We start from the raw sequence: 45877 nt of genomic DNA on the forward strand, positions 1-45877 counted from the left end.
ACCGTTGTGATCACGCCGTCGCCAGGGACACCGCGGGCCACCCCCTACTTTTCACCCGTAGGGGATGGCCCGCCAGGGTCCCCCAGTGGTTGACGTGATCAACGTGGACTTCACCTCGTGCCGGGACGAGGTGAAGTCCATGTCGGTGAGGTGAAGCTCCGCCGACGACCCTCGCAGCGCACCCGTGAACGGCACCCTCACCATGCCCCGACACGGTGAGGGTGCCGTTCACGGGTCGTGGCCGCGAGGCGACCGACACCACGACCGAGTCCACCCTTGTCACCCGCCCGGGGTCGCCGCACCAGCGGCGATGGATGACTGACAACTCACCTCGAGGGTGGGTCTTCCCACACCTGTTCACCGACCGGCGGTGCGGTGATCTTGTCCTCGTCCATATTCAAACACTAGACCGAGCCAGTTACGGTACTCCGCGAATTCAGGCGTATTACCGACCGATGCGGATCACGAACCAATAACGAATAGGCAGCCGCGGACCGGCGACCACGCAGCCACCGGGAAGCAAGGCAGCCACAGGAGCTGCCTCACCCCGTAGACGCGCGCTGTTCAGGTCGATCGTCGGGTGTCAAGACTCCGCCAGACCACAGCACCGCCATAAACGCCAAGCGGATTCTTGACACCCGACGATCGACTTAAACAATGAAAAGAGGGGTGAGGCAGCGGACCCCACAGACAGCGCACCCAACAGGCACCAACCCACAGATCACCCAACAGTAAGCACCGTATGCAGCCCCAAGTCCGCAGCAACAGACCCCGAGCCCACCAGCGAGAAGGACGGAACCCGCTGACCCAGCCGAGGCGAGTACCACCCCGCGACGGGTTCGAGAGACCCCCGATACACCGTCCACGAAAGCCGACCGGGCAGATCGAGGGTCGCCTCACCGGAGGACCACCGCAGCTTCGCCACCGAGCCGTCCAGCACCGCCGTGACGTCGGGACCGAGGTGGTACGCCATCCGCAGCCGATGCCCGGCACCGCCGAGGACGCGGTCCTCGACGTGCAGGGCGCGGCGCACGCGGTCGAGGCTCACCGTCCTGCGGTGCGTCGCCGGTGGCGACAGGGCGCGGTAGCCGTCGTGCTCGGCGGTCCACCTGACCGTGTCCTCGTCGTCCCCGACCGCGGTGTCGAGCACCCTTGTCCTGGCATGCCTGAGCCACAGGAAGGGACCGCCGTCGATCGACTGGTCGCGGTCGGCCAGCTCCACGGTGTTGTGGGCGAGGGTCGACCTGAAGTAGCCGCGCCAGCGTGGATCGCCGTGGTAGCAGTACGTCCCCGGGTCGACGAGCACGTCGACACCGCCCACCCGCAGCTCGACCGAGAGCGCGTCGGCGTGGGCGTGGGCCGCGATCGACAGGAAGCCGTGCGGCCCGCCGTCGCACCGGCACCAGATCTCTGGTCGCGCGTCGTCATGGGTGCGCAGCAGCGTCATCCCGGCGTCCGCGAAGTGCGACGGACGCACGAGCGGCCGGTCACCCGCCCGCACGCGCGGCCCGAGCAACGACCCGACGAGCGTGCTCGACACGTCGGGCGCAGCGCGTGGCCACCAGTCGAGCCGCGCGACGGCCGCCTCGCCGAGTGCGAGGAACGACGTCCAGGTGCTCGCGTCCGGCGGGTCGAGGACAAGAGCTCTCCCCTCGTCGCCGTCGCCCTGCCGAGGCGGCCGCCCCGTCTCGTCGACGACGGCCGCGGCCGCGTCGAACATCCGCGTGAGCAGCTCCCACGTGGCCGGCGCGAGCGGCGTGCCCGCAGCGTCGGCCTCCACGGCGGCGAGCAGGCCGAGCTCGGCGACGAAGCGGTGGTAGTCGGACGCCAGCTCGCGGTTCAGCCCGTCGCCGAACGTGTTGCGGTCGAGCTCGCGCGCGAGCCGCGCCGACGCGTCGGCGCGCCAGCGCGCGCTCTCCGCGAACCACGGGAACGCGCAGGCCGCGACGAGCCGGCCGGCGGCCTCGGCGATCACGTGGTTGTTCGCGGACGAGCCGCGGCTGACGAACCCGGCGAGGTAGCGCTGGTGCCAGTACAGCTGCCGGAGCGCGAGGTCGTCGCGTTCGAACAGCTCGCCGACACCCGGCCAGTCCGCCAGCAGCCGCCTGATCCACGCCCAGCCGATCAGCCGGATCCCGGTCTCGATGCCGCTGGTCCAGTGGATGCCGGACAGGAACGGGTTCTCCCGCCACCACGAACGGAGCTGCTCGGCGACCCGCTGCGCGTACGCGTCGTCGCCGGTGAGGTACCAGGCCGACGCGAGCAGGGTGAGGTGGTGCTGCCGCGACAGCTCCCAGACCTGCTTGACGTTGCCGGTCTCGCCCTCGGACCTGTGGTTGATGCGGAACGCGTACACGTCGGGCGACGACCGCCGGCCGGTGACCGGGTCGAGGAACCAGTCCGGCGCGACGAGGTCGGTGCGCACGACGCCGAGCACGTCGAGGTGCCCGGCGAGGATCTCGTCGGCGGCCTTGACGACCGCCGCCTTCGCGTCGGCGGGAACGGCGTCACGCGCGTCCTCGGGCAGCACCGCGGTGAACCGGCGCTCGGGCACCAGCCGCACCGGGGTCGCGGGCTCCTGCCCAGGACGCACCTGGAGCGACGCCCACCGCGTCTGCCGCACCTGGTCCCGGGTGCGCCAGACCACCTCGGCGGGCGACATCCGCGCGAGCCGGCGCGCATACCACCGCAGCGAGGGACCGCTCACTGCGTCTCCACCGCTCCTATGGCTTCCGGCCGGCCGCTCGCCAGGCTCCGGTCCACCGCGATCGTCGCCCGCGTGGTCGCAACGAGCGAGTCGAACGCGATCGGCATCGGACCGCCCGTGCGCACCGCCGCGACGAAGCGTTCGAGCTCGCGGCGCTGACCCTTGTCCTGGCCCCCTCTCGCCCGCCTGGTCGTGGCGCGCCGCCCGGTCCACAGCCGCGTCGACCGGAAGTCGTCGAGGCGCGCGTTGCGCCCGCCACCGGTCGCGTCGAGGGTCTCCTTCGGGAACCGCTCGTTGCCGCCGGTGACGTACGTGACGGTGCCCACCGATCCGTTCGCGAAGCGCAGAGTCACGTGGACGTCGCCCGGCTCGCCGCCGCCGACCGCGTAGACCCCGACGGGCGGGCTGTCGACCCACCACGTGAGCGTGTCGAGGAAGTGCCCGCCCTCGCCGGCGAACCTGCTGCCCTCCTGCGCCTCGTCGAGGTACCAGCTCGATGCGTCGAGCGCGCCGGCGTTCACCAGGTAGCGGACGGCGGCGCCGTCCCCGCACGGGCCGAAGCCCGCCTTGAGGTCGGTGAGCAGTGGCGCGAACCGGCGGTTGAACCCGACCATGATCCGGTCGTTCCCGGTCTCCGCGACGGTCTCGACGATCCGGTCGACCTCCTCGGAGGTCAGGGCCAGCGGCTTCTCGACGAAGACCGCCTTGCCGCGTTCGAGCGCGCGACAGGCGAGGTCGGCGTGCGTGCTGTGGCGCGTGACGACGAACACCGCGTCGACCGCGTCGTCGTCGAGCACGGCGTCGGCGTGCGTCGACACGCGGGTGAAGCCGAACCGCCGCTTGGCGTTGGCCGCGGACAGTGAACGGTTGGTCGCCACGTGGACGAGCTCGGCCGCGCCGTCCTTCGCGAGGTGGGGCAGCAGCATCGACGACGCGTAGTTGCCTGCGCCGACGAAACCGAGCCGCGGCGTCGCCCCGTCCCGCTGGCGCGGGAGCACCGTTGCAGGCGGGACGACCCGCGGTGGCGTGTACCCGGCTCCGGGCGCCGCCTCCGCCGGCGCAGGGTACGCGAACAGGAAGCCCACACCGGGCAGCGCGCCCTCGCTGAGCTGTCGGTAGGCGTCCGTCGCGTCGGCGATCGGGAACACCCGCGCGATGAGCGACCCGACGTCGATCTGCTCGCGGGCGATGAGGTCGACGAAGCACTCGAGGTTGCGCCGCTCCGTCCACCGCACGTAGCCGATCGGGTAGTCGACGCCGTGGAGCTCGTACGTGTCGTCGTAGCGCCCTGGCCCGTACGACCGGGAGAAGCGGACGTCGAGCTCCTTGTCGTAGTAGGCGTTCCACGGCAGGTCGAGACGGGTCTTGCCGATGTCGACGACGCGGGCACGGTCGCGCGCGAGCCGTGCCGCGGTCTCGACGGGCCCGTTCGACGACCCGCCGGCCACCAGGAACACGTGGTCCGCGCCGGCACCTCCGGTCGCCTCGGACAGCGCGCGTTCGAGCGTCTCGACGCCCGCCTCCGACGGCTCGGCGGCGAGCAGCGCGCCCGCCTTCTCCGCCATCCGGCAGCGTTCCTCGACCGTGTCGATGCCGAAGACGCGGACGCCCGACGCGACGAGCAACCGGACGACGAGCTGACCGACCAGGCCGAGACCGACGACGCACGCCGAGTCGCCGAGCTGCACCTCGGACCTGCGGACGCCGTGCATGGCGATGGCGCCCACGGTGGCGAACGCGGCCTGCTCGGGCGGGACGCCATCGGGCACGGGCACGCACATGTTCGTGGGGATCCAGTTGTACTCGGCATGGAGCGCGTACTCGTTGCCCGCGGCGGCGACGACCTGGCCGACGCTGAACTCCTCGGCTCCGCGCCCGACCTCGACCACCACGCCGCACAGCGAGTAGCCGAGCGGGGTGTAGGAGTCGAGGCGGTTCATGACCTTCTTGTACGTCGTCAGCGCGCCCTGCTTGGCGACGGAGTCGACGACCTTGCGCACCTGGTCGGGACGCGCGCGTGCCTTGCCGAGCAGCGAGAGCTTCGCCTCGCCCACCTTCATCAGCTCGGTACCCGTCGAGATGAGGGAGTACAGCGAGCGGACGAGCACGCCGCCGGGCGCACACGTCGGCGGCGGGACGTCGAGCACGGTCAGCTCGCCCGAGCGGTAGTTCTGCGCAACCTGTCTCATGTCGCCCTTCGCCTGGTATCTCGCCGTACGCCCGTCAGCTCACGCCGAGGGACCGCATGTTCCGGTGCCATGTCTCGAGCGTCAGCAGCTGCCAGATCTGCTTCGACCTGTCCTCGCGCCCGGAGCGCTCGTCGTCGACGAGACGTGCGAGGGCGGGACGCCGCAGGAACCCCGAACGCGCCAGCTCGCCGGACAGCAGGTCGTCGTCGACCATCTCGCGCAGGTCGGTGTCGACCCAGGCCCGCAGCGGCGCGCCGAACGACGCCTTCGGCCGGTACACGATCTCCTTCGGCAGCCAGGCCTCGGCGGCGCGCTTGAGCGCGAGCTTGCCCTGCCGACCACGGATCTTGTCCCCACCGGGGATCGAGAACGCCGCGCGCACGACCTCGGGGTCGACGAACGGCACCCGTACCTCGGTCGACGCGGCCATGCTCGCCCGGTCGGTGTACGCGAGGTTGAGTCCGGGCAGGAACATCCGCGTGTCGGCCAGGCACATGCGGCTGACGTGGTCACCGAGCGCGTTGTCGTGGTACGTCTCCGCGTGCTCGTCGAGGATCTCCCCGACGTGGCCGGCGAGCTCCGGGTCGAGGAGGTCGACCAGCTCGCCGGGGTCGTACATGGTGTAGCTGCGCCGGAACGCCGCCTCCTCGGGCAGCTCGGCGAACGTGAGGAACCGCTTGGCCCAGCGGACGTACCGCAGGCCGCGGCCGTTCGCGGTGACCGGAGCGCGGTCGACCGCGGCGTGCACGGCCCCGGTGAGCGGGTCGGGGAGCCGCCGGTAGCGCTGCGCGATCACGCAGGCGAGCTGCTTGCGGTAGCCGCCGAACAGCTCGTCGGCGCCCATCCCCGACAGCAGCACCTTGACCCCGGCGTCGCGCGCGGCCTCGCACATCAGCAGCGTGTTGATCGCCGCGGGGTCGCCGATCGGCTCGTCGAGCACGTCGGTGATGCGCGGCAGCAGGTCGACGACGTTCGGCGCGATCTCGATCTCGTGCAGGTTGACGCCGTACCTCGCCGCGACCTTGCGCGCGTAGATCGCGTCGTCGGGCATCGCCTCGCGCCGCTGGTCCTCGGGCCGGAACGTGATCGTGTACGCGTCGAGGCCCGGCTCGGCACGCTTGGCGAGCACCGTGACGAGGCTGGAGTCGAGGCCGCCGCTCAGGAAGCTCGACACGGGCACGTCGGAGACGAGGTGCGCGGCGACCGAGTCCTCGAGCACCTGGCGCAGGTCGGCCGGCGGTCCCGCGGCGGCCTCGGCCGCGACGTCGGCGATCCGCCAGTACGTGCCGTACCGGCTGCCGCCGTCCGGGCAGAACTCCGCCCACGACCCCGGCGGCAGCTTGTGGACCCCCTCGATCGCGCACCGGTTCTCCGGCAGCCAGTAGAAGAGCATCGACGCGATCAGGGCACCGGGCTCGGTGCGCAGCTCGGGACCGATCGCCGCGACCAGCGCCTTGAGCTCGGACGCGAAGACGACGCCGCCCTGCCGCAGGGTGTAGAAGAGCGGCTTGATGCCCATCGGGTCGCGCGCCAGCGTGAGCTTCCGCGTCCGCTCGTCGAACACGGCGAACGCGAACATGCCGCGGAAGCGCGAGAGCGCACCGGTCCCCCAGTACCGCCACGCCTCGAGCACCACCTCGGTGTCGGAGTCGGTACGAAAGTGCACGCCCGCCCGGGTGAGCTGGGTACGCAGCTCGCGGTAGTTGTACAGCTCGCCGTTGTACGTCAGGGTCAGACCCTGCTTCGTGAACGGCTGGTCTGCGGCGGCGGTGAGGTCGATGATCGACAGACGCCGGTGCGCCAGGTGCAGCTGGAGGTTCTCCTCCTCGATGCACACGATGCCGCTCGCGTCAGGACCGCGGTGGCCGAGCCGTTCGCTCATCGTCAGGGCGACCGCCTTGCCGTCGTCCTGCTGGAAGCACCCCGCGATCCCGCACATACGTCAGCCCCCCTGCATTGTCGAGACGCCGGTGGTGGACGCCGGCGCGGCGTCGGTAGGGGCGGCGAGGCCGTTGTAGACGCCGACGTACGCCTGCAGCTGGTGCGTCCACGCCAACTCGCGCTCGACGCGCCTGCGGCCGAACGCGCCCATCCGCCGGCGGCGCGGCTCGTCGTCGGCGAGGGCGACGATCGCGTCGGCGTACTTGTCGACGTCGTTCGGCTCGACGTAGACGGCGGCGTCGGCAGCGGACACCCGCGTCTCGCGCAGGTCGAAGGCGACGACCGGGAGGCCGAAGGCCATGTACTCCATGGTCTTGTTCATCGTCGAGACGTCGTTGAGCGGGTTGAGCGGGTCGGGTGAGAGCCCGATGTCCGCCGTCGACATGACCTCGGCGACCGTCTCGTCGGGAGCGCGTCCGGTGAACTCGACGTGCCCGCGCAGGTCCAGCTCGTCGCGCAACGCCGCGAGCTCGTCGTAGCAGTCGCCGCTGCCGATGATCGTGAACGCGATGTCGTCGCGGCCCAGCTCGTGCACGACCCGGTGGGCCGCGCGCACCACGACGTCGACACCGTCCTGCGGACCCATCACGCCGATGTACGCGGCCAGGTGGCGGCGTCCGCGGCGGCGCTCGGGGTACTCCTGCCCGCGACGCAGCAGGTCGGGGTCGGGCCCGGTGCGCACCACGGTGACGTCGGCCGGCAGCTTGCCGCTGCGTTCCACCGCGATCCGCCGGTACGAGTCGTTGGTCGAGATGACGTGGTCGGCCGTCCGGTGCGTGCGGCGTTCGAGCGCGCGCAGCATGCGGTACGGGAACGACGCGCCATCGGGAAAGCGCGACTCGTACAGCTCGGGACACAGGTCGTGGTGGTCGAACACGAACCGGCTGCCGTCGGTCCTGCGCAGGAACGAGGCGATCGGCCAGAAGATGTCGGGCGGGTTGCAGGCCTGGAACACCTGGAACCGCCCGCGCCTGCGCGCCCGGCCGGTCAGCCACGCGGTCGCCGCGAACGAGGTGATGTACTCCGCGAGGTAGCTCAGCGTGCCACCGGTGGTGACGAAGCCCTTGTACTTGTACAGGTGGACGCCGTCGAGGTGCTGGTACGACGGGTCGCCCGGTCCCTTGGGGCACACCACGGAGACGTCCCAGCCGTCGGCGACGAGCGCCTGGCACTCCAGCCACACGCGGCGGTCGAACGGCACGGGCAGGTTCTGCACCACGACCAGCGCCCGGCGCTGCGTCCCACGGCGGGCGGCTCGGCGCCGCGCGCTGCGATCGACGGCTACCATCCGACCCCCTCGTATCCGGCGAGCGCCTCGACGTCGTCGCCGAGGCGTCCGCTCAGGTCGACGACCCGCCGCGGTGGGTTCGCCACCAGCGCGTCGAGCACCGCGGGGTCCGTGGACGACACGAGTGCGACGTCGGCGCCGCGCAACGCCTCGAGCGGACCGTCGGTGAACAGCCGCCGCAGGTGCGGCAGCTTCGACTCCACGTGTTTGCGGTTCGCGCCGATCAGCCGCGCGGGGTTGACGAGAGCGTCGTAGATGCGCAGCTCGTACCCCTTGCCGATGAGGCGTTCCGCCAGCTCGACGCTCGGGCTCTCGCGCAGGTCGTCCGTCGCGGACTTGAAGCTCAGCCCGAGCAGCGCGACCACCTGCGCGTCCGTCGCGACGACCCGGTCGACCACCTCGTGCACGACGCGCTCGTTGCTCGCCAGGGTGCCGGCGAGCAGCGGCATGTCGGCGCTGTTCATCCGCGCGAGGTACAGCAGCGACCTGAGGTCCTTCGGCAGGCACGACCCGCCGAACGCGAAGCCCGGCCGCAGGTACGTCGGCGAGATGTTGAGTCTCGTGTCGGTGCAGAAGAGCTCCATCACCTCGCGGGTGTCGACGCCGAAGGGGCGGAACATCCGACCCATCTCGTTGGCGAACGACACCTTGGTGGCGTGGAACGCGTTGCACGCGTACTTCAGCGCCTCCGCGCTGCGGACGTCGACGACCCGTACCGACCGGTCGAGGAACCCGAACAGCTCCGTGACGACCTTACCCACGCGCTCGTCAGGCGTGCCGACGACCACGAACGGCGGGTCGAAGAAGTCGGCGACCCCCGAGCCCTCGCGCAGGAACTCCGGGCACATCCCCGCACCCGCACTCTCCGCGGGCAGCGCCGGCGCGACGACGTTCTCCACCGTCCCCGGCGGGACCGTGCTGCGCACGACGACCGCGTGGAAGTCCGACGCCGCGGGCCGTGCGACGGTCAGCGCGCGGGCGATGCCATCGACGGCGCTCTGCACGTACGACAGGTCGGTGCTGCCGGTGGACGTCGACGGCGTCGGCACGCACACCAGCGACAGGTCCGCACCGTCCAGTGCGACCTGCGGATCGGTGGTCGCGTGCAGGTTCCCCGCGACGACCGCCGCGGAGATCATCTCCGCGAGACCCGGCTCGATGACGGGACTGCGTCCCGCGTTGATCGCATCGACCTTCCCTGCGTCGACGTCGACTCCCCAGACGTCGTGACCGTGTGCCGCCAGACAGGCGGCGGTGACCGACCCCACGTAACCCACGCCGAACACGGCGACCCTCATGGCGACTCCCCTGCTGACAACGACGATGCCCTGCGCAGTGGGTCTATAGAGCGGCCACCGACCACGATTGATACAGCGACGTTGCGGGCGAAAGCGGATGTATCAGGGTGGACGCTCGCGCATCCTCTGGTGGGGCACGCCGACCGGAGGTTCACTCATGACCGGACTCGCACAACGGGTACACCACAAGCTCGGAGATCCCGACCGCAAGAACTCGCTGTCGAGCAGGCGCCGCGCCGTCCGCTTCCAGGAGCTGCTGCGACGCTTCCCGGCGCTGGACTCGATGCGCGTCCTCGACCTCGGGGGAACTCCGGAGTTCTGGCGCTCGGCCCCCGTGCAGCCCGCGTTTGTGACGACGGTCAACCTCGACCCGAAGTTCGAGCCGGAGGAGTCGTGGCTGCACCACGTCGAAGGCGACGCGTGCAACCCCGCCACGGTGGACCGCTGCCCGGGGACGTACGACATCGTCGTCTCCAACAGCCTCATCGAGCACGTCGGCGGCTACCAGCGTCGTCGCGACCTCGCCGCCGTGATCAGCTCCGCCGCGCCCGCCCACTGGGTACAGACGCCCGACCGCTACTTCCCCGTCGAACCGCACTACGTCGCTCCGGGTTTCCAGTTCCTCCCCGTGTGGGCCCGCGCCCGCCTCGTCAGCCGGTGGCCGCTCGCCCACGAGCGCGTCTACACCACCGAGGACGCCCTCGCCCAGGTGCTGACGATCGACCTGGTGAGCGCCACCGAGCTGCGCCACCTGTTCCCCACCTCGAGCATCTGGCACGAGCGCATGTTCCGTCTGTCCAAGTCACTCGTCGCGATCGGCGGCGCCTGACCCGGCGCGCGCACTACTGCGGCCACCCGTGAGGGGCACCCTCACCGTGTCAGGGCACGGTGAGGGTGCCCCTCACGGGCCAGGCGCAGGCGCCCGCCACCGGAGCCGGCGACTCAGCGGAACCGGCTTCCCTTGTCCTGGCGGTACGGCTCGGCGCGCCACTTGGCGGCCGACAGCTCGCGGGACACGTCGTAGCCCACGAACGTCCACGGCCCGACGTACGTGTTGGCGTACCAGCGGTTGTCCTGGTCGAAGGTGATCGCCTGCTGCACCACCTCACCGTCGTACGGCGACCAGGCGGGGTAGGTGCCGTAGTTGGCGAGCAGTGCCATCCGCCCGCAGGTCTTGCTCCGGCATCCGGGGACGGCGGCCGGGTCGAGCACGAAGCGGTTGTCGTGGACGGAGACGCGCTGGGTCTTCCACCGGCAGTCGGCGTAGAGCGTGCCGCGGGCGATACCGGGCTGCGCGCATCGCGACGCCTTCGGGACGAGGCGGGTGCAGTCGCCGCTGGGGTTCGCCGGGCTGTTGCAGAAGCGGTCGGCGTTCTCCCAGGCGGTGATGCCCGACCAGTTGTTCTCGAGCAGGTTGCTGTGGACGTCGATCTTGTCGGTGCGCGCCGGGATGCGCGGCTCGCCGCCGGACTCGGAGAGGTAGATGGCCGAGCTCGGGAACGTGTCGCCGCGGTCGGAGAACTCCCGGCCCTCGACCCAGTTGTTCCTGCGCATGACGTTGTCGCGGATGATCGCGTTGTAGCTGGTCTCGTAGATGATCGCGGCGCTGTCGTTCTCCTCGAACAGGTTGTCCTCGACGAGGATGTCGTTGTTGTTGACGTCGGCCCACAGACCCGGCCCGCGGTTGTCGTGGATCCAGTTGTTCCGCAGGTCCGCGCCGTCGACCGCCCAGAGCTTGAGGCCGCCGGTGCACCCGCAGCCCTCGAGCTTCCGCTCCCAGTCGTCGGTGTTGTTGCCGACGATCTCGTTGCCCTCGACGACCAGGTCGGTGATGGTGTTGCCCTGCTTGTACGCGTTGATGCCGTACTGGCCGTTGTCGCGCAGGCAGTTGCCGCGGATCCGCTGGTGCTCGCCCGCCATCATGGCGGCACCGGAGTTCTTCTCGATGGTGTTGTGCTCGACCACCCAGCCGTCACCGGAGTCGTGGTTGACGACTCCCTGGTTGTGCGGCGCGACAAACCCCGTGATCGTGAGGTACCTGACGGTGACGCCCGAGGCCTGCTGGGTGAACGCGAAGTAGTTGCGCCCCTTGCCGTCGAGCACCGCGCCGGGTGCGCCGAGGTAGGTGTTGCCGGTCTTCGGGATCACCTGGCCGAACCGGTCGTCGCCGAGCGTGTGCCTGCCGGGACGGAGCCAGAACGTCGTGCCCGGCGGGTTCGCCTGGGTCTTGTCGGAGAGGTCGACGTCGACCGCCGGGTCGACGACCACGGCACCCGCCGGCGGGCGGGCCGGTCCCCGCGCCATGGCGTCGCAGACCCGCGCCACCTCGACGTTCCGCGTCGGCCCCTCGTCGGTGGCCGTCGGACGGGGTGTCGGCCGGTCGTCAGGGACCGCCGCGAGCGGGGTGGACGTGTGCGCCACCGCCAGGACCAGCACGAGCACGACGAGCGCCGCCAGCGCGCCGCGGACGCCCCTCCTGCCCGTGGCGTCCACGAAGGTGTCCTCCCCTGCGGCGTGCTCCGGCGGAGCCGTCGTCCACTGGAGCGCCGGGACCCGGTGGTGATACAGCGCACGCTACGCCGATTCCGGTGTATCAGATCGAGGTCACGCCGATCTGTTGGAAGGGACCACTCCGGCCCCACGGATTCGAACGACCGACCGACGGGCAGGGGACGACGGATGAAGGTACTGGTCGCAGGCGATCGCGGCTACATAGGTGCGGTGCTGGTCCCGTTCCTGCGCGGGGCGGGACACGAGGTCGACGGCCTCGACCTCGGCCTGTACGAGGGGTGCGACTTCCGCGGCGGCCCGGAGGACGTGCGGCGGGCGCCGCGCGACACCCGTGACGTCATCCCGGGCGACGTCGCCGGGTACGACGCGGTCATCTGCCTGGCCGCCCTGTCCAACGACCCGCTCGGCCACCTCAACCGCGCGACGACGTTCTCGGTGAACCTCGACGGAACGGTGCGGCTGGCTCAGCAGGCCAAGGCCGCCGGCGTGCCGCGGTTCCTGTTCGCGTCGTCCTGCAGCCTCTACGGAGCCGCGGGCTCGGACGCGGTCGCCGAGGACGCCACGATGTCGCCCGTGACGCCGTACGGCGAGACCAAGGCGCTCGCCGAGGTGGAGCTCTCCAAGCTCGCCGACGACGACTTCAGCCCGACCTACCTGCGTAACGCCACGGCGTACGGGGCCTCGCCCAGGCTCCGTCTCGACATCGTGGTCAACAACCTCACCGGCATCGCGACGACGACCGGGCAGGTGCGGCTGGAGAGCGACGGCACGCCGTGGCGGCCGCTCGTCCACATCGAGGACATCAGCCGGGCATTCCTCGCGATGATGGAGGCACCCCGCGAGCTCGTGCACGACGAGGCCTTCAACATCGGCCGCGCCGAGGACAACGTCCAGGTGCGCGACATCGCCGAGATGGTCCGCGACGCCGTGCCCGGCTCGACGGTGACGCTGGCGGACGGCGCCGGGCCCGACGTGCGCGACTACCGCGTCGACTTCGCCAAGCTGACCGACACCTTCCCCGACCTCGGGCTCGCCTGGACGGTGCGCGACGGCGTCGAAGAGCTCGCGAAGGCGTACCTCGACCACGGGCTGACGTACGGCGAGTTCACCTCGGCGCAGTTCGTCCGGCTGCGGCGGATCAACCAGCTGCTCTCCCTCGGTCTCGTCAACGAGGAGATGCGGCGTACCAGCGACCAGCCCTTCCCGACCCCCGGGTCGGTTCGCGTCGAGGAGACCACGCGATGACAACCCTTCCGTCCTGCCGCCTGTGCGGCGCCACCCTGACCCGCACGTTCGTCGACATCGGCATGTCGCCGCCGTGCGAGAGCTACGTGAGCGCGGACGCGCTCGACGGGCCGGAGACGTTCTACCCGCTGCACGTCCGCATCTGCGACGAGTGCCTGCTCGTGCAGCTGCCCGCGTACGTCACGGCCGAGGACGTCTTCAGCGACTACGCCTACTTCTCGTCGTACTCCGACAGCTGGGTGGCGCACGCCGAGCGGTTCGTCGCGGGCATGGCCGACCGGCTCGGGCTCGACGAGCACAGCCTGGTCACCGAGGTCGCGAGCAACGACGGCTACCTGCTGCAGCACGCGGTCGCCCGCGGCATCCGGGTGCTCGGTGTCGAGCCGGCAGGCAACGTCGCCGTCGTCGCGCAGGAACGCGGCATCAGGACCGAGGTCCAGTTCCTCGGCGAGCGGACGGGGACGGAGATCGCGGAGCGGTACGGCGCCGCCGACCTGGTCGTCGGCAACAACGTGTTCGCGCACGTGCCCGACCTGCTCGACTTCGTGCGCGGCCTGCGCGCACTCGTCGCCGACCACGGCATGGTGTCGCTGGAGTTCCCGCACCTGCGCCGGCTGATCGAGAGCCGGCAGTACGACACCATCTACCACGAGCACTACTCGTACTACACGCTGAAGACGGCCGCCGCCGCGCTGGCGACCGGCGGGCTGACCGTGGTCGACGTCGAGGAGCTGCCGACGCACGGCGGCTCGCTGCGGGTCATGGCGATGCCCGACGCGGCCGCCGGCGAGCCGTCCGACATGGTCGGCAAGGTGTTCGCCGAGGAGCGCGAGGCGGGCCTGCACACGGTCGAGGGCCACGCCGGCTTCGCGCGCGACGTCTTCGAGGTCAAGGCCGCGCTCGTCGAGTTCCTCGTCTCCGCCGCGCGCGCCGGCAAGTCCGTCGCCGGCTACGGCGCACCGGGCAAGGGCAACACGCTGCTCAACCACTGCGGCATCCGCGAGGACCTGCTCCCGTTCACCGTCGACCGGAGCCCGCACAAGCACGGGATGTACCTGCCGGGCACGCACATCCCGATCCACCCGCCGGAGCGCCTCGCCGAGGTGAGACCCGACTACATCCTGATCCTCCCGTGGAACCTGCGCGAGGAGATCGTCCACCAGCTCGAGTACGCGCGGGAGTGGGACGCCAAGTTCGTCGTCCCGATCCCGCACCTTGACGTGATCTAGGAGATTGCCATGAAGGTCGTGATCTTCTGCGGGGGTCTGGGGCTGCGCATGCGCAGCGGGGTGGACTCCGCGCCGAAGCCGATGATGACCATCGGCGACCGGCCGGTGCTGTGGCACGTGATGCGCTACTACGCGCACTTCGGTCACAACGAGTTCATCCTGTGCCTCGGGCACGGCGCCGCCTCGGTGAAGCAGTACTTCCTGCAGTACGAGGAGACGCACTCCAACGACTTCGTCCTCGCGAAGGGCGGCCGGCAGATCGAGCTGCTGGAGTCGGACATCAGCGAGTGGCGGATCACGTTCGTCGACACCGGCATCGACACGAGCATCGGCGAGCGGCTGCGCCGCGTCCGCCCGTACCTCGAGGACGACGAGATCTTCCTCGCCAACTACGGCGACGTGCTCACCGACGCCCCCATGGACAGGATCGTCGACCAGTTCGCGACGAGCTCCGCCGTGGCGAGCCTGCTCGCGGTGCGGCCGCAGGAGTCGTTCCACATCGTCGAGTTCGACGCCGACTCCCGCGTCGGCGGTATCCGCTCGGTCACCGACCTCCCGCTGTGGATCAACGGCGGCTACTTCGTGCTGCGGCAGGAGGTGTTCGACGTCCTCGGCAAGGGCGAGGACCTCGTCGGCGACGCGTTCACCCGGCTGTCGGCGATGAGCAAGCTGCTCGCCGTGCCGCACCACGGGTTCTGGGCGGCGATGGACACGCTCAAGGAGCGGCAGGGCCTGGAGGAGCTGTACCGCCAGGGCTCACCGCCGTGGGTGGTGTGGGCACGCGACGCGGCCAGGTCCGCCGAACGACCCGCGGCGCCGGCGCCGGTGCTGGCCTCCTGATGCTGCCGTTCGACCTGGGCCTGCGCGGCGGGCGCCCCCATCTGGTGGCTCTCGCCGCGCACCCCGACGACCTCGAGATCGGGTGCGGCGGCACACTGCTCACCCTCGCCGCGACGGTCCCCGGCCTCACCGCGGAGATCGTCGTCGCCACCGGCACACCCGCACGACTCGACGAGGCGAGAGCGAGTGCCGCGCTCTTCCTCCCGGGGTGCACGGTCTCCGTCCGCACCGGCGACCTGCCGGACGGGCGCCTGCCCGCCCACTGGAACGAGGTCAAGGAGCTGCTCGAGGCCACGGCCCGCGACGGCCACGCCGACCTCGTCCTCGCCCCGAGCACCGCCGACGCCCACCAGGACCACCGGCTTGTCGCCGAGCTCGTGCCCACCGTGTGGCGCGACCACCTCGTGCTCGGTTACGAGATCCCGAAGTGGGACGGCGACCTCGGCCGTCCCACGCTCTACGTCCCGCTCGACGACGACGTCATGCGCGACAAGGTCGAACGCCTGCACAAGGCGTTCCCCTCACAGGTGGGGCGCGACTGGTTCGACGACGAGGTCTTCCGCGGCCTCGCCCGGCTGCGCGGCATGGAGTGCCGGGCGAAGTACGCCGAGGCGTTCACGACGACGAAGGCGAGGCTCACGTGGTGACGACGGCGTCCCACTGCCGGGGTTGCGGCTCCACCGACCTCGTGCTCGTCGTCGATCTCGGCGAGCAGACCGCCGCCGACTACTTCCCGCCGGTGGACACGCCGGGCGAGGACCCGCGGTGGCCGCTGGAGCTGTGGCTGTGCCGCGTGTGCACGCTCGTCCAGCTGGGTGACGTCGAGCCCGCGCTCCCCGAGGTACCACTCGCCGTGGAGTCCGCGACGAGCCTCGCGCACTCCGAGCGGTCGGTCGGCGAGATCCTGCGCGAGCACCCCGACCTCGCCGACGCACCGGTGTACGAGTTCGCCAGCCACCACGGCGGTTCGTGGCTCGGTCACCTCGGCGCCGCCGGCTGCCGGGTCGCCGGCGGCGGCGAGAAGGCGCGACTGGTCGTCGACGTCCACGGTCTCGTGCATCACCAGGACCTCGGACGCAGCCTCGACGAGCGCGCGGAGCGACTGGCCCCCGACGGCCTGCTCGTCTGCGAGTTCCACCACCTGCTCCCACTCGTCACCGGCACCCAGTTCGACACGATCAGGCACGGGCACTGGACCTACCTGTCGCTGGGCGCCGTCCGCGCACTCGCCGCCGCGCGCGGTCTGGTCGTTGTCTCGGTCAGGCACGTGGCGCTCTTCGGCGGCAGCCTGCAGGTGCATCTCAGACACACCGCCAGTGATCCCGAGGTCGACACCACGGTGCAGGAGGTCCTCGACGCCGAGGCCGCGGCGGGTCTCGACGACCGGCAGCGGCTCGCGGCGCTGCAGCAGGCGGCGTGGAGCTCGGCGGCGGCACTCCGCCGACGACTCGTGGCGGAGAAGCATCGCGGGCGTACCGTCCTCGGCTACGGCGCACCGTCGAAGGCACCGGTACTGCTCGACCTCAGCGAGGTCGGACCCGAGCTGCTCGCGTTCACGGTCGACGCCGCACCGGGGAAGCACGGTCGTCGCATCCCCGGGCGCGGTGTCCCGATCCGCCCGGTCGACGACCTGCGCGCCGCACGACCGGACGTCGTCCTGCTGTTCACGTGGGACATCGCGGACGAGGTGATCGCCTCGCTCGAGGCGGACGGCGGGTGGGGCGCGGAGTACCTGGTCCCCCTCCCCGAGCCGCACGTCGTGGCGGCGCCCGCCGAGCCCCGTCCCCTCGCGGGGTGAGGCATGACGCCCACCGAGGACACCGCAACGGCCGCGCCGACGCCCGTCGCACCGCCGCCTGTCGCACCGCCGTCCACCGCACCGTCGCGCTCCGCGTACGCGCGGAAGGCGCGCGGCGCGCTCGGGCGGCTGACCTGGGGTCTCGCCGACCAGGGTGTCGCGAGCCTGACCAGCTTCTGCGTGGGCATCGTCGTCGCTCGGGCGCTCAGCGCGGCGGAGTTCGGCGCCTTCAGCCTCGTGTGGGTCACGTTCGGCGTCGCCGTCAACTTCTCCCGCGGGCTCGCCACCGACCCGCTCGTAGTACGCCACAGCGGCGCACCGACCGAGGAGTGGCGCGCCGCCGTGCGCCGGTCGACGGGCACCGCGGTCGCGGTCGGCCTCGTCACCGGTGCCGCGTGCGCGGCCACCGGCCTCGTCCTCGGCGGCACGCTGGGCAAGGCGTTCCTCGCCCTCGCCGTCGTCATGCCTGGCATCCTGCTCCAGAACGCCTGGCGCTTCGCGTTCTTCTCTGCGGGGAAAGGCGCCCATGCGTTCGCGAACGACATGGTCTTCGCCGTCACCCTGGTCCCGTTCCTCTGGCTGGCGTTCGACCGGACGAGCGTCGCCTGGTTCGTGATCGCGTGGGGCGCGGCGGGCGCGGTCGCCGCCGTCGTCGGCTGCCTGCAGATCCGGCTGGTCCCCGACCTGACCGGGGTCGGTGAATGGCTGAGCAGGCAACGCGACCTGGGACCGCGGTACCTCGTCGAGAACGTCAGCCAGGGCGTGTCGACACAGCTGCACATGTACGGCGTCGGCGCCATCGTGGGCCTCGCCGCGGCCGGCACGATCCGCGGCGCGGAGCTGCTCCTCGGCCCGTTCGTCGCCGTACTGATGGGCGTGGCCATGTTCGCCGTGCCCGAGGCCACGCGCGTGCTGCGCAGGTCGACGCGGATGCTGTGGTACTTCTGCCTCGGCATCGGCGCGATCCAGGCCGCCGGCACCCTCGCGTGGGGCCTGGCGCTGACCTTCCTGCTGCCGGACTCCGTCGGTGAGCAGGTGCTCGGTCCCGTCTGGGCGACGGCGTCGCTGCTGATCCTCCCGACCACGCTGGCGGTCATGACCGCCGGCTTCTCGAACGGCGCGACCACGGGCCTTCGGGCGCTCGGCGCCGCCACGAGGAGCCTGAACGCCCAGGTGTTCACCTCTGCGGCCTACCTCGTCTTCGGCGTCATCGGCGCCGCGGTGGACGGCGCCTTCGGTTCCGCCTGCGGTTGTGCCTTCGCCACGCTGCTCGGCGCCTTCGTCTGGTGGCGGCAGCTGCACACAGGACTGCGCGATCACGAAAGGATGATGAGGATCGCATGACTCCTCGGCTCAGCATCGGCCTTCCCGTCTACAACGGGGAGAACTACCTCGCGGAGTCCCTCGACGCGTTGCTCGACCAGAGCTACGCGGACTTCGAGCTGATCATCTCCGACAACGCCTCGACGGACCGTACGGAGGAGATCTGCCGCGACTACGAGGCACGTGACGACCGGATCAGGTTCTTCCGCCAGCCGGTCAACATCGGGGCGGGTCCCAACCACAACTTCGTGTTCCACCAGGCGCGCGGCGAGCTCTACAAATGGGCGTCGCACGACGACCTGTACGGACGCGACCTGCTGCTGCGTTGCATCGAGGCACTCGACGCGGACCCGAGGCTCGCGCTCGCCCACACCTGGCAGGCGATCATCGGCGCGTCCGGCGAGGTCGTACTGCCCGTCGACTACACCCTCGCGACGGACTCGCCGGACGCGCCGGAACGCTTCCGCGCCATGCTGTTCGGCGTCGGCGGCGACGACTTCTACGGCGTCATCAGGCACGACATCCTGCGGCGTACGCCCCTGCAGCAGAGCTACCACCACGCCGACCGGACCATCGTGGCGGAGCTGGCGCTGTACGGGCCGTTCCACCAGGTGCCCGAGATGCTGTACTTCCGCCGCGACCACCCGGACCGCGCGGAGCGGGCACGGCCGACGATGCGGTCACGGTGCGCCAACCTCGACCCGCGAAGGGCGAACCGGTGGCGAAACCCGACGGCACGGCTCGTCGGCGAGTACGTGTGGGGCTTCGTCAGTGCGATCCGGCGCGCGCCGCTGTCGGCCGCAGACCGCCGCCGGTGCTACGCCCACCTGGGACGTTGGATGGCGAGCCGCGTCCGCGTCCGCCCGATGCCGACCATCGAGGACAGCGCGAACGCCGCGCGTGTGAAGGAGCCTGCGGTCTCGTGACGGTCCCCTCACCTCCGCGAATCGCGCTCTTCGGCCTGCTGGGTTCTGGCAACATCGGCAACGACGGCTCGTTCGAAGCGGTCCTGGCGCATCTGCGTGAGCACCATCCCGACGCCGAGCTGACGTGCGTGTGCACGGGGCCCGACGTCGTCGAGAAGCGCTACGGCGTGCGGGCGATCCCGATGCACACCCATCCCCCGGGCGCCGTGCACCGATCACGGGTGACGGCCGCCGTGCTGAAGTCCCTCGGGAAGGCCGCGGACGCGTTCCGCACGCTGCGCTGGGTGCGCCGCCACGACGTCGTCCTGGTGCCGGGCATGGGTGTCCTCGAGACGAACCTCCCGCAACGGCCGTGGGGGTTCCCCTACGCGCTCCTGCTGGTCACCGCGACCGGCCGGCTGATGGGCACGAAGGTCGCCCTCGTCAGCGTGGGCGTCTCGCCGACCAGGCAGCCGGTCACCAAGCGAGTGCTCGCCACCGCGGCCAGGTTCGCCACGGCCAGGTCGTACCGCGACATCCTGTCCAGGGACGCGCTGCGGGAGATGGGCGTCGACACGAGCGGCGACACCGTCTGCCCCGACCTCGCCTTCGCCTTACCGGTGCCGCGGGTACGGACGCCCGCACCGACGCGGACGGTCGGCCTCGGCGTGATGGCCTACCACGGGAACCACGCGGACCGGCACGTCGCCGACGACATCCACCGGGCGTACGTCGGCGCGTTGCAACGGTTCGCCGAGCGTCTGGTCGACGACGGCTACCGGCTGCGGCTGTTCACCGGCGATCCGGCGGACGAGAGCGTGTCGGCGGCGGTCGTCGCGTACCTGCGGGAGCGCCGCCCGGATCTCGACGACGACCGCGTCGTCGCGACGCCGCCGTCGTCGCTCGGCGAGCTGATGGAGGCGATGTCCGACGTCGACGTCGTGGTCGCCTCGCGCTACCACAACGTGCTGTGCGCGCTGAAACTCGGCAAGCCGACGATCTCGATCAGCTACGCCGAGAAGAACGACGTGCTGATGGCGCAGTTCGGGCTCGGCGACTACTGCCAGCCCCTGCGCGACCTCGACCTCGACCGGCTCACCGCGCAGTTCACGTCCCTCGTCGACCGCCGGGAGGAGCTCGCGCGGGGCATGCGCCGGCAGAGCGTGACCAACGCGCGGCTGGTCGGGGAGCACCTCGCCGCGCTGTCGACCCGGCTGTTCGCCGGCACGTCCACGTCCGCGCGGCCCTCCGCCGGATCCCGACCACGGGCGGGCTGAGGCATGGCGCCCGGCAGGCACTCCGTACCGACGCAGCCGCCCGAGTCGCGCTCGGCGGTGGCGCGGAAGGTGCGCGGCGTGCTCGGGCGGCTCACCTGGGGCCTCGCCGACCAGGCGGTCTCCAGCCTGACCAACTTCGCGGTGGGCCTCCTCGTCGCGCGCTCGCTGAGCGCGGCGGAGTTCGGTGCGTTCACCCTCGCCTGGGTCACGTTCGGTGTCGCCCTCAACCTCTCCCGCGGGCTCGCCACGGATCCGCTCGTGGTGCGCTACAGCGGCACGTCGCGCTCGGTGTGGCGCGCGGCCGTACCGGCGTCGGCGGGCACCGCTCTCGCGGTCGGCCTCGCCGGCGGTGTGGTCTGTGCGGTCGCCGGCCTGGCCCTCGGCGGGACGCTCGGCGCCGCGTTCGTCGCACTCGGGATGGTTCTGCCCGGCCTGCTGCTCCAGGACGCCTGGCGCTACGCCTTCTTCGCGGCGGGGAAGGGCGCGCGGGCGTTCGCGAACGACATGCTCTGGGCGGTCGCGCTGGTGCCGTTCCTCGGCCTGGCGTCCACCAGGGCGAGCGTCACCTGGTTCGTGCTCGCCTGGGGAGCCGCGGCGGCCGTCGCCGCACTCGTCGGCTGCCTGCAGACCCGGCTCCTCCCCGACCTGAGGGGCGTGGTCGGCTGGCTGAGCAGGCAACGCGACCTGGGGGCGCGGTACCTCTTCGAGAACGTCAGCCAGGGAGTGTCGTCGCAGCTGCGCATGTACGGCGTCGGCGCGATCGCCGGACTCGCCGCCGCAGGCACGATCCGCGGCGCCGAGCTGCTCCTCGGCCCGTTCCTCGCCGTGCTGATGGGCGTCAGCCTGTTCGCCGTCCCCGAGGCCGCGCGCGTCCTGCGCAGGTCGACGCGGACGCTGTGGCACTTCTGTCTCGGCGTGGGCGGACTGCAGTCGCTGGGCACCCTGGCCTGGTGCCTGGCCCTGCTCCTGTTCCTGCCCGACGCCGTGGGAGCCGCTGTGCTCGGTCCGGTCTGGGCGACGGCGTCGCAGCTGATCCTGCCGGTCTCGCTGTCGGTCATGAACGCCGGCTTCTCCGCCGGCGCGACCGCGGGGCTTCGCGCGCTCGGCGCCGCCGGGAGGAGCCTGCGCTCCCAGCTGTTCACCTCGGCCGCCTACCTCGTCTTCGGCGTCATCGGCGCGGCCGCGGGCGGCGCCTTCGGCTCTGCCTGCGGGTGCGCCGTCGCCACCCTGCTCGGCGCGGCCGTGTGGTGGTGGCAGCTGCGCGAAGGACTGCGCGACCACGACCGCGCGGCGAGGAGCCCCGCCCTCGCTGCCGCCACACCCAGACCCGAGTCCACGCACATCGACCAGGGAGCATGAGATGGACGTCGTCCAGGTACCCAGGATCGCCGGCGCGCTACTGCTCCGGCCGAGCCCGCACGTCGACGCGCGCGGCTTCTTCTCCCGCACCTTCGACAGCGCGGTCGTGCGTGCGGCCGGCCTCGACCCCTACGCGTTCGTGCAGGACAGCCTCTCCCGGTCGGTGCGCGGTGTCGTCCGCGGACTGCACCTGCGGTCCGGTGACGGCGAGGCGAAGCTCGTGCGGTGCTCCGCCGGCGCGGTCTTCGACGTCGTCGTCGACATGCGTCCCGACTCGCCCACCTACGGCAACTGGGAGTCGTTCGAGCTGTCCGGCGACACGCAGGTGACCCTGTACGTCCCCCGCGGGTGCGCGCACGGCTTCCAGGCGCTCACCGAGCCGGCCGACGTGGCGTACCGCATCGACAGGGAGCACGACCCGGCGGAGGACGTCACGATCGCGTTCGACGACCCCGAGCTGGCCATCCCCTGGCCGCTCCCCGTCACCACCATGTCGGCGCGCGACCGCGGTGCCGCGCCGGGCACTGCGCCCACCCCGGAGGCCGGGCTGCCCCGGTCGAGCCGGATGACCGAACGCCTGCACGCGCTGGTGCCGGGCGGCGCGCACACGTACGCCAAGGGCGACGACCAGTACCCGCAGGGGCTCGCGCCGATCATCAGCCACGGCCGCGGCGCGCACGTGTGGGACGTCGACGGCAACGAGTACGTCGAGTACGGCTCCGGCCTGCGCTCGGTGGGCCTGGGTCACGCGCACCCGCGCGTGACCGAGGCCGTCACGCGGCAGCTCGAGCGCGGCGCGAACTTCGCCCGGCCGGGCGCGATCGAGGTCGAGGCGGCGGAGCGCTTCCTGCGTACCGTCCCGACCGCGGACATGGTGAAGTTCGCGAAGAACGGCTCGGACGTCACGACCGCGGCGGTCCGGCTCGCGCGCGCGGTGACGGGACGTCCGCTGGTGGCGATCTGCGGGGACCACCCGTTCTTCTCCACCGACGACTGGTTCATCGCGACGACGCCGATGGCGTCCGGCATCCCCGGCGCGGTCGGCGCGCTCACGGTGAGCTTCCCGTACGGCGACCTCGCCGCGACCGCCGAGCTGCTGCGCAGGCACGACGGCGAGATCGCGTGCCTGATGCTCGAGGCCGCGACCCAGCACGACCCACCGGACGGGTACCTCGCCGGCCTGCGCGACCTCGCCCACGCGCACGGCTGCCTGCTCGTCTTCGACGAGATGATCACCGGGTTCCGCTGGGCCGACGCCGGCGCGCAGGGCCTGTACGGCGTCACGCCCGACCTGTCGACGTTCGGCAAGGCGCTCGGCAACGGGTTCGCGGTGTCGGCGCTCGCAGGGCGGCGCGAGATCATGGAGCCCGGCGGCCTGCGGTCCGGCGGCGACCGGGTGTTCCTGCTGTCGACCACCCACGGCGCCGAGACCCACGCACTCGCCGCCGCGATGGCCGTCCAGGACGCGTACGAGGCCGAGGGAGTCATCGCCCGCATGCACGCGCTCGGCGACCGGCTCGCGACCGGCGTCCGCGAGGTGACCGCGGCGACGGAGGTCGGCGAGCACGTCGTCGTCCGCGGCCGGGCGAGCAACCTGGTCTTCGCGACGCTCGACGGCGACGGCCGCCCGTCACAGGAGTACCGCACGCTGTTCCTGCGTCAGCTCCTGCTCGGCGGCGTCATCGCCCCGTCGTTCGTCGTGAGCGCCGCTCTGACCGATGCCGACATCGACCACACCGTCGACGTCGTCGCCCAGGCCTGCGCCGTCTACGCCAAGGCGCTCGACGCCGGCGACCCCGGCCCGTGGATGGGCGGCCGTCCCGTCAAGCCGGTGTTCCGCCTCCGTGCGTGAGGTTCGCGCCCGAGGTTCGCTGCCACGCCCCTCACCTCGCTCCAAATGATCATGTTGAGTGTGTCGTTTCCGTGATCCCAACGTGAATCGGGGGTTCCCACCTGCTGCAGGCGACGGGAACCCCCGAATCGCGAGGGGTACGCGGTGACCAGCGGCGTCAGCTCGGGCGAGTGCTGCCGTTGTGCTCCTCGGTGCCCTCCGTCGCCTGGGTGCCCTCGGTCGACTGGGCGTCCTCGGCCGTCTCGCGGCGGGCCTTGCGCAGGCGGCGGACGCGGGACACGACGAACCAGGCGACGGCGAGGACCACGACCGCGATGACGATCTTCTGGAAGACGCCGACGTACGTCTCGACAATGTGCCAGTTCTCGCCGAGGAAGTAGCCGGCGAGGATCAGCAGAGTGTTCCAGATCAGGCTGCCCATCGCCGTGAAGGCGAGGAAGATCGGCAGGGACATCCGTTCCACGCCCGCCGGGATGGAGATGAGGCTGCGGAAGATCGGGATCATCCGGCCGAAGAAGACGGTCTTGACTCCGTGCCGGGTGAACCACGCCTCGGTGCGCTCGATGTCCGACACCTTCACCAGCGGCAGCCGCGCGGCGATGGCGATGACGCGGCGGCGTCCGACCAGGGCGCCGACGTAGTAGAGGATCACGGCGCCGACGAGCGACCCGACCGTGGTCCAGACGATGGCCGCCACGAGGCTCATGTCGCCGCGGCTCGCGGTGAAGCCGGCGAGCGGCAGGATGATCTCACTGGGGATTGGCGGGAAGAGGTTCTCGAGGGCGACGGCGAGGGCGGCGCCGGGAGCGCCGAGGGTCTCCATGAGGGAGACGACCCAGCCGACGATCCCACCGGACGGTTCCGCGTTGAGTGGAGTGGCGATCACCGGATGAACGCTACAAACACGTCGCGTGGTCGGGCCATGCGGCCATCCTCCCTGTTTGCTGACGAACTCCACATCCGGCCCCCTGCGGAGTTCCGCAGGGTTAGCGTGAGGCGGTGACGGACGCGGACGGACTCGGTGGACCTCCGCCGCGTCGGTTCGACCGCGTCTCCGCGTGCCTGCTCGCCGCCCTTCTCGCCCTGCTCGCAGCGGCGGCGTACTACCCGTTCGACTGGAGCCCGCCGCGCGCGGTCGACAACGACGTCCGGCGCACCGCGGCCGGCACCCTGCGGTTCGGCGAGGACAACGTCGCGCGGACGCCCGGCACCCCGGCGTGGGTGGCAGACGCGCGGGACGGCGCACCGGTCCGGATCGACCTGCGGGTGCGCCCGGCCTTCCCGCAGCGGTACGCGCCCGTCTCGATCCTCATGGTGGCGCGGGACTTCTGGCACACCGACATCGGCATCGACCAGGACGGCAGGAACCTCGTCGTGTCGGTCGGCCGGCCGGGCGCGACGGAGAACGGCGACCCGCCGTTCGTCGTGGACGGTGCCTTCGGTCCCGGCAGGTGGACCGCCGTCCGGGTGGTGCTGGAGCGCGCCGCGATCGTCGTGGCCGTCGACGGGACGACCCGGGTGCGTGAGCCGCTGCCGGCGGGCTACCAGCGCAGCTGGGACGGCGGGCGACTCGCGCTCGGCGACGAGGTGCACGGCGGCCACGGCTGGCAGGGCGAGATCGCCAGGGCCGAGGTGCGGACGCCGAACCGGACGGTCGACTACGTGCGACCGGGCGCGCTCGACGTGCCGGCCGAGTCGTTCTACCTGCCCGACCACGTCGCGCCGTTCCCGCCGATCTCGCGGCTGGAGTGGGCGATCCTCGCGCTGCACCTGCTGTCGTTCGTCCCGGTGGGGTTCCTCGTCGCCCGGCTGCGGCGGCCCCCGTTCGCGATCCTGCCCGTGACGGCGCTCGCTGCGGGATTCGCCGCGCTGCTGGCGCTCGGCAAGTTCGGCTTCGACGGGCGGCACACGGCCGTCGCCGACGTCGCCTGCCAGGTCACCGGCGCCCTGGCGGGCGCCTGGCTCGCGCATCGCCGGCTCTGGCGGAGCCTTCGCAGGCGACGCTTCACCTCGTGACCGTGGACTTCACCTCGTCCCGGCACGAGGTGAAGTCCCTGCTGATCACGTTGACGTGATCAACGGGGAGCGCCCGCCGCACGAGCCTCAGTGTCCCTGGTCGGCTGCGCGGCGCGCGCGGCGCTGGCGGAGCACGCGGCGACCGAAGTCCGCCAGCTCCACGGTGTAGCGGTTGGTGAGGCGCCGCGGCTCCTGCACCCAGCGGTACGCCCAGCACAGCCCCAGCCGCACCACCCAGGACGGGTAGTACTGCAGCCGCTCGGCCAGGTGGTCGATCCATGCGCCGCCGGTCATGACGACGGGGACGTCGAGCCCGTCCAGGTAGTCGACGACGAAGCGCTGCTGGTACGGCGTCGGGATGCTCACGACGAGGAAGTCGGGCTTCGCCCGGGCGATCTCGGCGCGCATCCGCTCGAACGCGGCCGGCGTGTACTGCCGGTCGAGGCCCTCGCCAGGGGTGCGGTAGCCGTACGTGTGACCCGCGATGCGCAGGCCGGGGAAGCTCGCCGTCACCCGGTCGGCCGCCGCGGCAGCGACGCCGGGTGCCGAGCCGAGGAGGAACACCCGTGCCTCGCGCCGGGCGAGCTCCGCGAAGAGCGGCTCCACGATGTCGTCGTTGGCCAGCCGCCGCGGGATCCGCCTGCCCAGCATGCGCGCCGCGAGCATCACCCCGTGGCCGTCGGAGAGCACGTGGTCGAAGGCGTTGATCCGCTCCCGCAGGCCCGCGTCGTCGTGTGCCGCGACGAGGTAGTTCGGGTTCGCGAACGTGACCCGTAGCCGCCGACGCCCGTCGAGCGCGTCGCCGATGTCGGCGAGCAGCCGGTCGAGGTCGATCGCGCTCACCCGGACACCGAGGACGTCGACGCACGGGTACGGGGACAGTGGCGGAGCGGGCGGAGCCGAGGGCTCCAGGGGCAGCGCTGTCGAGATCAGCTCGCGCACGCCGACCACGTCACGCACAGCCACGTCACGGGCAGTGTCCACGCAGGCTTCTCCAGACAGGTGCAGAAGGGGCAGTCGACGAAACGTTACGGGTACTGGAGACATCACGTAGGTGACGTGCCGGTATCACGGACGCACCGTGTCCGCGGGTCGCACGCCGTCACCGGCGCGACGCCGGGCGGTCGGGCAGGTACCGGTAGCCGAGAAGACCAGGCACGGTCAGCGCCGTGACGAGTGCGCGTGTCGACCGGGGCATCTGCTCGCGCCACGCCTCGTCGAGGCGCAGCGGCACCGTACCGACGGTGAAGCGCATCGGGTTGCCCGCGACGCTGTGGTCGGTCGGCAGCTCGACGGCGTCGTCGCCGAGGAACGCCAGGTCGTCGACCGTGGGACGGTGCCGCAGGAACGTCGCCACCCTGGCGACGGACGCCCGTGGCGAGGCGACGAGGTCCTCGTACCGCAACAGCACGGACGGGACGCCGAGCGTGCCGAGGACGCCGAGCAGGCCGTTGTAGACGTCCCACTCCACGGCCGTGCGCACCGGCGGGTACTGCGCCATCGGCTTTCCGCCGCGGTCCGGTCGCTCGACCCGTTTCGACCAGGAGTAGCACACCCCGTGGCTGGACCGGACGAGATGAACCAGGCGCAGGTCGACGTCCGGCACCCGGCGCAGCAGGTACGCCGATGACGGGTACTTGGAGGTGTCGACGACGACATCGGCGTCGCTCACGTCGCGCACCGCCGCGTACACCCGCGACATCAGCTCCGCGTACCTGCGCAGCCGCGCCTGGTAGCGCGGCGAGACCGACGGCGCGGCCATCAGCGGGACGAACCTGACGCGCTCCACCGACTTGCGCAAAGCCCAGGCCTCGCGTGCGACCGATTCGTCCCAGCCGCCGAAGGCGCGCTCACCGACCTCGGTCCAGAACGGACATGTGTGGAACGACCGGCCACAGCCGCACATCCGGTCGTTGACCACGCCCTGGTCCCACAGGTAACAGAGCTCGCCGACCGCGCAGAAGCCCCTGGTCGCGCCGAGGATCCGGGACAGCAACGTCGAGCCGCTGCGCCCGTGGCCGCCGACGAAGGCGACGCGTACGGCACCTGGACTGCTCTCCGTCACCACACCTCCTCGGTCGGTCGCACAGGAGTACCGGACGTCCACGTTACGAAGCGATCAGCCGACAGGATGCGCGTTGAGTGAAAGGCTTCGTCAGTCGAGCACACCAAACGAGGTCGAGGAGTCAATGCCACGTCACCGTCGGTTGCTCGCGGTCGCACTCGTCGCCGCCCTCGCCTGCGGGGTCACAGCGGGCTGCACGCCACCGGGCGAGGAGAACGGCACGTCACCCTCCCCGGAGAGCACGCGATCGAGCGAGCCGACCGACCGGGTCGCGGGCGGTCCCCGACCCCCGACGAAGGGCGCGTGGATCGGCGCGGCGGTGCAACCGCGCAAGGTGACACAGGAGGGACGCGTGCAGGCGTTCCAGGAGTTCGAGAGCGTCACCGGACGCACCCTCGACGTGGTGCACACCTACCATCCGTGGGACGACCCGTTCCCGAGTGCGGCAGACGAGCACTTCCTCGAGCGCGGCCAGGAGCTGCTCATCGGCTGGGCAGGCTCGGACTCCCCCGGCATCGCCGCTGGGCGCTACGACCAGCTGATCAGGCAGCGGGCACGCGACGTGAAGGCCGTCGACGACCAGCTCATGATCGCGTACCGCTTCGAGATGGACCGCCCCAACCTGCGCAGCCAGGTGCGCTCGGCGAAGGACTACATCGCCGCGTGGAAGCACATCCGCGCGATCTTCGCGGAGGAGGGCGCGACGAACGTCGGCTGGGTATGGGCGCCGACCGCCAAGGGCTTCACCGAGGGGGACGCGGCCGATTTCTACCCCGGTGACAACCAGGTCGACTGGCTCGGCGTCGATGCGTACACCGGTCCCCGACTCCGGCCCTTCTCCGAGGTGATGCGTGCCTACATGGACTTCGCCGCCGAGCACCCAGGCAAGCCGATCATGATCGCCGAGTTCGGTCTCTCCGACCGTGACGGCAAGCGCCCCGCCTGGCTGAAGGCCGCACGCGAGTACGTCAAGGAGCAGCCACGGATCAAGGCGGTGCTCTACTTCAACGGCAACAGCGAGGCGCGACCCAACGCGCTGCTCGCGCTGCAACCGTCGGAGACGGGCCGGACGGCGTTCAACGACTGGCTCGCCGACCCGCACTTCAACACGCGCAGGCATCCGGTCACGGAGCCCGGATGACCGCCGTACGGGTCGGCTACCTGGGCGGGCTGGGCCGCAGCGGCACCACGCTGCTCGCCCGCCTTCTCGGCGCCCTGCCCGGCGTGTGCAGCGTCGGCGAGGACGTCCACCTGTGGGAGCGCGGAGTCGCCGCCGACGAGCGGTGCGGCTGCGGCAAGGCGTTCCACGACTGCGAGTTCTGGAGCGCGGTCGGCGAACGCGCCTTCGGCGGCTGGCACACCCTCGACCTCGACCGCGTCCGCCACGTCGCCGGCGCGGTCGAGCGCACGCGTCACGTGCCCCGGCTCGCCCACCGTGTCCCGCGCGAGACCCACCACCTGCTCACCGAGCACCTGCACACGTACGAGCGCCTCTACGCCGCCATTAGCGACGTCTCCGGCTGCCCGGTGGTGATCGACGCGAGCAAGCACAGCTCGCTCGCGTTCTGCCTGCGCTGGTCCCGCCGCCTCGACCTGCGGGTCCTGCACTGCGTACGCGACAGCCGTGCCGTGGCCAACTCCTGGCTGCGCACGGTCCGACGACCCGAGGTCGTCGGACGGGACGACTACATGCCCGTCTACCCGCCGGCGCGCACCGCCGCGCTGTGGTGCGTCGAGAACGCGTGCTTCGAGCTGCTGGGGCGCCGGGGCACGCCACTGCAGCGGGTGCGCTACGAGGACTTCGTCCGCGACCCCCTGGCGACGGTGCGCGCCGCCGCCGACTTCCTCGGCACGGCCCGGCCGGCCGACTCGCTCATGTCGGGCGGCGTCGCGCACCTGCAGCCGTCCCACTCGGTGTCCGGCAACCCGATGCGGTTCGTCCAGGGCGACGTCGAGATCGCGGCGGACGACGCGTGGCACGGCCAGCTCGCGCCGCGTTCGGCACGCCTGGTCTCCGCGCTGACCCTGCCGTTGCGGTTCAGGTACGGGTACCGATGAGCGAGGAAGCGGTGCGGGGGTATCGATGACGAGCAGCCTTCCCGCGGTCACCGCGATCATCCCGACCGTGGACCGGCCCGAGCTGCTGCGCCGCGCCATCGCGTCCGTCGCCGACCAGGACTACGCCGGCCGGCTGAGCTGCGTCGTCGTGTACGACGGCACCGAACCGGATTGGTCGCTCAGCCGCGCCGGCGACCGGCCGGTGACGGTCGTGGTCAACACCCGCAAGCCGGGTCTCGCGGGTGCGCGCAACACCGGCGTCGTGCTCGCCGACACCGCGCTCGTGGCGTTCTGCGACGACGACGACGCGTGGCTGCCGGGCAAGCTGACCGCCCAGGTGCAGCGCCTCGCCGAGGTCCCCGAGGCCGTCCTCGCGAGCTGCGGCATCAGGATCGAGTACGGCGACAGCACGACCGACCGCCGGCTGCCGTCCGACACGATCGCGCTCGACGACCTCCTCCGCTCCCGGCTCGCCGAGCTCCACTCGTCCTCGTTCGTCTTCCGGCGCCGGCGGCTGCTCGACCTGGGCCTGGTCAACGAGGAGGTGCCTGGCGGCTTCGGCGAGGACTACGACCTGCTGCTCCGCGCGGCCCGCGCGGGACCGATCGCCAACGTCCGCGACGTCCACCTGCTGGTCCGATGGCACCGCGCCTCGCACTTCGTCCGCCGGTGGGACACCATGGCGGCCGCGCTGGAGTGGCTGCTCCGCGAGTACCCCGAGTTCGCGTCCGTCCGCGCCGGCGAGGCCCGCATCACCGGCCAGATCGCCTTCGCCCACGCCGCACTCGGCCGGCGCCGTACGGCCCTGCGCTGGGCCCGCCGCACGGTCGGTCGCAACCCGCTCGAGGCCCGCGCCTACCTGGCGCTCGCGGTCGCGGCGGGCGCGGTGAAGGCCGACGCCCTGGTGAGCCGCCTGCAGGCGCGAGGCCGCAGCATCTGAGTCGGCACGACAGCATCGCGACGGGCCAGTCATCCATCGCCGCCGGTCCGGCGCCCCGAGTGGGGTCACCGGTCGGGGTGATCACCACGACCTGGCTGCCCAGACCCGCCTGCCAGGCGTGCCGCGACCGGTAACGGTGGTCCAGGGACCCGGGTCGGCCTCGACCGCGGTGGGTGGCCGCGGATGCACGACTTCACTCCGAGGGCTTTGCGAAACCGAGGCAGCCGCTATAACTAGAGATAGTCAAACCCGGGAGCGCCTCTGTGACAGTACCCAGCCCCGATCCGCTTCGCGCCGTCGTCGACGACGGCGTCGCTGAGAACATCGACCGGCTCATCAGTCTCGACATGCGTGGCGACATGTACGTTCCAGAGCTCTACGCCGCTGCGCGCGAACTGGCCGGGATGCCGCTGATGCTTGCCGGCGCCCGTGCCGTGCGGAGCGCCCTTCACTGCACTGCCGCGGAGCAGCGAAGTACGGTCGCGCTGTTCACCGGTTTCCGGATACCTCCGACGGGCGTGCCGGAGACCGACGGAGTCATCGGCACAGCGGTGCTCGCGCATGGCATCGCCCGGGCCACGGGCGCCGTACCGGTCGTCGTCTGCGAGCCCGAGTGCTTCCCGGCCGTGCGGGCTGCCCTCGTGGCGGTCGGCCTCTCCGTCGCCGTCATCGACGACGCCTCCACCACGCCCGCCGCCGCGGACAGTTACCTCGTGCCGTTCGGCATCGGTGATGCCGCGGCCGACGTGGAATCGCTACTCACGGCTCAGTCGCCCGTCATGGTGGCGGTGGCGGTCGAGCGACCCGCCGCCAACGACCGCGGGTACTACCACTTCGCCGGCGGCATGCGGGTCGAGGGCGTCATTGCGCCGATCGACGACCTGTGGACACGGCTGCGTGACGACGGCGTCCCCACGGTCGCGATCGGCGACTTCGGCAACGAGCTCGGTACGGGCTACCTCGCGGCGACGGTGGCCGCAGGCACCGAGTCGGGGGCAGCGTGCGGCTGTGGCTGCGGTGGTGGGGTGGCGGCCGCGACGACGGCGGACGTCACGATCGCCTGTTCGGTCTCCGACTGGGGCGCCTACGGCCTGGCGGCGATGCTCGGCCAGCTCGCCGGTGTCCCCGAGGCCCTACCCGACACGGCGACCTACCGGCGCACGGTCGATGCCGCGAACCTCGCCGGCGCGATCGACGGGACGAGCCGGCTGGGGATCCCGGCCATCGACGGCATCGGCATCGAGTTCCACGCGCGGCACTACGAGCTGATTCGCGACGTCGTCGCTCACCCCAACCGACCGTCCATGAACAACGCCATCCGGCGCCATCGCGCCGGACTCCGATCGGAGCGCGCCCGATGACCGACCGTGTCCCCGACCTCGCCACGCGCGTGTCGATCGAGACTGAGTTCGGGTCGGCCGTAGACGCGAGGCTGACTGCCGACGTCGCCCGGATCGCTGACATGGTCCGGCAGCCGAGCGTCAGCATCGACGGGCTGGGCGTGCGCGAGTCCGGGCACCAGCTCGCCGACGCCCTGCGCGAGCTGGGCTGCGACGAGGTCGAGGTCGTCGACACCCCCGCACATCCCGTCGTCTGGGCGTACCTCGACGCGGGCGCCGACCGCACCCTCGTCAACTACGGCATGTACGACACCCGACCGACGGGCGATCCCAAGTCCTGGACCGGCGGCGATCCGTTCAGCGGCACCGTCGCTCCGGCCGACGGCTTCCCTGCGGTGATGTACGGGCGCGGCGGGCTCGTACCGAAGGGACCGACCGTCGCCTGGCTGGCCGCGATCACCACCTACCGCGAGGCGCGCGGCCAGCTCCCGTTCAACATCGCCTTCCTCTTCGAGGGCAGCGAGATCATCGGCAGCCCGGGTTACCTCGACGTGGCCGCGCGCTACGCCGACCGCATCACCGACCCCTTCGGATGTGTCTATCTCCGCGCCTCGCAGAAGCTCACCGGCGAGATGCAGCTCTTCCTCGGCTACAAGGCTTTCTTCACCATCGAGCTCACCGCCAGCGGAGCGTCGTGGGGCCGTGGTCCGTCGACGGCGGCCGTGCACAGCGCGAACCGGACGATCGTCGACAGCCCGACCGAGCGGCTCGTTCACGCTCTCTCGACACTCGTGACGCCCGACGGTGAGATCGCCGTGGAGGGCTGGCGTCCGGGCTACACCGGTGACGTCCTCCGCCCCACGGAGAAGCCGCTGGTCGACGCGCTCGTCGAGCGCTACCGCGGCGCACCGTGGCAGGAGGTGATGCCCGGACTCGCCGGCGGCGGTGTGGAGCGTTTCGCCGGAGACGTGCTGGGGAAGGACGTCCTCGACCGCTACCTCTACGCGTCGAGCCTGAACATCCAGGGGCTCTACGCCGGCTACACCGGGCCGGGCACGCGCACGTACACCATCCCGTCGGCCGCCTCGGCACTGCTCGACCTGCGGCTGGTCACGGACCAGTCGACCGACGAGGTCATCGGGGCCCTGCGCGAGCACCTCGACGCGCACGGGTACCGGGACATCGAGATGGACGTACGCGGGGCGTTCGACGGGTGGACCAGCTCGCCCGACTCCCCGCTCGTGTCGGCGTTCGTCGACGCCTCCGAACAGTTCGGCGCATCCATGGACCTCTGGCCGCGCACCGGCGGCGGCGGGCCGTGGGCGGCACTCGCCCGCCGATTCGACGTTCCGGTGATCATGGGTGCGGGCGTCGGGACCGGGAAGCGCGGCGGAGCCGTCGACGAGTACCTCGTCATCGACGGCGGAGGCAGGGCCCCTGGGCTCCGCGAGATGGAGCTCTTCGGCATCACCTTCATCGACGACCTCGGCAGAGTGCTGGCGGCAGAGGAGAACCGATGACCCGGCAGCCCCCCGCCGTCGCTGCCCGCCCGCGCGCCGCGCCCCGCTCCTGGACGACCCCAGCGTGCTCACGGCCGCGTGTGCGGGGGATCCTCGAAGTGGAGCTCGGTCAGCGGCGTTGTGCTCCGGAAGCTGAACCGGCTCGACGGGTAGAGCGACGTGCCGGTGATGACGGTCGACCCCGCGGGGTTGGCACACCAGAGCTCGCGGGTGAGCAGGGGTTCCCCGACCCCGCACTCCAGCGTGCGCGCGTACTCCTTGGTGCAGATCGCCGCACCGATGTCCGAGCGCATCGTCACCACGCGCAGACCGATCTCCTCCATCACACCGAACACCGACGTGCGCGCGAAGTCGGCCGCTGTCGACTCGTCCGCCACCTGGGGAAGGAGCCAGCGTGTGTCCCAGGCGACGGGGACGCCGCGGACCCTTCGGCGGCGCTCGAGGTAGGTCAGACCGCTGTCCTCGGCCAGGCCGAACCGGACGGCGATGTGGGCAGGCGGGACGCGCAGCCCGAAGTCGAGGACCTCGCCGGACACGTCGGGGCTCTGTGTGCGCCACGCGTCGGGGTAGCCGTGCCCGGTCATGTGGTCGAGCTCGTCGGTCAGTCGCGGCGTGGCGAAGGTGCCCTTCGAGCGCACGCGGTAGACGGCTCCCGCGTTGACGAGTTGCGTGTACGCCTGGCGCACGGTCATGACGCTCACGCCGAAACGCTGGGCCAGCTCGATCTCACCTGGGAGGGGTGCTTCGACGCCGCCGCCGTCGGCCAGCAACTGCCAGAGATGGCGTTCGATGGAGACGTATGCCGCCTCGCGCTTGCCCGACTGTCGTGCTCCGTCGTCGGGATCCTTCGCTAGAGAAACCGGCACACCCCCACGGTATAGAGCTGCGAACGATCAACGCAATCACGAGAGGAGTTCCCGATGGACGAAACGAGGGTCCTTCACGTCCCGGTGTCCCGCCGCGCTCTGTTCGCCGGCGCGTTCGGTGCGGCCGGCCTGGCCCTGCTCCCCGGCTGCACCATCGGAGGTGGCAAGGGCGACGGCAAGGCCACGACCAAGCTGACGGCGACCGAGTGGGGCGGCGTCTGGGATCAGGCCCTGACCCAGATGGCGGCCGACTTCACCGAGGCGACCGGGTTCACCATGGTCAACTCGATCGACAACAACAACGGCCTGGTGAAGATCCAGCAGAATCCCGACCTCTACCAGGTCGCCTGGCTGACGGCCGACAAGTCGACCGCTGGCCTGAGGTCCGGAGACGTGCAGGCCATCGACACCAAGAAGGTCGAGCGGTACGCCGACCTCTACCCGAACATCGTGAAGGCGCTGCGGATCGAACAGGGGCTCTCCGGTGTCCCGGTGAGCTGGGGTGCCACCGGCATCCTCTACCGACGTGACCTCGTGGGCTGGGACATCAAGACCTGGAAGGATCTCTGGGACGAGCGCCTCGCCAAGTCGATCGCCATCCAGGCGATGCCCGCGCTCGGCTCGGCGTCGACGGTCCGGATGGCCGCACGCACGTGGGGCTCGGGACCGGACGACCTCGACGCCGCATGGGCCGCCCTCGAGAAGCTCGCGCCCAACGTGCAGTACCAGTACACGATCAGCTCGGACACCGTGAACAAGCTCGCCAACGGCAGCCTCAAGGTGGCCACGACGTTCGCGAACTTCGGCCTGCCGCTGGCCGACCGCGGCGTCGAGGTCGTCGTTCCGGCCGAGGGCGGGCCGTGGAGCCCGCAGGTGATCTCGATCCCGACGCAGTCGGACAACGTCGAGGGCGCCTACGCGCTCATCAACTGGATGCTCGATCCGAAGACGCAGGCACGCTGGGTCGAGCTCACCGCCGTAGGCCCCGGCAACCAGGAGACGAAGATCCCCGCGAGCATGAAGGGCCTGCTGGTCGAGAACGACGCCGTCGCCAAGGCGGTCTGGAACGACGACTTCCTCGAGATGGGGGCCAGCCTCGACAAGTGGGCCGCGCGCTGGCAGCAGATCTTCGGCTGAGGCGAGCGACCACGGACGTGAGGAGTCCGACATGACCCCGACGATCCCGCCGCCGGCCCGAACCACGCGCGTCAGGCCGGACGCCCGTGGAAAGCTCCTGGTGCTCCCGCTCTTCTGTTACACCCTGGCGGTGTTCGTCGTTCCGCTCGTGCTGCTCGTCCGCACGTCGTTCGCGGAGACGGTCACCGGCGGCATCGGCAGTTTCACTCTCGAACACTACGAGCGCTTCTTCACCACGAGGTTCTACTGGCAGGTCCTGCTCACCACGCTCGTCCTGTCGCTGCTCGCGTCATTGATCGTCGCCGTCTTCGGGGTGCCGTACGCCTACGGGTTACTGCGCAGGCCCCGCGGTCGGGCGTTCTTCCTGTTCGCTCTCATCGCGCCGCTGCTCGTCAACCAGGTGGTCCGCGTGTTCGGCTTGCAGATCCTGGTCAACTCGATCAACACGCAGCTCGAGAAGATCGGCGTGCCACAGTTGCCGTTCACCTACAGCTTCGAAGCGGTCCTGCTCGGGCAGGTGCTCTTCCTCTTCCCCTTCATGGTGATCGCCGTGTACTCCTCGCTCGGACGCCTGCCGCTCGCGGTCGAGGAGGCGGCGGCCACGCTGGGCGCGAGCCGCCTCCGCGTCTTCCGCCACGTCGTCCTGCCCGCGGCACGGCCGGGCATCATCGCGGGCTTCGTCCTCACGTTCACCACCTCGACCGGTGCGTACCTCATTCCCCGGATGCTGGGCGGCGGCAACGTCACGACCGTTCCCCTGCTCATCTACAACGACGTGTCACAGGGACAGTCGATCGCGATGGCCGCCGTCGTGGGTCTGGTCCTGACGATCATCGTCGTGCCCATCCTGCGGCTCGGTACGGGAAGGGAACGATGACCGTGCGCCGGACCTCCCTCTACAACTGGATCGTCGCCGTGGTCATGGTGCTGCCGCTCGTCGTCATCATCGCCGTGTCCGTCAACCCGAGTCAGTACTCGCTCTTCCCGCCCGAGGGGTTCTCCCTCACCTGGTACGCCGCAGCCTTCACCAACCTGGCCTTCGTCAACGCGCTCCTGCTCAGCCTGCAGATCGCGTTGATATCCACGCTGGTCTCACTCGCGCTCGGCACGTCGGCGGCGTTCGCGGTGCGCCGACTCCGGTCGAGCGGCGGCCGGGTCCTCACCGCCGCGCTCGCCACGACGGCGCGCATCGTGCCCGAGGTACTACTCGGGCTGGGCCTGTTCATCTACTTCGGCAACGTCATCCCGGTGGGCCTCGGCGCTCCGGCAATCGTCTTCGGCCATGTGCTGATCTGCCTCCCGATCGCGTTCCAAGTCGTCGTATCCGCCCTCGCCCAGCAGGATCGCTCCCTGCAGGAGGCGGCCGCGACCCTCGGCGCCGGCCCTCTCGCCACGTTCCTCCGAGTGACGGTCCCCACGCTCGCACCCGGGCTCATCGGTGCCGGGTTGCTGTGCTTCGTGTTCTCGTTCGACAACGTGAACATCTCGCTCTTCCTGGCCGCGCCCGGAGAGTCGCCGCTGCCGATCCAGATGTACAGCTACCTCGACTTCCGTTCCGATCCGATGGTCGCCGCGATGTCGTCGGCGCTCGTGGCGCTCGGCGTCGTGATCTTCTTCGTGGCCAACCGGGTCGGCGCACTCAGATTCCTCGAGAACGGAGCACTGCGATGATCGCCGCCCCGCCCACCGAGTCCTTTCTCTCGATCGAGGGTGTCACCAAGCGCTTCGACCAGGGCGGCGGCGTCTCCGACGTGAGCCTGTCGCTGCCGCGCGGCAAGATGCTCGTGCTGCTCGGTCCCAGCGGCTCGGGCAAGACCACGTTGCTGCGCTCCATCGCCGGACTGGAGCGTCCCGACTCCGGTGCGCTCACGCTGGACGGAGCGACGATGAACGGCATACCTACCCACAAGCGCGGTGTAGGGATGGTCTTCCAGACCTGGGCCCTGTTCCCGTTCCTCACGGTCGCGGAGAACGTCGCGTTCGGACTGAAGATGGCGGGGCTGCCGAAACGGGAACAAGTCGCGCGCGTCGCCGAGGCGCTCGACCTGGTGCATATGAGCGGCTTCGGCGACCGCAAGCCCGCCCAGCTCAGTGGCGGCCAGCAACAACGCGTTGCGCTTGCGCGTGCCATCGTCACCCGCCCGAAGTTGCTGCTCTTCGACGAGCCGCTCTCCAGCCTCGACCAGAAGATCCGGGTCGAACTGCGGACGCAGCTGCGACAGATCCAGCTGGATCTCGGCTTCACCGGCGTCTACGTCACGCACGACCACTCCGAGGCGCTCGCACTGGGGGACGAGATCGCAGTGATGCGCGACGGGTACGTCGTCGAGACCGGTGGCCCGGTCGAGATGTTCACCAGCCCGAAGCACTCGTATACGGCGCAGTTCCTGTCGGTCGGGACGACGCTCCCGATCGAGAGCGTGGACCCCACCACGGCGACCGTGACGACATCGTCCGGGCTCGCCCTCGCCCTGCCCGGCACCGCCGCGTCCGCGGCGGTCACGGGGAAGGTCGTCCTCGTGCCCACCCGGGCGGTGACGCTGCTGCCCCGCGGGACAGGTGAAGACACCGAGCGGGACGACCATGACAACGTCTTCGACGGCGAGGTCACCGCGGTCGAGTTCGAGCAGGTCAGCGTGCTGTACACCGTGCGGACAGCCGAGGGGAGCGTCGAACTGCGCAGCAGCGAGCCGCTCGACTCGCCGCTGGCCGGCGTCGGCGCGCCCGTCAGCATCGTGGTCGACGCCAGAAGGGTTTCGGTGATCGAACCGTGAGCGACCCGATCGCCACCGGCGTCGACGCCGACTTCGAGCGCGCGCGCGAACTGGCCGGCGTCATCCACTCCCGGCCCGAGCTCGGCTTCGCCGAGCACTTCGCCGCCGACGCTCTCACCAGGTGGCTCGGGGACAGCGGGTTCACGGTCACCACGGGCACCGCCGGTCTGCCGACCGCGTTCACCGCCGTGAGTGGATCCGGTGGCGGCACCGTGGCCTACATGGTCGAGTACGACGCCCTCCCCGGCGGCCTCGGTCACGCCTGCGCGCACCACCTCATAGCCGGCGGCGTGACGCTGGCCGCGGTCGCGCTCGCCGCGTCTCGTGGCGACCGGCCCGGACGGATCCTCGTCGTCGGCACTCCCGCCGAGGAGGGCGGCGGCGGCAAGCAGCTGCTCCTCGACGCGGGCGCCTTCGATGGAGTCGACGCCGCGCTGATGTTCCACGGCGCCGACCGGACGATGGTCGACCGTCCCATGCTCGCCTCGCTCGTCTACCGCGCGACCTTCACCGGAACCCCGGCCCACGCCGCCAAGAACCCCGAGGCCGGCAGGAGCGCGCTGTCCGCGGCGACCCTCCTGCTCCATGCCGCCGACACGATGCGCGTCCACTTCGGGGCAGACGCCCGACTGCACGGCATCATCGAGGACGGGGGTCAGGCGCTCAACGTCATTCCCGAACGCGCTGTCGTGGCGTTCCAGGCGCGTGCCGCGACAACCACCCGGGCACGCGAGATCGGGCGGTGGTTCGAGGAGTCGTGCCAGGCGGCGGCGACGATGACGCAGACGCGTGTCGCGGTCGACCGGCCGACGCCGGAGTACGCGCACCTGGTCAGCAACCCCGTGCTCGCCGCACAGTGCGCGCGCTACCTGGGCGATGCCGGTGAGACCGTCGAGCCCGTCGCCGCGAACGAGGCGACCGCGAGCACGGACGCCGGGAACGTGAGCCACAGGGTGCCTACCCTCCACCCGTTCGTCCGGGTGGCACCGAGAGGCACGCCCAGCCATTCGACCCTGCTGCGCGACGCCGGGCTGGAACCTCTGGCCTTCGACGGTATGCGGGCCGCCGCGAGCGCACTCGCCCGGCTGGGGGCCGATGTGCTCGACGACGAAGAGTTCCGCGCCCGGGTCCGGGCCGCGTTCGTCGACGACGCAACCCGGTAGAGGTGCTCGCTCGGCGAATCGGACACGGGGCGTCACCGTCGGCAAAGATCTCAAAATGATCACGCCGGTAAAGTCCGTTATCAGAGGTATATCATCACTTGTCGTATAGCCGAGTGACGCGTCCTCGGCTACTGTCCCGAACTTGTCCGGACGTCCGAACCCCACACGGGGACAACGTCCGGGGGGAACGGATGTTCGGGTGACCTCTCGCCCCCAACGGAGGATGCCCCAATGCCGCACAGTCATGGAGGCAGGCGACACGCGAGGCCGCGATCTCGCCGATCCCCTGCCCGCAACGCCACGACCGGGCTCGTCGCCCTCGCCTCGGTCGTGACCCTCGCCGGTCTGAGCGCGTCCACGACGGCCGACGCCGCGCTGTGGTCCCGCCAGGGCTCGCACGCCTCGTCGACCGCATCGGCCCCCGAACGTGCCGACGACGTGCCGGGCGCCGAGCACCTCGTCCCGGTGCGGCCACCGGCGAAGAAGCAGCAGCACGACCCGACGAAGGAGGCGAAGAAGGAGGCAGAGCCCGCGGCGAAGGAGACGGGCGGGACCGGCGCCGCCGACCGCACGGAGGCGGGGCCGACGAAGTTCGGTGCCGCCGTCCGTGCCGGCCGCGGCGAGACGTACCGCCAGGCCGTCGACAGGTCCGTGCGCCAGTACGGCCGGCTCGGCGTGGTGCGCAAGTTCTATCCCGGCCTGCCCGCACCGTGGTCGCGCATCCGGCACGACATCGGCTCGCTCACGCCGGCCGTCTCGTTCAAGGCGAGTCCCGCTCAGGTCCTGTCGGGCAGGCACGACGCGCGGCTGAAGGAGTGGTTCGCGTCCGCGCCGACCGACCGGCCGATCTACTGGACCTACTTCCACGAGCCCGAGAACGACGTCGACGCGGGCGCCTACAGCCCGGCGCAGTTCACGGCCGCGTGGAAGCGGATCAGCAGGCTCGCCGACGCGGCTGACAAGCCCAACCTGAAGGCGACCCTCACGCTGATGTGCTGGTCGCTCGAGAAGGGCTCCAAGCGTGACTGGCGTGACTACTTCGCGGGCAGGCAGTACGTCGACGTGCTCGCATGGGACTGCTACAACAAGGCGATCACACGCGCCGACTACGCCGACCCGAAGGCGATGCTCGGCACGGCGATCGCCACCGGCAGGTCCGTCGGCCTCCCCGTGGCCTTCGGAGAGTTCGGCAGCAAGCTCGCCCCAGGTGACAACGGCACCCGCCGCGCCGCCTGGCTGCTCGCCGCCGCCAGGTACCTGCACGACAACGACGTCGTGTACGTCAGCTACTTCGACTCGACCGTCGGCGGAGAGTTCCGGCTGCTCGACCGCGTGTCACAGCTCGCCTGGCGCACCGTCGTGACCGGCACCGCCCGCTGGCAACGGTAGCGACGCCCCCCGCCCCCGATGCCGCAGACACGTGAGGGGCACCCCGACCGGACCAGGACCCGGTGAGGGTGCCCCTCACGGTGCGGCGATCCCGGGGTGACCCCGGCCGAGTACACCTAGGTCTTGTCGATCTCCAGCATGCCTGCCGCGACGGTCTGGTTCGTCGCCTCGTCGATGAGGATGAACCCGCCGGTCTCCCTGTTGCGTCCGTAGTCGTCGCAGAACAGGGGCTGGGTCGTGCGCAGCGAGATCCGGCCGATCTCGTTGAGACCCAGCTCGACGGCGCCCTCGTTGCGGTGCAACGTGTTGATGTCGAGCTGGTACTGCAGGTCCTTCACCATCGCACGCACGGCGTGCGTGGTGTGCTTGAGCGTGTAGCGTCGACCCGGCTTCAGGCTGCCCCGCTCACTCATCCAGCACACCATCGCGTCGAGGTCCTGCGTGACCCGCGGTGAGTTGTGGGGCCGGCAGATCATGTCGCCGCGCGAGATGTCGATGTCGTCGGCGAGCCGCACGACCACCGCCATGTCGGGGAACGCCTCCTCGACCGGTCCGTCGTAGGTGTCGATCGCGGTGATGGTGCTGGTGAACCCGGACGGCAGCGCGAGCACCTCGTCGCCGACCTTCATCACGCCGCCGGCGACGGTGCCGGCGTAGCCGCGGTAGTCGTGGTACTCCTGCGCCTTGGGCCTGATGACGTACTGCACGGGGAAGCGCACGTCGATGAGGTTGCGGTCACTCGCCACGTGGATGTTCTCCAGGTGGCCGAGCAGGGTCGGTCCGTCGTACCAGGTCATCTCGCTCGACCGCTCGACGACGTTGTCGCCCTTGAGCGCCGAGATCGGGATGATCGTGAGGTCGGGCACCCGCAGCCGCTGCGCGAAGACGGCGAACTCCTCGCGGATCCTCGTGTAGACGTCCTCGCGGTAGTCGACGAGGTCCATCTTGTTGACCGCGAGCACCAGGTGCGGCACCCGCAGCAGCCCCAGCAGGAACGCATGGCGCCTGCTCTGCTCGGTGAGGCCGTGCCGCGCGTCGACGAGCACGATGCCTAGATTGGCGGTGGACGCCCCGGTGACCATGTTGCGCGTGTACTGCACGTGGCCCGGGGTGTCGGCGATGATGAACTTCCGCCGCGGGGTCGCGAAGTAGCGGTACGCCACGTCGATCGTGATGCCCTGCTCGCGCTCGGCGCGCAGGCCGTCGGTCAGCAGGGCGAGGTCGGTGTACTGGTCGCCGCGGGCGCGGCTGGCGCGCTCGACCGAGTCGAGCTGGTCCTCGAAGATCGCCTTCGAGTCGTACAGCAGCCGGCCGATCAGCGTGCTCTTGCCGTCGTCGACGGAGCCGGCGGTGGCGAAACGCAGGAGGTCCATCAGAAGTAGCCCTCCTTCTTGCGGTCTTCCATCGCGGCCTCGCTGAACTTGTCGTCGGCGCGCGTGGCGCCGCGCTCGGTGATGCGGCTCGTCGCCACCTCGACGATGACCTCTTCGACGGTGGACGCCGTCGACTCGACCGCACCGGTGCAGGACATGTCACCAACGGTGCGGTACCTGACCGTCGCCTCGTACGGGGTCTCGTCGTCGCGCCTGGTGATGACGTCGGAGTCGGACAGCAGCATGCCGTCGCGCTCGAACACCTTGCGCACGTGGGAGAAGTAGATGGACGGCAGCGCGATCCGCTCCCTGGCGACGTAGTCCCAGATGTCGAGCTCGGTCCAGTTGGACAGCGGGAACACCCGCATGTGCTCGCCGGGATGCACCCGGGCGTTGTAGAGGCTCCACAGCTCGGGCCGCTGGCCCTTGGGGTCCCACTGGCCGAACTCGTCGCGGAACGAGAAGATCCGCTCCTTGGCGCGGGCCTTCTCCTCGTCCCTGCGCGCGCCGCCGAACAGCGCGTCGAAGCCGTGTTCGACGGTGGCGTCGAGCAGCACCTGGGTCTGCAGCCGGTTGCGGCCCTGCCCGGGCAGCTCGTGGACGCGGCCGTCGGCGAGGGCGTCCTCGACCGACGCGACCTCGAGCCGGACGCCGAGCTCGGCGACGAGCCGGTCGCGGAACTCGATCACCTCGGGGAAGTTGTGCCCGGTGTCGACGTGCATCACGGGGAACGGCACCGGTGCGGGCCAGAAGGCCTTGACCGCCAGGTGCAGGAGTACGCAGGAGTCCTTGCCGCCGGAGAAGAGCAGGGCGGGCCGCTCACATTCGGCCGCGGCCTCCCTGATGACGTGGATGCCTTCGGCCTCGAGCGCGTCCAGCTGCGACAGGCGATAGTCGGACGTGGTGATCGCCATGGGCGACAGGTTCCTCCTCAGACGGCGTGCGCCGCGTTGAGCGCGTTCATCACACGGCCCGCGATCTCCTGGCGGCAGACCACGAGGTCGGGAAGTGAACGCTCTGCGGTGTCGTACGTCAGCGGGGATCCGTCGAGCCGAGACGTGTGCAGGCCGGCGGCCCGAGCGACCGCGATCGGCGCGGCGGAGTCCCACTGGTACTGCCCGCCGGCATGGACGTACGCCTCGGCCTCGCCGCGCACCACCGCCGCGACCTTGGCACCCGCCGAGCCCATCGGCACCAGCTCGCCGGGCAACACCTCCGCCAGGCGTACGGCCTCCGCTGGAGGGCGCGTACGACTGACCAGGATACGAGAGGGAGTGCGCAGGTGGGACAGCGCGGGTGGGTTGTCGGCGGTGAGCACCATGCCCAGCGCGGGCAGGGCCACGGCGCCGGCGACGAGGCGGCCCGTCTCCCACAGCGCGACGTGCACCGCCCAGTCGGACCGGTCGAGCTCGCCGTACTCCCGGGTGCCGTCGAGCGGGTCGATGATCCACACCCGGTCGGCTCCCAGCCGGCGCTCGTCGTCGGGCGCCTCCTCGGAGAACACGATGTCGGCGGGACGCGCCTGGCCGAGGAAGTCGGCGAGCACGCCCTGCGCCACCCGGTCGCCCTCGTCACGCAATGCCCCGGGGTCGCCGTCACCGCGCTCCGCGCGCAACCGCAGCAGGGCCTCACCGGTGCGCCTGGCCGCGGTCCTCGCCACGGCGTGGTCATCGAGCTCCTGGGACGTCATACGCGTCCGCCTCCCCCGCTCACTAGTACGCTCCCGACTTCCTCAGCACCGCACCCAGGGTGCGGCAGACGATCAGCATGTCCAGCAACAGGGACCAGCGTTCCACATACCGAATGTCGAGCCGCACCGCTTCCTCCCACGGGAGGTCGGACCGTCCGCTGACCTGCCACAGCCCGGTGATGCCCGGGCGCACCACGAACCTGCGGTGCACGTAGCTCTCATAGCGCTCGACCTCGCGCCGCAGCGGCGGCCGTGGACCGACGAGGGACATCTCACCGCGCAGGACGTTGACGAGCTGCGGCAGCTCGTCGAGGGAGTACCGGCGCAGGAAGCCGCCGAGCCGCGTGACCCGCGGGTCCATGCGCATCTTGAACAGGACGCCGTCACCGTCGCTGACCGGCAACAGCTCGGTGAGCCGATCCTCGGCCTTCGGCACCATCGTGCGGAACTTCAGCATCACGAACTCGCGACCGCCCTGCCCCACCCTGGACTGCCGGAAGAGCACCGGTCCGCGGTCGGACAGCTTGATCGCGAGGGCGAGCGCCAGCAGGAACGGCGACAGCAGGAGCAGGCCGAGCCCGGAGCCGACCTTGTCGAAGCTCGCCTTAAGCAGCCGGCGCCAGCCGCTCAGCTCGATGTGCTCGACGTGCAGGAGCGGCAGGTCGGCGACCGGCCGGACGGTGACCCGGGGTCCGGCCACCTCGAGCAGCGCCGGCGCGACGAGCAGGGTGGTGTCGCTGCGCTCCAGCTGCCAGCTGAGCCGTCGCAGCGCGACACCGTCGAGCTCCGGGCACCCGAGCACGACCACGACGTCGGCGCCGACCGCGGCGACCGCGTCGTCGATGTCTGCGAACGACCCGAGCACGGGGACGCCGCAGTCCTCGATGACCATCGACGAGCGGACGGCCAGCCGGTGCGGCGGGAGGCACGCGCCGACGACCTGGAGGCCGTGGAAGCGGTCGCGGCTCAGGGTGCGGCAGAGGTTGGCGGTGGAGCGCTCGTACCCGACGATCACGGCGCGCCGCATGCACTCACCGTGCATCCAGCGGCGCCGGTGCAGTCGGCGGCGCCAGGCGTAGCGCAGCACCAGTGTCGAGAGCGTCGTCATCGGCACGAGGAGGATCAGCCAGCCACGGGCGACGTCGGCGTTGGCGAGGTACGACGCCACCGCCACGGCGACCATGAGGGCCGCGCCGGCCTGGAGCACCTTGCGGTACTCCTCCGTGCCCTCGTGGAGGAACCTCGCCTCGTAGGCGCGCAGCAGTGTCAGGGTGCCGAACCAGAGCATCGGGAACGCGACGGTGGCGACGGCGTAGGCCACGTAGAACGAGCCGAGCAGGCCGAACCGCACCCCGAAGGCGACGGCCGCCGACACCCCGGCGCAGACGAGGTCGATGAGGAGGATGCCCCGGCGATAACGGGCCTGCCAGGCGTACACCTGGTTACGTATCGCCCGTGAGGCGACATCCGGGGCTGATCTGGTGGTTCCGTCACTGTCGGGGTCGGTGCGCACTACCGACATCCAGGTCCTCCGAAGGCGATCGCGGGTGCCCTGCAGAGACCGGGGCCGTCGACGGTCCCCGTCAGCGTCGGCGACACATGCCCCCTATGTGCCCGACCGTCTCCAGGACAACTCGCCCGGATACTAGTAGTACTTTGTTACGTGTGTCGCTACCGCTGATCCGGCTCGTGATGTGGTCGTGTTCTGATCCGTGACCCCGGAGGAGATGGACCAGGTCAGGCCGCGGCTGGTGGCGTTCGCTGCGGAGATGCTCGGCGGGCTG

At 70.9% G+C, this 45877-nt stretch carries 37 protein-coding genes; 23 read left to right on the forward strand and 14 right to left on the reverse strand.

Annotation, left to right across the window (positions count from 1 at the left end; genetic code table 11):
* Nucleotides 1-721: 721 nt before the first annotated feature.
* The 5 genes from GEV10_14135 to GEV10_14155 are packed head-to-tail and all read right to left on the reverse strand — an operon-like array spanning nt 722 to nt 9423.
* Nucleotides 722-2662 (reverse strand): heparinase, encoded by a 1941-nt coding sequence (locus GEV10_14135; protein MQA79594.1) that lies wholly within the window; start codon nt 2660-2662, stop codon nt 722-724.
* Between the two features lie 41 nt (nt 2663-2703).
* Nucleotides 2704-4896 carry a zinc-binding dehydrogenase gene (locus tag GEV10_14140; GenBank protein MQA79595.1) on the reverse strand — a complete coding sequence of 731 codons (2193 nt, stop codon included), beginning with the start codon at nt 4894-4896 and terminating at the stop codon, nt 2704-2706.
* Nucleotides 4897-4930: 34 nt separating this feature from the next.
* Entirely contained in the window at nt 4931-6835 is a 1905-nt protein-coding gene (asnB, locus tag GEV10_14145; protein ID MQA79596.1) for an asparagine synthase (glutamine-hydrolyzing), read from the reverse strand.
* A 3-nt stretch (nt 6836-6838) separates the two neighbouring features.
* Nucleotides 6839-8125 (reverse strand): glycosyltransferase, encoded by a 1287-nt coding sequence (locus GEV10_14150; GenBank protein ID MQA79597.1) that lies wholly within the window; start codon nt 8123-8125, stop codon nt 6839-6841.
* Nucleotides 8119-9423: a nucleotide sugar dehydrogenase gene (locus GEV10_14155; protein ID MQA79598.1), complete on the reverse strand. Its 1305-nt coding sequence runs from the start codon at nt 9421-9423 to the stop codon at nt 8119-8121. Before GEV10_14155 ends, GEV10_14150 begins: the two co-directional genes overlap by 7 nt.
* Nucleotides 9424-9580: 157 nt before the next feature.
* Between GEV10_14155 and GEV10_14160 the strand changes: the two genes are divergently transcribed.
* On the forward strand, nt 9581-10252 hold the full coding sequence (locus GEV10_14160; protein MQA79599.1) for a class I SAM-dependent methyltransferase: 672 nt from the start codon (nt 9581-9583) through the stop codon (nt 10250-10252).
* Between the two features lie 113 nt (nt 10253-10365).
* Here GEV10_14160 and GEV10_14165 read toward each other — a convergent pair whose 3' ends face one another.
* On the reverse strand, nt 10366-11727 hold the full coding sequence (locus tag GEV10_14165) for a right-handed parallel beta-helix repeat-containing protein (protein MQA79600.1): 1362 nt from the start codon (nt 11725-11727) through the stop codon (nt 10366-10368).
* A 375-nt stretch (nt 11728-12102) separates the two neighbouring features.
* On the opposite strand from GEV10_14165, the gene GEV10_14170 reads away from it, so the two are divergent.
* Genes GEV10_14170 through GEV10_14215 form a run of 10 tightly spaced genes read left to right on the forward strand, consistent with a single transcriptional unit; the run spans nt 12103 to nt 23762 of the window.
* Nucleotides 12103-13179, forward strand: a complete 1077-nt coding sequence (locus tag GEV10_14170) for an NAD-dependent epimerase/dehydratase family protein (protein ID MQA79601.1) — start codon at nt 12103-12105, stop codon at nt 13177-13179.
* Nucleotides 13176-14408 (forward strand): methyltransferase domain-containing protein, encoded by a 1233-nt coding sequence (locus tag GEV10_14175; GenBank protein ID MQA79602.1) that lies wholly within the window; start codon nt 13176-13178, stop codon nt 14406-14408. Before GEV10_14170 ends, GEV10_14175 begins: the two co-directional genes overlap by 4 nt.
* A 9-nt stretch (nt 14409-14417) precedes the next feature.
* Nucleotides 14418-15248, forward strand: a complete 831-nt coding sequence (locus GEV10_14180; protein ID MQA79603.1) for a glucose-1-phosphate cytidylyltransferase — start codon at nt 14418-14420, stop codon at nt 15246-15248.
* Entirely contained in the window at nt 15248-15895 is a 648-nt protein-coding gene (locus GEV10_14185) for a PIG-L family deacetylase (GenBank protein ID MQA79604.1), read from the forward strand. The genes GEV10_14180 and GEV10_14185 overlap by 1 nt, the downstream gene beginning before the upstream one ends.
* A complete protein-coding gene (locus GEV10_14190; protein MQA79605.1) occupies nt 15676-17046 on the forward strand; it encodes a hypothetical protein in 1371 nt (456 codons plus the stop codon). Before GEV10_14185 ends, GEV10_14190 begins: the two co-directional genes overlap by 220 nt.
* Nucleotides 17047-17049: 3 nt before the next feature.
* Nucleotides 17050-18390 (forward strand): hypothetical protein, encoded by a 1341-nt coding sequence (locus GEV10_14195; GenBank protein MQA79606.1) that lies wholly within the window; start codon nt 17050-17052, stop codon nt 18388-18390.
* Nucleotides 18387-19295, forward strand: a complete 909-nt coding sequence (locus GEV10_14200) for a glycosyltransferase (GenBank protein ID MQA79607.1) — start codon at nt 18387-18389, stop codon at nt 19293-19295. The genes GEV10_14195 and GEV10_14200 overlap by 4 nt, the downstream gene beginning before the upstream one ends.
* Nucleotides 19292-20551 carry a hypothetical protein gene (locus tag GEV10_14205; protein MQA79608.1) on the forward strand — a complete coding sequence of 420 codons (1260 nt, stop codon included), beginning with the start codon at nt 19292-19294 and terminating at the stop codon, nt 20549-20551. Before GEV10_14200 ends, GEV10_14205 begins: the two co-directional genes overlap by 4 nt.
* A 57-nt stretch (nt 20552-20608) precedes the next feature.
* A complete protein-coding gene (locus GEV10_14210; protein ID MQA79609.1) occupies nt 20609-21910 on the forward strand; it encodes a hypothetical protein in 1302 nt (433 codons plus the stop codon).
* A gap of 1 nt (nt 21911) precedes the next feature.
* Nucleotides 21912-23762 (forward strand): glutamate-1-semialdehyde 2,1-aminomutase, encoded by a 1851-nt coding sequence (locus GEV10_14215; GenBank protein MQA79610.1) that lies wholly within the window; start codon nt 21912-21914, stop codon nt 23760-23762.
* A 157-nt stretch (nt 23763-23919) separates the two neighbouring features.
* On the opposite strand, the gene GEV10_14220 is transcribed toward GEV10_14215, so the two are convergent.
* The gene (locus GEV10_14220; GenBank protein ID MQA79611.1) at nt 23920-24585 is read right to left on the reverse strand and encodes a DedA family protein; all 666 of its coding nucleotides are present in this window, start codon (nt 24583-24585) and stop codon (nt 23920-23922) included.
* A 176-nt stretch (nt 24586-24761) separates the two neighbouring features.
* On the opposite strand from GEV10_14220, the gene GEV10_14225 reads away from it, so the two are divergent.
* The gene (locus GEV10_14225) at nt 24762-25778 is read left to right on the forward strand and encodes a hypothetical protein (GenBank protein ID MQA79612.1); all 1017 of its coding nucleotides are present in this window, start codon (nt 24762-24764) and stop codon (nt 25776-25778) included.
* A gap of 87 nt (nt 25779-25865) precedes the next feature.
* On the opposite strand, the gene GEV10_14230 is transcribed toward GEV10_14225, so the two are convergent.
* Nucleotides 25866-26825, reverse strand: a complete 960-nt coding sequence (locus GEV10_14230) for a WecB/TagA/CpsF family glycosyltransferase (GenBank protein MQA79613.1) — start codon at nt 26823-26825, stop codon at nt 25866-25868.
* A 55-nt stretch (nt 26826-26880) separates the two neighbouring features.
* A complete protein-coding gene (locus tag GEV10_14235; protein MQA79614.1) occupies nt 26881-27885 on the reverse strand; it encodes a sulfotransferase in 1005 nt (334 codons plus the stop codon).
* A gap of 82 nt (nt 27886-27967) precedes the next feature.
* Here GEV10_14235 and GEV10_14240 point away from each other — a divergent pair, with 82 nt between their 5' ends.
* From GEV10_14240 to GEV10_14260, 5 genes are all read left to right on the forward strand, one after another.
* Nucleotides 27968-28984, forward strand: a complete 1017-nt coding sequence (locus tag GEV10_14240) for a hypothetical protein (protein MQA79615.1) — start codon at nt 27968-27970, stop codon at nt 28982-28984.
* Nucleotides 28981-29901: a sulfotransferase gene (locus GEV10_14245; protein ID MQA79616.1), complete on the forward strand. Its 921-nt coding sequence runs from the start codon at nt 28981-28983 to the stop codon at nt 29899-29901. Before GEV10_14240 ends, GEV10_14245 begins: the two co-directional genes overlap by 4 nt.
* A 25-nt stretch (nt 29902-29926) precedes the next feature.
* Nucleotides 29927-30841 (forward strand): glycosyltransferase, encoded by a 915-nt coding sequence (locus GEV10_14250; GenBank protein ID MQA79617.1) that lies wholly within the window; start codon nt 29927-29929, stop codon nt 30839-30841.
* A gap of 263 nt (nt 30842-31104) precedes the next feature.
* On the forward strand, nt 31105-32202 hold the full coding sequence (locus GEV10_14255) for a DUF4392 domain-containing protein (protein ID MQA79618.1): 1098 nt from the start codon (nt 31105-31107) through the stop codon (nt 32200-32202).
* A complete protein-coding gene (locus GEV10_14260) occupies nt 32199-33701 on the forward strand; it encodes a M20/M25/M40 family metallo-hydrolase (GenBank protein ID MQA79619.1) in 1503 nt (500 codons plus the stop codon). The genes GEV10_14255 and GEV10_14260 overlap by 4 nt, the downstream gene beginning before the upstream one ends.
* A 68-nt stretch (nt 33702-33769) precedes the next feature.
* Here GEV10_14260 and GEV10_14265 read toward each other — a convergent pair whose 3' ends face one another.
* Nucleotides 33770-34567 carry a UTRA domain-containing protein gene (locus GEV10_14265; GenBank protein MQA79620.1) on the reverse strand — a complete coding sequence of 266 codons (798 nt, stop codon included), beginning with the start codon at nt 34565-34567 and terminating at the stop codon, nt 33770-33772.
* Between the two features lie 54 nt (nt 34568-34621).
* Between GEV10_14265 and GEV10_14270 the strand changes: the two genes are divergently transcribed.
* The 6 genes from GEV10_14270 (at nt 34622) to GEV10_14295 (ending at nt 41030) form a co-directional block, all read left to right on the forward strand.
* Nucleotides 34622-35704, forward strand: a complete 1083-nt coding sequence (locus GEV10_14270) for an extracellular solute-binding protein (protein ID MQA79621.1) — start codon at nt 34622-34624, stop codon at nt 35702-35704.
* 31 nt (nt 35705-35735) lie between these two features.
* A complete protein-coding gene (locus GEV10_14275; GenBank protein MQA79622.1) occupies nt 35736-36581 on the forward strand; it encodes an ABC transporter permease subunit in 846 nt (281 codons plus the stop codon).
* Nucleotides 36578-37375, forward strand: a complete 798-nt coding sequence (locus GEV10_14280; GenBank protein ID MQA79623.1) for an ABC transporter permease subunit — start codon at nt 36578-36580, stop codon at nt 37373-37375. The genes GEV10_14275 and GEV10_14280 overlap by 4 nt, the downstream gene beginning before the upstream one ends.
* Nucleotides 37372-38478, forward strand: a complete 1107-nt coding sequence (locus tag GEV10_14285) for an ATP-binding cassette domain-containing protein (protein ID MQA79624.1) — start codon at nt 37372-37374, stop codon at nt 38476-38478. The genes GEV10_14280 and GEV10_14285 overlap by 4 nt, the downstream gene beginning before the upstream one ends.
* Nucleotides 38475-39641, forward strand: a complete 1167-nt coding sequence (locus GEV10_14290) for an amidohydrolase (protein MQA79625.1) — start codon at nt 38475-38477, stop codon at nt 39639-39641. Before GEV10_14285 ends, GEV10_14290 begins: the two co-directional genes overlap by 4 nt.
* Before the next feature lie 231 nt (nt 39642-39872).
* Nucleotides 39873-41030, forward strand: coding sequence for a hypothetical protein (locus tag GEV10_14295; GenBank protein ID MQA79626.1), 1158 nt, complete (start codon nt 39873-39875; stop codon nt 41028-41030).
* A 116-nt stretch (nt 41031-41146) separates the two neighbouring features.
* Here GEV10_14295 and cysN read toward each other — a convergent pair whose 3' ends face one another.
* The 4 genes from cysN to GEV10_14315 are packed head-to-tail and all read right to left on the reverse strand — an operon-like array spanning nt 41147 to nt 45615.
* Nucleotides 41147-42403 carry a sulfate adenylyltransferase subunit CysN gene (cysN, locus tag GEV10_14300; GenBank protein ID MQA79627.1) on the reverse strand — a complete coding sequence of 419 codons (1257 nt, stop codon included), beginning with the start codon at nt 42401-42403 and terminating at the stop codon, nt 41147-41149.
* Nucleotides 42403-43311, reverse strand: coding sequence for a sulfate adenylyltransferase subunit CysD (gene cysD / locus GEV10_14305; GenBank protein ID MQA79628.1), 909 nt, complete (start codon nt 43309-43311; stop codon nt 42403-42405). The genes cysN and cysD overlap by 1 nt, the downstream gene beginning before the upstream one ends.
* A 23-nt stretch (nt 43312-43334) precedes the next feature.
* Nucleotides 43335-44093: a 3'(2'),5'-bisphosphate nucleotidase CysQ gene (locus GEV10_14310; GenBank protein MQA79629.1), complete on the reverse strand. Its 759-nt coding sequence runs from the start codon at nt 44091-44093 to the stop codon at nt 43335-43337.
* A gap of 22 nt (nt 44094-44115) precedes the next feature.
* The gene (locus GEV10_14315; protein ID MQA79630.1) at nt 44116-45615 is read right to left on the reverse strand and encodes an exopolysaccharide biosynthesis polyprenyl glycosylphosphotransferase; all 1500 of its coding nucleotides are present in this window, start codon (nt 45613-45615) and stop codon (nt 44116-44118) included.
* Between the last annotated feature and the right edge of the window lie 262 nt (nt 45616-45877).

This window comes from Streptosporangiales bacterium, from assembly GCA_009379955.1.
GTDB lineage: Bacteria > Actinomycetota > Actinomycetes > Streptosporangiales > WHST01 > WHST01.

What these genes read in the sequence shown, in the direction of transcription:
- GEV10_14150 (MQA79597.1), bottom strand. Translation starts at nt 8,125, where the DNA reads ATGGTAGCCGTCGATCGCAGCGCGCGGCGCCGAGCCGCCCGCCGTGGG.
- asnB (MQA79596.1), bottom strand. Translation starts at nt 6,835, where the DNA reads ATGTGCGGGATCGCGGGGTGCTTCCAGCAGGACGACGGCAAGGCGGTC.
- cysN (MQA79627.1), bottom strand. Translation starts at nt 42,403, where the DNA reads ATGGACCTCCTGCGTTTCGCCACCGCCGGCTCCGTCGACGACGGCAAG.
- GEV10_14165 (MQA79600.1), bottom strand. Translation starts at nt 11,727, where the DNA reads ATGGCGCGGGGACCGGCCCGCCCGCCGGCGGGTGCCGTGGTCGTCGAC.
- GEV10_14240 (MQA79615.1), top strand. Translation starts at nt 27,968, where the DNA reads ATGCCACGTCACCGTCGGTTGCTCGCGGTCGCACTCGTCGCCGCCCTC.
- GEV10_14260 (MQA79619.1), top strand. Translation starts at nt 32,199, where the DNA reads ATGACCGACCGTGTCCCCGACCTCGCCACGCGCGTGTCGATCGAGACT.
- GEV10_14160 (MQA79599.1), top strand. Translation starts at nt 9,581, where the DNA reads ATGACCGGACTCGCACAACGGGTACACCACAAGCTCGGAGATCCCGAC.
- GEV10_14295 (MQA79626.1), top strand. Translation starts at nt 39,873, where the DNA reads ATGCCGCACAGTCATGGAGGCAGGCGACACGCGAGGCCGCGATCTCGC.
- GEV10_14135 (MQA79594.1), bottom strand. Translation starts at nt 2,662, where the DNA reads ATGTCGCCCGCCGAGGTGGTCTGGCGCACCCGGGACCAGGTGCGGCAG.
- GEV10_14220 (MQA79611.1), bottom strand. Translation starts at nt 24,585, where the DNA reads ATGGAGACCCTCGGCGCTCCCGGCGCCGCCCTCGCCGTCGCCCTCGAG.
- GEV10_14170 (MQA79601.1), top strand. Translation starts at nt 12,103, where the DNA reads ATGAAGGTACTGGTCGCAGGCGATCGCGGCTACATAGGTGCGGTGCTG.
- GEV10_14280 (MQA79623.1), top strand. Translation starts at nt 36,578, where the DNA reads ATGACCGTGCGCCGGACCTCCCTCTACAACTGGATCGTCGCCGTGGTC.
- GEV10_14140 (MQA79595.1), bottom strand. Translation starts at nt 4,896, where the DNA reads ATGAGACAGGTTGCGCAGAACTACCGCTCGGGCGAGCTGACCGTGCTC.
- GEV10_14275 (MQA79622.1), top strand. Translation starts at nt 35,736, where the DNA reads ATGACCCCGACGATCCCGCCGCCGGCCCGAACCACGCGCGTCAGGCCG.
- GEV10_14185 (MQA79604.1), top strand. Translation starts at nt 15,248, where the DNA reads ATGCTGCCGTTCGACCTGGGCCTGCGCGGCGGGCGCCCCCATCTGGTG.
- GEV10_14200 (MQA79607.1), top strand. Translation starts at nt 18,387, where the DNA reads ATGACTCCTCGGCTCAGCATCGGCCTTCCCGTCTACAACGGGGAGAAC.
- GEV10_14315 (MQA79630.1), bottom strand. Translation starts at nt 45,615, where the DNA reads ATGTCGGTAGTGCGCACCGACCCCGACAGTGACGGAACCACCAGATCA.
- GEV10_14270 (MQA79621.1), top strand. Translation starts at nt 34,622, where the DNA reads ATGGACGAAACGAGGGTCCTTCACGTCCCGGTGTCCCGCCGCGCTCTG.
- GEV10_14230 (MQA79613.1), bottom strand. Translation starts at nt 26,825, where the DNA reads ATGTCTCCAGTACCCGTAACGTTTCGTCGACTGCCCCTTCTGCACCTG.
- GEV10_14175 (MQA79602.1), top strand. Translation starts at nt 13,176, where the DNA reads ATGACAACCCTTCCGTCCTGCCGCCTGTGCGGCGCCACCCTGACCCGC.
- GEV10_14310 (MQA79629.1), bottom strand. Translation starts at nt 44,093, where the DNA reads ATGACGTCCCAGGAGCTCGATGACCACGCCGTGGCGAGGACCGCGGCC.
- GEV10_14285 (MQA79624.1), top strand. Translation starts at nt 37,372, where the DNA reads ATGATCGCCGCCCCGCCCACCGAGTCCTTTCTCTCGATCGAGGGTGTC.
- GEV10_14250 (MQA79617.1), top strand. Translation starts at nt 29,927, where the DNA reads ATGACGAGCAGCCTTCCCGCGGTCACCGCGATCATCCCGACCGTGGAC.
- GEV10_14180 (MQA79603.1), top strand. Translation starts at nt 14,418, where the DNA reads ATGAAGGTCGTGATCTTCTGCGGGGGTCTGGGGCTGCGCATGCGCAGC.
- GEV10_14155 (MQA79598.1), bottom strand. Translation starts at nt 9,423, where the DNA reads ATGAGGGTCGCCGTGTTCGGCGTGGGTTACGTGGGGTCGGTCACCGCC.
- GEV10_14245 (MQA79616.1), top strand. Translation starts at nt 28,981, where the DNA reads ATGACCGCCGTACGGGTCGGCTACCTGGGCGGGCTGGGCCGCAGCGGC.
- GEV10_14215 (MQA79610.1), top strand. Translation starts at nt 21,912, where the DNA reads ATGGACGTCGTCCAGGTACCCAGGATCGCCGGCGCGCTACTGCTCCGG.
- GEV10_14195 (MQA79606.1), top strand. Translation starts at nt 17,050, where the DNA reads ATGACGCCCACCGAGGACACCGCAACGGCCGCGCCGACGCCCGTCGCA.